This is a genomic window from Cellulomonas sp. P4_A2 (assembly GCF_056402515.1).
This window is the reverse complement of sequence record NZ_JBFUHG010000016.1, coordinates 1-57,027: the sequence shown is the minus strand read 5'-3', so window position 1 is coordinate 57,027 and position 57,027 is coordinate 1. Positions and strand designations below refer to the sequence as shown.

At 71.7% G+C, this 57,027-nt stretch carries 51 protein-coding genes and 4 tRNA genes (1 of these 55 only partly in view); 13 read left to right on the top strand and 42 right to left on the bottom strand.

The genetic code is table 11. The features are described from left to right. The 3 genes from rpoB to rplJ form a co-directional block, all read right to left on the bottom strand. Positions 1–2,948: the 5' portion of a DNA-directed RNA polymerase subunit beta gene (rpoB, locus tag AC1DUE_RS14835; protein WP_477040191.1), read on the bottom strand. It extends 562 nt beyond the left edge of the window; 2,948 of the gene's 3,510 nt are visible here — the first part of the coding sequence; it begins with the start codon at positions 2,946–2,948; its stop codon lies off the left edge, out of view. A 439-nt stretch (positions 2,949–3,387) separates the two neighbouring features. Further along, on the bottom strand, positions 3,388–3,780 hold the full coding sequence (gene rplL, locus AC1DUE_RS14830) for a 50S ribosomal protein L7/L12 (RefSeq protein ID WP_477040190.1): 393 nt from the start codon (positions 3,778–3,780) through the stop codon (positions 3,388–3,390). Positions 3,781–3,861: 81 nt separating this feature from the next. Beyond that, entirely contained in the window at positions 3,862–4,395 is a 534-nt protein-coding gene (rplJ, locus tag AC1DUE_RS14825) for a 50S ribosomal protein L10 (RefSeq protein WP_477040189.1), read from the bottom strand. Positions 4,396–4,751: 356 nt separating this feature from the next. On the opposite strand from rplJ, the gene AC1DUE_RS14820 reads away from it, so the two are divergent. Next, the gene (locus tag AC1DUE_RS14820; protein ID WP_477040188.1) at positions 4,752–5,171 is read left to right on the top strand and encodes a DUF4383 domain-containing protein; all 420 of its coding nucleotides are present in this window, start codon (positions 4,752–4,754) and stop codon (positions 5,169–5,171) included. Continuing rightward, positions 5,171–5,722, top strand: a complete 552-nt coding sequence (locus tag AC1DUE_RS14815; RefSeq protein WP_477040187.1) for a hypothetical protein — start codon at positions 5,171–5,173, stop codon at positions 5,720–5,722. Before AC1DUE_RS14820 ends, AC1DUE_RS14815 begins: the two co-directional genes overlap by 1 nt. 3 nt (positions 5,723–5,725) lie before the next feature. On the opposite strand, the gene AC1DUE_RS14810 is transcribed toward AC1DUE_RS14815, so the two are convergent. Beyond that, positions 5,726–8,197, bottom strand: coding sequence for a CHAT domain-containing protein (locus tag AC1DUE_RS14810; RefSeq protein ID WP_477040186.1), 2,472 nt, complete (start codon positions 8,195–8,197; stop codon positions 5,726–5,728). Positions 8,198–8,444: 247 nt separating this feature from the next. On the opposite strand from AC1DUE_RS14810, the gene AC1DUE_RS14805 reads away from it, so the two are divergent. From AC1DUE_RS14805 to AC1DUE_RS14795, 3 genes are all read left to right on the top strand, one after another. Then, positions 8,445–9,851, top strand: a complete 1,407-nt coding sequence (locus AC1DUE_RS14805) for a S8 family peptidase (protein ID WP_477040185.1) — start codon at positions 8,445–8,447, stop codon at positions 9,849–9,851. Positions 9,852–9,919: 68 nt separating this feature from the next. Beyond that, the gene (locus tag AC1DUE_RS14800; RefSeq protein ID WP_477040184.1) at positions 9,920–10,549 is read left to right on the top strand and encodes an RNA polymerase sigma factor; all 630 of its coding nucleotides are present in this window, start codon (positions 9,920–9,922) and stop codon (positions 10,547–10,549) included. Continuing rightward, positions 10,530–11,036 carry a hypothetical protein gene (locus AC1DUE_RS14795; protein WP_477040183.1) on the top strand — a complete coding sequence of 169 codons (507 nt, stop codon included), beginning with the start codon at positions 10,530–10,532 and terminating at the stop codon, positions 11,034–11,036. The genes AC1DUE_RS14800 and AC1DUE_RS14795 overlap by 20 nt, the downstream gene beginning before the upstream one ends. A gap of 79 nt (positions 11,037–11,115) precedes the next feature. Here the strand turns inward: AC1DUE_RS14795 and rplA are convergent, their stop codons facing one another. The 5 genes from rplA to AC1DUE_RS14770 form a co-directional block, all read right to left on the bottom strand. Continuing rightward, complete coding sequence (gene rplA / locus AC1DUE_RS14790; protein ID WP_477040182.1) at positions 11,116–11,835, bottom strand: 50S ribosomal protein L1; 720 nt, start codon at positions 11,833–11,835, stop codon at positions 11,116–11,118. A gap of 77 nt (positions 11,836–11,912) precedes the next feature. Beyond that, the gene (gene rplK, locus AC1DUE_RS14785; protein WP_477040181.1) at positions 11,913–12,344 is read right to left on the bottom strand and encodes a 50S ribosomal protein L11; all 432 of its coding nucleotides are present in this window, start codon (positions 12,342–12,344) and stop codon (positions 11,913–11,915) included. A gap of 67 nt (positions 12,345–12,411) precedes the next feature. After that, positions 12,412–13,221 carry a transcription termination/antitermination protein NusG gene (nusG, locus tag AC1DUE_RS14780; protein ID WP_477040180.1) on the bottom strand — a complete coding sequence of 270 codons (810 nt, stop codon included), beginning with the start codon at positions 13,219–13,221 and terminating at the stop codon, positions 12,412–12,414. A 90-nt stretch (positions 13,222–13,311) separates the two neighbouring features. Next, a complete protein-coding gene (gene secE / locus AC1DUE_RS14775; protein ID WP_477040179.1) occupies positions 13,312–13,590 on the bottom strand; it encodes a preprotein translocase subunit SecE in 279 nt (92 codons plus the stop codon). A 130-nt stretch (positions 13,591–13,720) separates the two neighbouring features. Beyond that, a tRNA-Trp gene (locus AC1DUE_RS14770) sits at positions 13,721–13,793 on the bottom strand. Positions 13,794–14,048: 255 nt separating this feature from the next. Here AC1DUE_RS14770 and AC1DUE_RS14765 point away from each other — a divergent pair. The 3 genes from AC1DUE_RS14765 (at position 14,049) to AC1DUE_RS14755 (ending at position 16,828) form a co-directional block, all read left to right on the top strand. Next, positions 14,049–15,272: a pyridoxal phosphate-dependent aminotransferase gene (locus AC1DUE_RS14765; protein WP_477040282.1), complete on the top strand. Its 1,224-nt coding sequence runs from the start codon at positions 14,049–14,051 to the stop codon at positions 15,270–15,272. Positions 15,273–15,368: 96 nt separating this feature from the next. After that, positions 15,369–16,385, top strand: a complete 1,017-nt coding sequence (locus AC1DUE_RS14760; protein WP_477040178.1) for an adenosine deaminase — start codon at positions 15,369–15,371, stop codon at positions 16,383–16,385. Positions 16,386–16,444: 59 nt separating this feature from the next. Continuing rightward, positions 16,445–16,828: a GntR family transcriptional regulator gene (locus tag AC1DUE_RS14755; RefSeq protein ID WP_477040177.1), complete on the top strand. Its 384-nt coding sequence runs from the start codon at positions 16,445–16,447 to the stop codon at positions 16,826–16,828. Between the two features lie 112 nt (positions 16,829–16,940). Here AC1DUE_RS14755 and AC1DUE_RS14750 read toward each other — a convergent pair whose 3' ends face one another. The 3 genes from AC1DUE_RS14750 to AC1DUE_RS14740 all read right to left on the bottom strand — a co-directional run bounded on the left by AC1DUE_RS14750 (position 16,941) and on the right by AC1DUE_RS14740 (position 20,674). Then, on the bottom strand, positions 16,941–18,038 hold the full coding sequence (locus tag AC1DUE_RS14750) for a UDP-N-acetylmuramate dehydrogenase (protein ID WP_477040281.1): 1,098 nt from the start codon (positions 18,036–18,038) through the stop codon (positions 16,941–16,943). Between the two features lie 66 nt (positions 18,039–18,104). Further along, the gene (locus tag AC1DUE_RS14745; protein ID WP_477040176.1) at positions 18,105–19,307 is read right to left on the bottom strand and encodes an MFS transporter; all 1,203 of its coding nucleotides are present in this window, start codon (positions 19,305–19,307) and stop codon (positions 18,105–18,107) included. A 26-nt stretch (positions 19,308–19,333) separates the two neighbouring features. Further along, positions 19,334–20,674 carry an MFS transporter gene (locus AC1DUE_RS14740; protein WP_477040175.1) on the bottom strand — a complete coding sequence of 447 codons (1,341 nt, stop codon included), beginning with the start codon at positions 20,672–20,674 and terminating at the stop codon, positions 19,334–19,336. 229 nt (positions 20,675–20,903) lie between these two features. Between AC1DUE_RS14740 and AC1DUE_RS14735 the strand changes: the two genes are divergently transcribed. After that, positions 20,904–21,965, top strand: coding sequence for a LacI family DNA-binding transcriptional regulator (locus tag AC1DUE_RS14735; protein WP_477040280.1), 1,062 nt, complete (start codon positions 20,904–20,906; stop codon positions 21,963–21,965). Here the strand turns inward: AC1DUE_RS14735 and AC1DUE_RS14730 are convergent, their stop codons facing one another. From AC1DUE_RS14730 to AC1DUE_RS14700, 7 genes are all read right to left on the bottom strand, one after another. Beyond that, positions 21,966–22,508 (bottom strand): DapH/DapD/GlmU-related protein, encoded by a 543-nt coding sequence (locus tag AC1DUE_RS14730; RefSeq protein WP_477040174.1) that lies wholly within the window; start codon positions 22,506–22,508, stop codon positions 21,966–21,968. It lies immediately after the preceding gene. A 1-nt stretch (position 22,509) separates the two neighbouring features. Beyond that, positions 22,510–22,926, bottom strand: coding sequence for a MaoC family dehydratase (locus AC1DUE_RS14725; protein ID WP_477040173.1), 417 nt, complete (start codon positions 22,924–22,926; stop codon positions 22,510–22,512). Then, entirely contained in the window at positions 22,923–23,372 is a 450-nt protein-coding gene (locus AC1DUE_RS14720; protein WP_477040172.1) for an FAS1-like dehydratase domain-containing protein, read from the bottom strand. The genes AC1DUE_RS14725 and AC1DUE_RS14720 overlap by 4 nt, the downstream gene beginning before the upstream one ends. A 21-nt stretch (positions 23,373–23,393) precedes the next feature. Continuing rightward, complete coding sequence (gene rpmG, locus AC1DUE_RS14715; protein WP_029290226.1) at positions 23,394–23,564, bottom strand: 50S ribosomal protein L33; 171 nt, start codon at positions 23,562–23,564, stop codon at positions 23,394–23,396. Positions 23,565–23,647: 83 nt separating this feature from the next. Continuing rightward, positions 23,648–23,721: transfer RNA gene (locus AC1DUE_RS14710), tRNA-Met, on the bottom strand. A gap of 74 nt (positions 23,722–23,795) precedes the next feature. Continuing rightward, a tRNA-Thr gene (locus AC1DUE_RS14705) sits at positions 23,796–23,868 on the bottom strand. Positions 23,869–23,994: 126 nt separating this feature from the next. Further along, a tRNA-Tyr gene (locus tag AC1DUE_RS14700) sits at positions 23,995–24,076 on the bottom strand. Between the two features lie 150 nt (positions 24,077–24,226). Here AC1DUE_RS14700 and AC1DUE_RS14695 point away from each other — a divergent pair. Next, on the top strand, positions 24,227–24,733 hold the full coding sequence (locus AC1DUE_RS14695; RefSeq protein ID WP_477040171.1) for a YajQ family cyclic di-GMP-binding protein: 507 nt from the start codon (positions 24,227–24,229) through the stop codon (positions 24,731–24,733). Between the two features lie 151 nt (positions 24,734–24,884). On the opposite strand, the gene AC1DUE_RS14690 is transcribed toward AC1DUE_RS14695, so the two are convergent. The 3 genes from AC1DUE_RS14690 to AC1DUE_RS14680 form a co-directional block, all read right to left on the bottom strand. Beyond that, positions 24,885–25,310: a DUF6941 family protein gene (locus AC1DUE_RS14690; protein WP_477040170.1), complete on the bottom strand. Its 426-nt coding sequence runs from the start codon at positions 25,308–25,310 to the stop codon at positions 24,885–24,887. 46 nt (positions 25,311–25,356) lie between these two features. Further along, positions 25,357–26,241, bottom strand: coding sequence for a zinc metalloprotease HtpX (gene htpX, locus AC1DUE_RS14685; RefSeq protein WP_477040279.1), 885 nt, complete (start codon positions 26,239–26,241; stop codon positions 25,357–25,359). A 107-nt stretch (positions 26,242–26,348) separates the two neighbouring features. Continuing rightward, a complete protein-coding gene (locus tag AC1DUE_RS14680; RefSeq protein WP_477040169.1) occupies positions 26,349–27,728 on the bottom strand; it encodes an FAD-dependent oxidoreductase in 1,380 nt (459 codons plus the stop codon). A gap of 179 nt (positions 27,729–27,907) precedes the next feature. Between AC1DUE_RS14680 and rarD the strand changes: the two genes are divergently transcribed. Continuing rightward, positions 27,908–28,843 (top strand): EamA family transporter RarD, encoded by a 936-nt coding sequence (gene rarD, locus AC1DUE_RS14675; protein WP_477040168.1) that lies wholly within the window; start codon positions 27,908–27,910, stop codon positions 28,841–28,843. On the opposite strand, the gene AC1DUE_RS14670 is transcribed toward rarD, so the two are convergent. Next, complete coding sequence (locus AC1DUE_RS14670) at positions 28,821–29,564, bottom strand: PP2C family protein-serine/threonine phosphatase (protein WP_477040167.1); 744 nt, start codon at positions 29,562–29,564, stop codon at positions 28,821–28,823. The two genes, rarD and AC1DUE_RS14670, sit on opposite strands and share 23 nt — an antisense overlap. Before the next feature lie 350 nt (positions 29,565–29,914). On the opposite strand from AC1DUE_RS14670, the gene AC1DUE_RS14665 reads away from it, so the two are divergent. Next, positions 29,915–32,074: an MMPL family transporter gene (locus AC1DUE_RS14665; RefSeq protein WP_477040166.1), complete on the top strand. Its 2,160-nt coding sequence runs from the start codon at positions 29,915–29,917 to the stop codon at positions 32,072–32,074. Here the strand turns inward: AC1DUE_RS14665 and AC1DUE_RS14660 are convergent. From AC1DUE_RS14660 to AC1DUE_RS14575, 18 genes are all read right to left on the bottom strand, one after another. Further along, positions 32,071–33,573: an RDD family protein gene (locus AC1DUE_RS14660; RefSeq protein ID WP_477040165.1), complete on the bottom strand. Its 1,503-nt coding sequence runs from the start codon at positions 33,571–33,573 to the stop codon at positions 32,071–32,073. The two genes, AC1DUE_RS14665 and AC1DUE_RS14660, sit on opposite strands and share 4 nt — an antisense overlap. 69 nt (positions 33,574–33,642) lie before the next feature. Continuing rightward, on the bottom strand, positions 33,643–34,641 hold the full coding sequence (locus tag AC1DUE_RS14655) for a polyprenyl synthetase family protein (RefSeq protein ID WP_477040278.1): 999 nt from the start codon (positions 34,639–34,641) through the stop codon (positions 33,643–33,645). 76 nt (positions 34,642–34,717) lie between these two features. Beyond that, a complete protein-coding gene (gene nuoN, locus AC1DUE_RS14650) occupies positions 34,718–36,400 on the bottom strand; it encodes an NADH-quinone oxidoreductase subunit NuoN (protein WP_477040164.1) in 1,683 nt (560 codons plus the stop codon). Next, positions 36,400–37,929, bottom strand: coding sequence for an NADH-quinone oxidoreductase subunit M (locus tag AC1DUE_RS14645; RefSeq protein ID WP_477040277.1), 1,530 nt, complete (start codon positions 37,927–37,929; stop codon positions 36,400–36,402). The genes nuoN and AC1DUE_RS14645 overlap by 1 nt, the downstream gene beginning before the upstream one ends. Before the next feature lie 14 nt (positions 37,930–37,943). Next, positions 37,944–39,929, bottom strand: a complete 1,986-nt coding sequence (gene nuoL / locus AC1DUE_RS14640) for an NADH-quinone oxidoreductase subunit L (protein WP_477040163.1) — start codon at positions 39,927–39,929, stop codon at positions 37,944–37,946. 11 nt (positions 39,930–39,940) lie between these two features. Further along, the gene (gene nuoK, locus AC1DUE_RS14635; protein ID WP_477040162.1) at positions 39,941–40,240 is read right to left on the bottom strand and encodes an NADH-quinone oxidoreductase subunit NuoK; all 300 of its coding nucleotides are present in this window, start codon (positions 40,238–40,240) and stop codon (positions 39,941–39,943) included. Next, positions 40,237–41,103 (bottom strand): NADH-quinone oxidoreductase subunit J, encoded by an 867-nt coding sequence (locus AC1DUE_RS14630; RefSeq protein ID WP_477040161.1) that lies wholly within the window; start codon positions 41,101–41,103, stop codon positions 40,237–40,239. The genes nuoK and AC1DUE_RS14630 overlap by 4 nt, the downstream gene beginning before the upstream one ends. Continuing rightward, a complete protein-coding gene (nuoI, locus tag AC1DUE_RS14625; protein WP_477040276.1) occupies positions 41,100–41,780 on the bottom strand; it encodes an NADH-quinone oxidoreductase subunit NuoI in 681 nt (226 codons plus the stop codon). The genes AC1DUE_RS14630 and nuoI overlap by 4 nt, the downstream gene beginning before the upstream one ends. A gap of 151 nt (positions 41,781–41,931) precedes the next feature. Next, positions 41,932–43,287, bottom strand: coding sequence for an NADH-quinone oxidoreductase subunit NuoH (gene nuoH, locus AC1DUE_RS14620; RefSeq protein WP_477040160.1), 1,356 nt, complete (start codon positions 43,285–43,287; stop codon positions 41,932–41,934). Next, positions 43,284–45,863: an NADH-quinone oxidoreductase subunit G gene (locus tag AC1DUE_RS14615; protein WP_477040159.1), complete on the bottom strand. Its 2,580-nt coding sequence runs from the start codon at positions 45,861–45,863 to the stop codon at positions 43,284–43,286. Before AC1DUE_RS14615 ends, nuoH begins: the two co-directional genes overlap by 4 nt. Then, a complete protein-coding gene (nuoF, locus tag AC1DUE_RS14610; RefSeq protein ID WP_477040158.1) occupies positions 45,860–47,197 on the bottom strand; it encodes an NADH-quinone oxidoreductase subunit NuoF in 1,338 nt (445 codons plus the stop codon). The genes AC1DUE_RS14615 and nuoF overlap by 4 nt, the downstream gene beginning before the upstream one ends. Beyond that, complete coding sequence (gene nuoE / locus AC1DUE_RS14605) at positions 47,197–48,045, bottom strand: NADH-quinone oxidoreductase subunit NuoE (RefSeq protein ID WP_477040157.1); 849 nt, start codon at positions 48,043–48,045, stop codon at positions 47,197–47,199. Before nuoE ends, nuoF begins: the two co-directional genes overlap by 1 nt. Then, the gene (locus AC1DUE_RS14600; protein WP_477040156.1) at positions 48,045–49,409 is read right to left on the bottom strand and encodes an NADH-quinone oxidoreductase subunit D; all 1,365 of its coding nucleotides are present in this window, start codon (positions 49,407–49,409) and stop codon (positions 48,045–48,047) included. The genes nuoE and AC1DUE_RS14600 overlap by 1 nt, the downstream gene beginning before the upstream one ends. After that, on the bottom strand, positions 49,406–50,182 hold the full coding sequence (locus AC1DUE_RS14595; protein ID WP_477040155.1) for an NADH-quinone oxidoreductase subunit C: 777 nt from the start codon (positions 50,180–50,182) through the stop codon (positions 49,406–49,408). The genes AC1DUE_RS14600 and AC1DUE_RS14595 overlap by 4 nt, the downstream gene beginning before the upstream one ends. Next, on the bottom strand, positions 50,179–50,730 hold the full coding sequence (locus tag AC1DUE_RS14590) for a NuoB/complex I 20 kDa subunit family protein (protein ID WP_477040154.1): 552 nt from the start codon (positions 50,728–50,730) through the stop codon (positions 50,179–50,181). Before AC1DUE_RS14590 ends, AC1DUE_RS14595 begins: the two co-directional genes overlap by 4 nt. A 45-nt stretch (positions 50,731–50,775) precedes the next feature. After that, the gene (locus AC1DUE_RS14585; protein ID WP_477040153.1) at positions 50,776–51,138 is read right to left on the bottom strand and encodes an NADH-quinone oxidoreductase subunit A; all 363 of its coding nucleotides are present in this window, start codon (positions 51,136–51,138) and stop codon (positions 50,776–50,778) included. A 58-nt stretch (positions 51,139–51,196) separates the two neighbouring features. Then, the gene (locus AC1DUE_RS14580) at positions 51,197–52,468 is read right to left on the bottom strand and encodes a geranylgeranyl reductase family protein (protein WP_477040152.1); all 1,272 of its coding nucleotides are present in this window, start codon (positions 52,466–52,468) and stop codon (positions 51,197–51,199) included. Between the two features lie 589 nt (positions 52,469–53,057). Further along, entirely contained in the window at positions 53,058–53,753 is a 696-nt protein-coding gene (locus AC1DUE_RS14575) for a demethylmenaquinone methyltransferase (RefSeq protein WP_477040151.1), read from the bottom strand. Between the two features lie 120 nt (positions 53,754–53,873). Between AC1DUE_RS14575 and AC1DUE_RS14570 the strand changes: the two genes are divergently transcribed. Further along, complete coding sequence (locus AC1DUE_RS14570; RefSeq protein WP_477040150.1) at positions 53,874–55,202, top strand: isochorismate synthase; 1,329 nt, start codon at positions 53,874–53,876, stop codon at positions 55,200–55,202. A 260-nt stretch (positions 55,203–55,462) separates the two neighbouring features. On the opposite strand, the gene AC1DUE_RS14565 is transcribed toward AC1DUE_RS14570, so the two are convergent. Further along, positions 55,463–57,027, bottom strand: a 1,565-nt coding sequence (locus AC1DUE_RS14565) for a S1C family serine protease (RefSeq protein WP_477040149.1), incomplete at its 5' end; no start/stop codon positions are given.

Sequence of the window (57,027 nt, the reverse complement as noted above, 5' to 3'; positions counted from 1 at the left end):
GAGGACAGCAGACCGGTCAGGGTCGCCTCGGGCACACCGTCGAACACCGGGGTCGCGACCGGGTTGCCGGCCGGCGACTTCGCGGCGATCGCGGGAACCTCGTCACGCCACGACAGGTCGTCGCCCTCGGCGATCTCGATGTCCCAGCCCTGCTTGGCCACCCAGCCGAGGTGCGTCTCGAGGACCTGGCCGACGTTCATGCGGCCGGGCACACCGAGCGGGTTCAGGACGACGTCGACCGCGGTCCCGTCCGCGAGGAACGGCATGTCCTCGACGGGCAGGATCTTGGAGATGACGCCCTTGTTGCCGTGACGGCCGGCGAGCTTGTCGCCGTCCGTGATCTTGCGGCGCTGCGCGATGTACACGCGGACCAGCTCGTTGACGCCGGCGGGCAGCTCGTCGCCGTCCTCCCGGCTGAACGTGCGGACCTCGATGACCGTGCCGGACTCGCCGTGGGGCACCTTGAGCGACGTGTCGCGGACCTCGCGCGCCTTCTCACCGAAGATCGCGCGGAGCAGGCGCTCCTCGGGGGTCAGCTCGGTCTCGCCCTTGGGCGTGACCTTGCCGACGAGGATGTCGCCGGCCGCGACCTCGGCACCGATGCGGATGATCCCGCGCTCGTCGAGGTCCGCGAGGACCTCCTCGGAGACGTTGGGGATGTCCCGCGTGATCTCCTCCGGGCCGAGCTTGGTGTCGCGCGCGTCGACCTCGTGCTCCTCGATGTGGATCGAGGACAGGACGTCGTCCTGCACGAGACGCTGCGACAGGATGATCGCGTCCTCGTAGTTGTGACCCTCCCAGGACATGAACGCCACCAGCAGGTTGCGGCCGAGCGCGAGCTCGCCCTCGTCCGTGGCGGGGCCGTCGGCGAGCACCGAGTTGACCTCGACGCGGGCGCCGGTGTCGACCAGCACGCGCTGGTTGTAGCTGGTGCCCTGGTTGGAGCGGCGGAACTTGGCGACGCGGTGCGTCGACGTGGTGCCGTCGTCGTTCGCGATGACGATCAGGTCGGCGGACACCTCGGTGACCACGCCCGGCTTCGTCGCGACGATGACGTCGCCCGCGTCGATGGCCGCACGCCGCTCCATGCCGGTACCCACGAGCGGGGCCTCGGAACGGACCAGCGGGACGGCCTGGCGCTGCATGTTGGCACCCATGAGGGCGCGGTTGGCGTCGTCGTGCTCGAGGAACGGGATCAGGGCCGTGGCCACCGACACCATCTGGCGCGGGGAGACGTCCATGTAGTCGACGGCCTCGCCGGCGACGTACTCGATCTCGCCGCCCTTGACGCGGACCAGGACGCGGTCCTCCTCGAAGGCACCGTTCGCCTTGAGCGGGGCGTTCGCCTGCGCGATGACGTGGCGGTCCTCGTCGTCGGCGGTCAGGTAGTGGACCTCGTCGGAGACCTTGCCCTTGATGACCTTGCGGTACGGGGTCTCGACGAAGCCGAACGGGTTGATGCGCCCGTACGTGGCGAGCGAGCCGATGAGGCCGATGTTCGGGCCTTCCGGGGTCTCGATCGGGCACATGCGGCCGTAGTGCGACGGGTGGACGTCACGGACCTCCATGCCGGCCCGGTCACGGGACAGACCACCCGGGCCCAGCGCGGACAGACGACGCTTGTGCGTCAGGCCGGCGAGCGGGTTGTTCTGGTCCATGAACTGCGACAGCTGCGACGTGCCGAAGAACTCCTTGATCGACGCCACCACGGGGCGGATGTTGATCAGGGTCTGCGGCGTGATCGCCTCGACGTCCTGCGTCGTCATGCGCTCGCGCACGACGCGCTCCATCCGCGACAGGCCCGTGCGGACCTGGTTCTGGATGAGCTCGCCGACCGCGCGGATGCGACGGTTGCCGAAGTGGTCGATGTCGTCGGTCTCGACGCGGATCTCGACGGCCTCGCCGGCGCGGCGGCCGGGCAGGGTCGGGAGGTCGATGTGCAGCGACGCGAGGTACTTGATCGTCGCGACGATGTCGTCACGCGAGAGCACCGAGTCGGCCAGCGGGACGTCCTCGCCGAGCTTCTTGTTCAGCTTGTAGCGGCCGACCTTGGCGAGGTCGTAGCGCTTCGGGTTGAAGTAGAAGTTCTCGATGAGCGCGCGACCGGCCTCGACCGTGGGCGGCTCGCCCGGGCGGATCTTGCGGTAGAGGTCGAGCAGCGCCTCGTCCTGCGTCTGGACGTGGTCCTTGTCCAGCGTGTCGATGACGGCCGGGTAGGCGGCGAACTCCTCGCGGATCTCGGCGTCCGACATGCCGAGGGCCTTGAGCAGCACGGTGGCGTTCTGCTTGCGCTTGCGGTCGACGCGCACGCCGACGTTGTCGCGCTTGTCGATCTCGAACTCGAGCCAGGCACCACGGCTGGGGATGACCTTGGCCGTGAGGACGTCCTTGTCGGACGTCTTGTCGGCCGTGCGCTCGAAGTACACGCCGGGCGAACGGACGAGCTGCGAGACGACCACGCGCTCGGTGCCGTTGATGATGAAGGTGCCGCGCTCGGTCATGAGCGGGAAGTCGCCCATGAAGACCGTCTGGCTCTTGATCTCGCCGGTGGTGTAGTTGACGAACTCCGCCGTGACGAACAGCGGGGCAGCGAAGGTGAAGTCCTTCTCCTTGCACTCCTCGGCCGTGTACTTCGGCGGCTCGAAGCGGTGCTCGCGGAAGGAGAGCGACATGGATCCGCCGAAGTCCTCGATCGGCGAGATCTCCTCGAAGATCTCCTCCAGACCGGCGGTCTCGGGGACGTCCTGGCGGCCGTTCTCGAGGGCCTTGGCCACTCGGGCCTGCCACTTCTCGTTACCGAGGAGCCAGTCGAAGCTCTCGGTCTGCAGACCCAGGAGGTCCGGGACCTCAAGAGGCTCGTGAATCTTGGCGAAAGAGATACGACGGGATGCGGTGCGGTTCGCGATGGCGTCGGCGGTCGGAGCAGAAGGGGTGCGCGAGGCAGCCAAAAGAGGGGTCCTTCCCAGCGGATCGAGTGCACGCTGCACTGGTCCCGGCTAGGCGCGATCCCCCGGCCGAGCGAGCCTGCCACGACGTGTACGAACGACGTGGGTGGGCTCGGGTTATACGGGATCGCGGGCACAGGCCAGCGCAAAGCGCTAGCATACTCATCCGCGCGGGTAAAGTCCACCCGCCATCGACACCCCTTGCGTCTCCCGTCTGTCGACGAGACCCGCCCGAGGCGTCCGGTCCGTGTCAGCCGCTCTGCTGCACGTGGCGACGACGTTGGCGCCGCGCACATGGTGGCACACCCGGCCGTGCCGACGAAAGTCCGCCTGTGGAAGGTTCGCCCGTGCGTTCCCCCGGATACAGCAACGAGGCCCGCACCCCCGGGGGGTACGGGCCTCGTCGGAACTCCGGCTCTCCGTGGAGATCCCGGAGGTCAGATCACTTGAGCGTGACGGTGGCGCCAGCGGCCTCGAGGGTCTCCTTGGCCTTCTCGGCGGCGTCCTTGGCGACACCCTCCAGGACGGCCTTGGGGGCGGCGTCAACGAGGTCCTTGGCCTCCTTCAGACCGAGGGACGTCAGGACGCGCACCTCCTTGATGACCTGGATCTTCTTCTCGCCGGCAGCCTCGAGAACGACGTCGAACGAGTCCTTCTCCTCCTCGACAGCGGCCTCGGCGGCGCCGCCGCCGGCACCCGGGGCCGCAGCAACGGCGACGGGGGCAGCAGCGGTGACCTCGAAGGTCTCCTCGAACGCCTTCACGAACTCGGAGAGCTCGATGAGGGAGAGCTCCTTGAACGCGTCGATGAGCTCGGTGGTGGTGAGCTTCGCCATGATGGCGGTTCCTTCCGTTCGGTACCCGGTGGCCGGTGCGGCCTACCTGGGCGGGGTTTCAGAGAGCCTGTGCCGAATGGCTCAGGCAGCGACCTCGGCCGACTCCTCGAGCTTGAGCCGGAGGGCGTCGACGGTGCGTGCAGCCTGAGCAGCAGGGGCGGTGAACAGGTAGGCCGCCTGGTAGAGCGACGCCTTGAACACGCCGGCAGCCTTGGCCAGCAGAACCTCACGGGACTCGAGGTCCGCGAGCTTGGTGACGTCCGCAGCGGTCAGGGTGCGTCCGTCGAGGACACCGCCCTTGATGACCAGTGCGGGGTTCGCCTTGGCGAAGTCACGCAGTCCCTTGGCCGCCTCGACCGGGTCACCGGAGACGAAGGCGATCGCCGACGGGCCCGCAAGCGCGTCGTCGAGGCCCTCGAGGCCGGCATCCTTGGCCGCGATCGCGGTCAGCGTGTTCTTCACCACGGAGTACGTTGCGTTACCGCTGAGCGCCTTGCGCAGCTTCTTGAGCTGAGCAACGGTGAGCCCGCGGTACTCGGTCAGCACAGCCGCGTTGGACTCGCGGAACAGGTCCGTGAGCTCTGCGACAGCGGCTGCCTTGTCCGGCCTCGCCATGGCAATCCTTCCGATGGTGGTGCCACCGGTCGTCACGCCCCACAAACGAAAGAGCCCCGCGCAGGCGCGGGGCTCGACATCCAGCTCGGCACAGGCCGAACCTTCCGGGAACACTCACCTGCGCTGGCCTCCGCGTGCTGCGGGACTTCGGGCGATCGCCATGCGCTCACTGCGTGGGCGCGCGACGGTCGACGACCGGCGGTCTTTGGATGTCCCCAAGGTACGGCATGGGCGGACGACCGACCAAATCCGGTACGCGACGCAGGACCCATCCGTTCTCGGCCCTGGTCCGAACACCCCGTGTACGCACCACACCGACCACCTGCACGGGGCTCCGGCCCCGAGAGGGGGAACCCATGTCCCAGTCACCCAACCGGCTCGTCGGCGCAGTCTTCGGCGTCGTCTACCTGCTCGTCGGCATCGCCGGCTTCTTCGTGACCACCGACGTCTCGTTCGCCGCGACCGACGGCCGGCCGCTCGTCGTCTTCGACGTCAACCCGCTGCACAACGTCGTCCACCTGCTCATCGGGGCGGCCCTGCTCGTCGCGTCCCGCACGGTCGGGTCCGCCAAGGCCGTGAACACGACCGTCGGCGCCGTCTACCTGCTCGTGGGCATCGTCGGGCTGTTCCTCGTCGGCTCGGCGGCGAACATCCTGGCGCTCAACGGTGCCGACAACGTGCTGCACTTCGCCTCCGCGATCCTGCTGCTCGGCGTCGGCCTGTCGGCCGACCGCTCCCCCGCACCGGCACCCGCCACGGCGACCTGGACCCCGTGATGACCGCGCTGCCGCTGCCGCACGAGGGCGCACGCGCGTTCATCGGCCGCACCTGGTCCGCCTACGCGGCCCTGGGCGCCGGCCTCGTGCTCCTCGCGCTCGCGGCAGAGCACCTCGCCGCCCACCTCGCGCTGGGGGTCGCGCTCGCGGCCCTCGGCGTGGCCGAGGTGCTCTGGGCGGTGCTCGCGCTGCGCGGTCCCGCGCCGGCACCTCGGACCGCGCTCGCCGTGCTCGTGGTCGGCGGCGCGGGCTGGCTCCTGACGGCCGTCCTCGTCGACGGGGCGCTCTCGGGCGCCGACGTCGCCGCGGGCGTCCTGCAGCTCGCCGGCGCCGTGCTGCTCGCCGTGACCCTGCGACCGGCGCTCGTCGTCGTGGTGGTGGAGGAGGAGCCCGCGGACGTCGCCCCCACGGAGGCCGGCACCGGCACCCGCCTCGCCGCGCTCACGCTCGGCTCGTTGCTGTTCGCGACCATCACCGTGCCGGGCCTCGCGGCGACGGACGCGGGCGACCACGCGCACATGCCCGGCATGTCCTCGATGCATCACGGCTGACGCTCAGGCGGCCCCGTGGGCGCTGAACGTGCACCAGTTGACGAACCCCTCGGGACTGTCCCGGTCGATGCGCCCGCGGGCCGCGTGCAGGGCGCGGGCGAGCGTCTGCCCCGCACGCAGCTCGAGGTGCAGCTCGAGCATGAGGTCGACGGCGGCCACGTCGGGCACGGCGGCGATGCTCGCGACGACGCCCGCGGTCCCCTGCGCCAGCATCGCCGAGACGAACCCGAGCACCTCGTCGCCCAAGTAGGCGACGTCCGCACCCGAGTGGCACGACGCCAGCACCAGCCGGTGGGGCGCCACCCCCGCGCCGTGCAGCTCCTGGACCGTCACCGGGCCGTCCGCGAGCAGCAGCGACGAGAACATCGGGTTGTCCGTACGCGGTGTGCCGTGGCACGCCAGGTGTGCCAGGTCGGCGTCCGCGAGCGCGGCGACCACCTCGTGCGCGCGGCTGTCCTCCGGCGCGAGCATCCGCGCACCCTCGTGCACCTGGGTGAGCGCCTCGACCTCCTCGCGGGCGCCGTCGAGGTCGGGACCGGCGACGAGTACCGTGCCGCCCGTGCCGGGGCGCTCGGCCGCGGCCCGGCGGGTCCGGACCCAGAACGTGGCCGACGGGGCCTGCGCGAGCGGCCCGTCATGCAGGCACGACCACGGCACCCCGTGCAGCAGGCCGACGGGCACGATGACCAGCTCGTCGTCGGGCGCGACGCCGAGCGGCGCGACCAGCAGTGCCCGGAGCCGGGCGATCCGCAGGTCCGCGCTGGCCCGCGCCGCGTCCGCAGCCGCCGGGCCACGGGGGTTCGCCAGCCGCCGCAGCGCGAAGAGCAGGGGCCGCAGCTCGGACTCGACGTCCGCCTCGTCTCCGAGCTCCACGAGCCTGGTCCGGCGGGGTCCGACGACGACCGCGACGAGGCGCCCCTCGAACCTGCCGATCTCGACCAGCGTCCGGCCGTCGAGCGCGGCGCGCAGCCGCGCGACGCCCAGCCGGTTCAGCTCGCCCCCGGTGGCCGGCCCGGCACCGGGGCGCGACCAGTCGGCGGCGGAGAACCGGGGTCCGTCGTCGACCTCGAGCGTGGCCGAGCGGCCGTCGCGACCTGCCGCCGGACCGGCCTCCAGCGCGGGGCGCTCCGCGAACGGGGCGTCGGGCGGGGGCGTCCGGGCCAGCAGCGCGGCCGCGCGGGTGCGCTCCATCCACGCGAGCGCCCTCGCCGGCGACCCGCCGGCCAGCACGACCCCGAGGCCGATCTCCCCGAGCTCGGCGCCGTGACCCGACGCCAGGGCCCGCAGCTCGATGGTCGGCAGCGCGGAACGATGGACGGCCAGGTCGCGCAGCCCGGCGCGGCACTCCGTCAGGACGTCGCTCGGACGGCGAGCCGCCCGCGCGGCCAGGGCGCCCGCCACCCGGCCCCGGAGACGGACGAGCACCGGACCGCTGCGCGCCAGCGCCTGCGCGCGCGCGAGGGTCTCGACGGCGTCGCGCGGCCGGTCCACGCCCAGGGCGACCCGCCCGGCGACGAGGTACCCCTCGACAGCGCTCTGCGGGTTGCCTGCCCGCTCCAGGCGCGCCGCCGCCCGACGGGACAGGGCCAGCTCCGGCACGCCCGCGGCGCCGGCCTGCATCCTCGCCTCGACCCCGATGAGGACGGCGCGGTCCCGCCAGCCGCTGCGGCGCTGCCGCCGGGCGCTCTCCGCGGCGGCGTCCGCGTGCTCCGTCGCCGCGACGACGTCGCCCGTCAGCAGGGCGATGCGGGCGAGCCTGAGCTGGGCCTCGGTGACCATCATCAGCAGCCCGGAGGCCTCGAGGGTGGTCATGGCGCTGCTCGCTGCGGCCGCGGCCTCGGGGAGCAGCCGCAGGTCCATCATCACGTCCGCGTACTCGGTGTAGTACTCGCCGAGAGGCATGCCGGACGCCGTGTACTCGCGGGCCGCGATCTCGAAGTCGCGCATCCCCTCGTCGAGCCGTCCGGCACGCACCGCGATCCACGCGCGGGTCTGGAGCAGCGGCCCGAGCAGAGCGCGCCGCCGGTCCCGGACGAGCTCCACCGCGAGGTCGGACCGCTCGAGCGCACGGTCGTAGTCGCCCCGCTCCGCCAGGATGAGCGCCAGGTTGTTCGCGGCGATGGCTCGGCTGCGCTCCTCGAGACCCCCGCCGTCCAGGAGGGCCTGGTAGCCGTCCTCGGCCGCGCCCAGCCGGCCGGCGTTCTGGTCGACGATGGCCCGCGACAGCATGACCCTGGCGCGCAGCTCCGTGTGGTCGACGCTCGCCGGGCCACCGCGGTCCAGGGCCGCGAGCGCAGCGTCGAGATCGCGTGCGGACGCCGCCGCCCGACCGAGCTCCTGCAGGACCGCCGACCGGCTCGTCAGGACGTTCGCCTCGACGAGCGCAAGATCGTGGCGCCGCGCCAGCCGGACGGCCTCGTCGAGCAGCCGCTTCGCCGTGATGTCGTCCCCCCGAGCGCGATGTGACGTAGCCAACACCCTTAGGCTCAGAGCAAGGAGCTCCGGGTCCCGCCGCCGCCGCGCCGTGGCGACGAGGGCGGCTGCGCGGGACTCCGCTGCACGAGGATCGACATCGACCTCGACGAGCATCTCCGTCGCACGTATCAGGAGCTCTTCCCGGCCCTCTATACGAGCGAACGGACTGTCGCTCGACGTCGGCGGCTCGTTTCCGAGCCCAGGCGGGCACATCTCTCGGAGTCTAGGCGGAAGGCATGGAGCACAAGTGAGCGAAAACTCGCAGGGCCCGGAGCCCGGGCGGCCGTTCGGACGCGACTACCACGCGGGTCCGGCGGGGGCCGACGTCGCCCCGACCGTCCGCAGGCGCGTGCAGCGGCAGGTCGACGACCTCGCGCAGCGCAGCAGTGACGCCGGTCTGCGCCGACGTCTGAACAGCGCACTGGCCGACCGCTGGTCGCTGCGCCGGGACACGCGGCTCGCGGTCCTGACGAACGACCGCGGCACCGAGTCCATGGTCGTGGCCGGCGAGCTCCTGCTCACCACGACCTCCTGGGCGGTGCCCAACGTCCAGGCGTACGTCGCTCGTCGCGGCCTGGCCCAGGCCGACCTCGGCTGCGTCGACCTCGAGAGCCGCCTGGTCCGCGTGGTCACCACCGGCCCGACGACGACCCAGCACCTCGAGGACACCGTCGCGGAGCTGCGGGAGCGCGGCGCGGAGGCGTCGCTCACGCACATCACGCCGTTGGCTCCGGTGGTGAAGCCGCAGAGCGGGGTCTCGGTCCCGACCATCGGCACCTTCGACGAGTACACGCCGTACTCCACGGGCGACAACAGCTCGGGCGCACGCGTGGCGATCGTCGACACGGGGATCGACGGGACGCTGCGGACGGACGGCTGGCTCACCGGCATCCCGCGGATTACCGCCGACGACCCGGCGACCGACGGCGACGACGTCAACGTCGACCCGCTCGACGTCGACCCCGGTGACGGCTACCTGGACTTCTCCGCCGGCCACGGCACGTTCGTCAGCGGGATCATCGCGCAGGTCGCGACGAACGCCGACATCACCGTCTACCGGGCGCTCGGCTCCGGCGGCACCGGCAGCGAGCTCGAGGTCGCGTGCGCACTGATCCGGGCGGTCCGGGACGGCGCCCAGATCGTCAACCTGTCGCTCGGGACGCAGACGCAGTACGACCAGCCGTCCCTCGCCCTGCGCGCCGCGCTCGAGGTCGTCCACGAGATCGAGGTCGACCGGGGCGAGGAGGTCCTGGTGGTCGCCGCGGCGGGGAACTTCGGGGACACCGCCCCCGTCTGGCCCGCGGCGTTCAAGCGCGTCATCTCCGTCGGCGCGCTCACCGCGGACCTGCGGCCCAGCGCCTTCTCCAGCCGCGGCTGGTGGGTGGACTGCTCCACGGTCGGGGAGGGCATCCTGTCGACCTTCGTCTCCGGCGAGCAGTCGCCCGACTTCACGTCGGACCCGGAGTCCTTCCCCGTCGACGCCTTCGCCCGGTGGAGCGGGACCTCGTTCGCGGCACCGCAGGTGGTGGGGGCCATCGCGCGCCTCATGCACGAGCGCGGGCTCGGCCCGCGAGACGCCTACGTCCAGCTGCTGGCCACCGGCAGGCCCCTGCCGGACTTCGGCCAGACCTTCAGCATCCTTCCGGGCGTGTAGAGATGCTGGGCACAGTGTGGCGGGCGCGCCATGATGGCATCCACGTCGACAGACGAAAGGATGGACGCGTGGACAACGACGACCCGTACCGAGCGTGGGACTCGCCGGCGCTGGTCGCGGGTGCGCTCGACGGTGACCAGGGTGCCTGGACCGAGATCGTCCGTCGGCACGCACCCGCCGTCATCGCACGCGTGCGGCAGTTCCGTCTCACCCCGCACCAGGCCGAGGACGTGGCGCAGACCGTCTGGCTCAACCTCCTCGAGAACCTCGACAAGCTCCGCGACCCGCACGCCCTTCCGGGCTGGATCGCGACGACGGCGCGGCACGAGTGCATCCGCGTCACCAACCTCAACCGTCGCACGGTGCCGGTCGACCCCCAGGGCGGCCGGCTCGACGGGGCCGCAGAGTCCGACCTGGACCAGCGGATCCTGCTGGTGGAGCGCGAACGGGCGCTGCGGGAGGGGCTCGCCGAGCTCCCGACGCACCAGCGAGAGGTGCTGCTCATGCTGGCGGTGGACCCACCGCTGAGCTATGCCGAGATCGCCGAGAAGCTCGGCGTACCCATCGGCTCGATCGGCCCCACCCGGGGTCGAGGCCTCGCGCGGCTCCGTGAGACGGCCGCGATCAAGAACTATGTGGCGGCCTGGACGGCCTCCGCAGCTGGAGAAGGAGGCCGCGATGTCCTGGCACTCGGATGACCGCGCCCACACACCTTGGGCGAACGACGACGCACTGGGGTCCGACCTGGTGACCGCCGTCGCGGAGGCAGACCTCTACGACCGGGTCCTGGCGAGCGCCGACCTGGCGTTCCGCGCGCACCGCGGGATGGTCGACGCCCGCGCCGGCCTGGAGATGGATCTGCTGCTGCTCGAGCTCGTCTACGACTCGGGTGCGCTCGACGCGACCGCCGGCGTGCGCGACCGCTCCGGCGGCACGTCCCGCACCCTCGTCTTCGAGGGCGACGCCCTCAGCGTCGAGGTCGAGGTCGAGACAGCCTCGATCGAGGGGCAGCTCATCCCGCCCCGGCCCGGCCACGTGACGCTGCGGACGCCGTCCGGCGACGTCGCGTCGGTCGACACCGACGACGTCGGGTACTTCCGGTTCGACCTGCGCCCCGACGGGCCCCTGCGGCTGGAGTGCAGCAACGGAGAGGGCACCTGCGTGACGCAGTGGCTCCCGTACTGATCTCTCGGAACTGAGTCGTCGAACGACGAAGGCCCGGTCCCCACGGGGACCGGGCCTTCGTCGTTCGTTCAGATCCAGATCAGGCCGCGTCGTCCTCGGAGGTGAGGTTCCGCGTCTTGTTCTGGTCGACCAGGATGCCGGGGCCGTTCGTGGTCGAGAACGTCGCCTTGGCGATGTAGCGACCCTTCGAGGCAGACGGCTTCAGGCGCAGGATCTCGTCGAGCGCTGCGGCGTAGTTCTCCACCAGCTGCACGTCGCTGAACGACGTCTTGCCGATGATGAAGTGCAGGTTCGCGTGACGGTCCACGCGGAACTCGATCTTGCCGCCCTTGATGTCGGACACGGCCTTGGCCACGTCCATCGTCACGGTGCCGGTCTTCGGGTTCGGCATGAGACCACGCGGGCCCAGGACCTTGCCCAGTCGACCGACCTTGCCCATGAGGTCCGGCGTCGCGACGGCGGAGTCGAAGTCGGTGTAACCGGCCGCGACCTTGTCGATCAGCTCGTCGCCACCGACCTCGTCGGCGCCGGCGGCGCGGGCCTGCTCGGCACGCTCACCCGTCGCGAAGACGATGACGCGGGCGGTCTTGCCGGTGCCGTGGGGCAGGTTGACCGTGCCACGGACCATCTGGTCCGCCTTGCGCGGGTCCACACCGAGGCGGAAGGCGACCTCGACGGTCGCGTCGTACTTGGTGGTCGACGTCGCCTGCGCGAGCCGGACAGCCTCGAGGGGGGCGTAGAGCGTCCCCTCCTCGATCTTCTCGGCGGCGTTGCGGTACGCCTTGCTGTGCTTGGCCATCTGCTTGGTTCTCCTTGGTAGCAGTCGTGGTCTGTCGGGCCGCACATGGCCCTGCCACTGGGGGTGTTACGGGGAAATCAGCCCTGGACCGTGATGCCCATCGACCGGGCGGTGCCGGCGATGATCTTCTCGGCCGCGGCCAGGTCGTTCGCGTTGAGGTCCTCGAGCTTCGTCGTCGCGATCTCGGTGATCTGCGCCTTGGTCAGCGAGGCGACCTTGACGGTGTGGGGCGTGGGCGAACCCTTGGCCACACCGGCGGCCTTCTTGATGAGCTCGGCGGCCGGCGGCGTCTTCGTGATGAAGGTGAACGAGCGGTCCTCGTACACCGTGATCTCCACGGGGATGACGTTGCCGCGCTGCGACTCGGTCGCCGCGTTGTACGCCTTGCAGAACTCCATGATGTTGACGCCGTGCTGACCGAGCGCCGGACCGATCGGCGGCGCGGGGGTGGCCGCGCCGGCCTTGATCTGGAGCTTGATCAGGCCGGTGACCTTCTTCTTCGGGGGCATGCTGAACTTCCGTTCTGTGTTGTGGGCCGACGCCGTGGGCGATGACCCGGTTGCAGGCTCGAACAGGTCAGATCTTGGCGACCTGGCTGAACGAGAGCTCGACCGGGGTCTCCCGGCCGAAGATGGAGACGAGCACCTTGAGCTTCTGGTTCTCGGCGCTGATCTCCGAGATCGTCGCCGGCAAGGTGTCGAAGGGGCCGTCGGTCACGGTGACCGACTCCCCGATGGTGAAGTCGACCTTGATCGCCGCGGCGGCCTTGGCGGCGCTCGCGGCGGTGGTCGGGGTCTTGGGCTCGAGCGACGGCGCGAGCATCGAGAAGACCTCGTCGAGCGTCAGCGGCACGGGCTGGTGCGTGTGGCCGACGAACCCGGTGACGCCCGGGGTGTGCCGGACGGCGCCCCACGACTCGTCGGTCAGGTCCATGCGCACCAGGACGTAGCCGGGGATCCGCACGCGCTTGACGACCTTGCGCTGCGCGTTCTTGATCTCCACGACCTCTTCCATGGGGACCTCCACCTGGTAGATGAAGTCCTCCATGTTCAGGCTCTGGCGACGGTTCTCCAGGTTGGCCTTCACGCGGTTCTCGTAGCCGGCGTAGGAATGGATGACGTACCAGTCACCCAGCTGGCTGCGGAGCTGGGACTTGAACGTGGCGACGGGGTCCTCGTCGACGTCGGGCTCGGCCTCGACCTCGTCGTCCTCGTCGACCTCGAGCTCAGCGTCAGCCTCGACCTCGCCGTCGGCGTCGCTCTCGGTGGCGTCGACGAGATCGACACCCTCGGTGTCCCCGGCGGACGCCTCGACGGCCTCGACCGACGCGATGGCGTCGTCGAGCTCGATCTCGGCGCCCGTGGGCTCCTGCGACTCCTGCGACACGTGCAACCTGCCTTCTCTAGCGAGTGCGCCCCGGCGTGCCGGAGCGGTGAGCGCCCCACCGGAGCGGGGCGACTGAGGGACGAGCGGGCGTCAGCCGCCGAAGACCCAGAACGTGAGCTTGCCGACCGCCAGGTCCACCACGGTCACGAACGCCATGATCACCGCGACGAACACGAGCACGACGCTGGTGTAGGTGATCAGATCCGATCGCGTCGGCCGGACGACCTTCTTGAGCTCGCCCTTGACCTGACGGAAGAACAGAGCGATCCGGGCGAACAGTCCGGGACGCTCCTTGCCCTTCGCGGGCTTCGCCGGGCGCGCCGCCGAACCCTCGGCGTCGGACGCCGCAGCCGGTGCTGTTTCGCTCACGTCTGGCCCCTACGTCTCGTGGTGGTCGGGCTCCGTACGGAACCCGACGATCGGACGGGCCGACGCGTCGCGCCGGACCGACCGGCGGTCCTGCTCACCGCCCTGCCCCGGGAGGGGCCGAGCAGATGCGCAGGGTAGACAGGACTCGAACCTGCAACCTGCGGTTTTGGAGACCGCTGCGCTACCAATTGCGCCACTACCCTTCGGCGGCCTCGGCCTCCACGACGGTCCGTGCGCCCGAGGGCGCGCACCGACGGACACCACCCGCAGGGGGGTCCGTGCAGGCTCCCGGTGCACTGCTGCGCTGCAGTCGTTCTAGGCAGGCACAGCTCGCCGGGGCACGGCTCATCATGGCGGATGTCAACCGCCGGGGGTCCACTGTACGCGACGCGAGGGGCTGGGTCGAACTGCCCGATCCGTGAAATGTGTGGGCACTCCCCCACGTGACCTCTGCCACTATGGGGGCCGTGAGCGAGCAGACGTCCTCCCCCCGTCCCCGCGTGTCCGCCCGACTGGCCGCGATCGCCGAGTCGGCGACGCTCGCGGTCGACGCCAAGGCCAAGGCCCTCAAGGCCGCCGGACGTCCGGTCATCGGCTTCGGCGCCGGTGAGCCCGACTTCCCGACGCCCGGGTACATCGTCGACGCGGCCATCGCGGCCGCGAAGGACCCGGTCAACCACCGCTACACGCCGGCCGCCGGGCTGCCCGCGATGCGCGAGGCGGTGGCGGCCAAGACGCTGCGCGACTCCGGCTACGAGGTCAAGCCGTCGCAGGTGCTCGTCACCAACGGCGGCAAGCAGGCCGTCTACCAGGCGTTCGCGGCGATCGTGGACCCGGGCGACGAGGTGCTGCTGCCCGCGCCGTACTGGACCACGTACCCCGAGGCCATCCGCCTCGCGGGCGGGGTGCCCGTCGAGGTCTTCGCCGGCGCCGACCAGGGCTACCTCGTCACGGTCGAGCAGCTCGAGGCCGCTCGCACCCCCAAGACCAAGGCGCTCCTGTTCTGCTCGCCCTCCAACCCCACCGGCGCGGTCTACTCCCCCGAGCAGACGGCGGCCATCGGACAGTGGGCGCTCGAGCACGGGATCTGGGTCATCACCGACGAGATCTACGAGCACCTGACGTACGACCACGCCGTGTTCACGCCCATCGTGCGCGTGGTGCCGGAGCTCGCCGACACGACGATCGTGCTGAACGGCGTCGCGAAGACCTACGCCATGACCGGCTGGCGCGTGGGCTGGATGATCGGTCCCGCCGACGTCATCACGGCCGCGACCAACCTGCAGTCGCACCTGACGTCCAACGTGGCCAACGTGTCGCAGCGCGCCGCGATCGCCGCGCTCACCGACGACCTGGCCGCCGTCGAGGAGATGCGGTACGCGTTCGACCGTCGCCGGCGCCTGATCGTGGAGATGCTCAGCGTCATCGACGGCTTCGAGGTCCCGGTCCCCCAGGGCGCGTTCTACGTGTACCCGTCGGTGCAGGGCGTGCTCGGTCGCACCATCCGCGGCGTCACGCCGACCACGTCGGCCGAGCTGGCCACCCTCATCCTCGAGGAGGCCGAGGTCGCGGTCGTCCCCGGCGAGGCCTTCGGGCCCAGCGGCTACCTGCGCCTGTCGTACGCCCTCGGCGACGACGACCTCGTCGAAGGCATCAGCCGCATCCAGGCGCTGCTCGCGTAGGGCCGGCCCGTCGCCGTGGACGCGCGCGGCCTGGACGCTCCGGCCGACGGGTGGATGTGGACCCAGCCGACGAACCACGGCTGACACACTGACCCCGTGCGAGACCTTGCCACCCTCCCCAAGGCCCACCTGCACCTCCACTTCACCGGGTCGATGCGGGTCTCGACGCTGGCTTCGCTGGCGCAGCAGCACGGCCTGCACCTGCCGGACGCGCTGCTCGACGACGACCCGCTGCGCGTGCCGGCCGACGAGCGCGGCTGGTTCCGGTTCCAGCGGCTCTACGACGCCGCACGGGCCTGCGTCCGGTCCGAGGCGGACATGCGTCGGATCGTCGACGAGGCCGCGGCCGACGACGCCTCGGAGGGCTCTGGCCGGCTCGAGATCCAGGTGGACCCGACCTCGTACGCACCGTTCGTCGGCGGCATCACGCCGGCGCTGGAGATCGTGATCGACGCCGCCCGCTCGGCATCGCTCGCCCACGGCATCGACATCGGGGTCATCGTCGCGGCGTCCCGGATGCGGCACCCGCTCGACGCCCGGATCCTCGCGCGCCTCGCCGCGCACCACGCCGGCGACGGCCCCGGCCAGGTGATCGGGTTCGGCCTGTCCAACGACGAGCGCCGCGGCGAGACCGCCGAGTTCGCGCACGCCTTCGGCATCGCCCGCGACGCCGGCCTGGCGTCCGTGCCGCACGGCGGCGAGCTGCTCGGGCCCGCGCACGTCGAGGCCGTCGTCGACCATCTGCTCCCCGACCGGCTCGGGCACGGCGTGCGGTCCGGCGAGGACCCCCGGGTGCTCGACCGGGTGGTGTCGTCCGGGATCGCGCTCGAGCTGTGCCCCGCGTCCAACGTCTCGCTCGGCGTCTACCCGACCGCCGCCGACGTGCCGCTGCGCGCGCTCGTCGAGGCCGGGGCGACGGTCGCTCTGGGCGCGGACGACCCGCTGCTGTTCCGGTCGCGTCTCGTCGACCAGTACGAGCTCGCACGGTCGGTGCACGGCTTCTCCGACGACGAGCTCGCCTCGCTGGCGCGTGCGTCGATCAACGCCAGCCGCGCGTCCTCGGCGGTCAAGGCCCGCCTGCTCGCCGGCGTGGACGGGTGGCTGGCCTCCTGAAGCGTGCGTGTGACCGCTAAGGCGAGACTGTCCCCATCCACCGACACAGGGAGCCATCGATGACCACGCAGCTGGAGGTCGACGTCCGCTCAGAGGTGCCCGCTTTCGAGCAGATCCGGGAGCAGGTCGTCGCACACGTGGCCGCCGGGCGGATGGTGGCCGGGGACCGGTTGCCGACGATCCGCGCGCTGGCCACCGACCTCGGCCTCGCACCGGGCACCGTGGCCCGCGCGTTCCGCGAGCTGGAGGCCGAGGGGATCGTGGAGACACGTCGTCGTGCCGGGACCGTGATCGCGGCGGGGGCGTCGGTGCCCGCGGACGTCGCCCGGCGGGCGGCCGAGGTCTATGTCGCGGCGGTCCGCGCGGCCGGGCTCGCCGACGACGAGGCGCTCGACCTGGTGCGCGGTGCGCTGCTGGGCGAGGCGACGTCCGAGCGGGTCTGAACCGCGAGGGCGCTCGTCGAGATCGACCTCTCGGCGCGAGATCGGCGGTGCGACCTGACGATCTCGCGGCGACAGGTCGATCTCGTGCCGCGTCAGGTGCCCGGCGGTGAGGTTAGAGGCTGACGCCGACCAGGACCGGCTCCGGCTCGAGGGTGAGGCCGAAGGTGGAGACCACGCCTGCGCGCACCTCGCGCGCGACCGCCAGCAGGTCCTCGGCAGTGGCGCTCCCCCGGTTCGTCAGGGCGAGCGTGTGCTTGGTCGAGAGGGTCGCCGGGCCGGGGGCTCCGAAGCCGCGGGAGAAGCCCGCCTTCTCGATGAGCCAGGCGGCGCTCGTCTTGACCAGGCCGTCGCCGCCCGGGAACCGGGGAGCGTCGGACGGCAGGTCGTCGGCCTGCGACGGCGTGAGCAGCGGGTTGGTGAAGAACGAGCCTGCGCTCCAGGTGTCGTGGTCGGCGGGGTCCAGGACCATGCCCTTGCCGGCGCGCAGTCCCAGGACCGCCTCCCGGACCTCCGCGAGCGGCGCGCGCTGGCCCACCTCGATGCCCAGCGTCCGCGCGAGCTCGGGGTAGACGACCGGGCGGGACAGGTCGCCGGGGCGCAGCTGGAACGTCACGTCGAGCACCACGTACCGCGGGGTCGGCGACCACGGCGCCTGCGGGTCGTCGGCCGAGGGTCCGTGCATCGACCGCTTGAGCAGGGAGGTGCGGTAGCCGAACGCGAGCGTCACCAGCGGGAGCGTCCGGACGCGAGCGCGCGCACGGTCCCAGACGCGGACGAGCGAGATGCTCTGGGACACCTCCTGGCCGTACGCCCCGACGTTCTGCACGGGCGTCGCACCGGTCGAGCCGGGGATGCCCGACAGCGCCTCGAGGCCGGTGAGCTCCTGCTCGACCGCGTACCGCACGACCTTGTCCCACGGGGTGCCGGCCGGGACGGTGAGCGTGGCGCCAGCGCACGCGGAGGCGTCGGGCACGTCGATGCCGGACCGGACGTCCCGCACGACGACCCCGTCGAAGCCCGCGTCCGCGACGAGCAGGTTGGATCCTCCGCCGACGACGAGCAGCGGCTCACCGTCCGCGTCCGCGGCGCGGACCGCGTCGAGCAGCTCGGCCTCGGTGGTCGTCTCGACGTACCGGGTCGCGGGCCCGCCGACGCGCAGCGTCGTGAGGTCCGCGAGCGTGGTCCCGCCGGCACGGACGGACGGCCACACGATCGTCGGGGGGACGCTCGCGGGGGAACAGTCGTCGGTGCTCAGCTCGATCTGCACACGTCCAGGTTAGTCCTGAGCCGCGACCTTCAAGGGCGCGGCGGCGCTCACGACGCACAGGCCGAGCACGATCGGCACGATCACGACGAGCAGCGCGTGCCGGTAGCCGACGTGCTGGGCGAGCAGCCCGATGAGCGGCGGGCCGGCGAGGAACGCGCTGTAGCCGATGGTCGCGACGACGCTGACCCGGGCCGGCGCGCGCTTGGGGTCGTCCGCCGCGGCGCTGAGGCCGACCGGAAAACCGAAGGCCGCACCGGCACCCCAGGCCACGACGCCGACGAGCGCGAGCCACAGCGGCCCGGCGAGCGCGAACACGACCAGGCCCACCAGGGACAGCAGGGCGCACAGCCGCAGGACGACGACGCGACCGCGCCGGTCGAGCAGCGCACCCCCGAACCAGCGCATGGTCGTCATGGCCGCGACGAACACGCCGAACGCCAGCGCGCCGAGCGCCTCGGCGGTGCTGAAGCCGTCGACGACCGCGAGGCTGACCCAGTCGTTCGCCGAGCCCTCGGTGAGCCCGGCGGCCAGCACGATCAGCCCGATCAGCAGCGTGCGCGGCTCGAGCCATGCGGCGAGCGCCCCGCGCGCACCCTTCTCCGGTGCGTCCTCGTGCGCGACCGCGGCCTCGTCGGCCGGGGCCAGGAACCTGCGCACCGCGAAGCCGACGACGACCACGGACGCGATCACGGCGATCGGGACGTGCACGACCACGGGCACGTGCAGGGCGGCGAGGACCGCCGCGAGACCGGCCGCGGCGACCGTGCCGAACGAGAACCCCGCGTGGTACCGCGGCATGATCGTGCGCCCGAGGTGCTGCTCGACGGCAGCGCCCTCGAGGTTCATCGCGGCGTCCCAGACGCCGGTCCCGATGCCGAACAGGACGAGGCCGAACCCGACGACGAGCACCTGGCCGAGCGCCACCCCGACGGACGCGATGACGAGGCCGGTCGCGTTGAGCACCGCGAACGCGAACACGGTCCGCCGGGCACCGAGCCGTTCGACGACCATGCCCGACAGCGGCAGCGACACCAGCGACCCGACCGCGCCGACGAGCAGGAGGGCACCCATCTGCGCGGGCGAGAAGTCGAGGCCGTCGCGGATGGCGGGCAGGCGCGCGGCCCACGTCGCGAAGTTGAAGCCGTTGAGGAAGAAGACGACGAAGACCGCCACCGAGGCGCGCTCGACGAGGCGCGCGTGCGAGACCGTCACGGGTCGATCGTCCTGCACAGGTCCACTCACGGCACACGCACCAGGCGACGGCGACGTGTGCGCTGCGTCGGGACGACGTGGCGCGACGCCGCGACCGGGTCGGGGTCGGCGTCCGCGAGCATGGCGACCGGGAGCTGCTCGGGCTCGGTCGGCTCGCCCGGCGTCTCGGGAGCCACCCGAGCCGCCAGCACGACGCTGGCCACCATCGCGACCGTGATGAGCACGAGCGCGTGCCGGGCGCCCGTGGCGGCGGCCGCGATGCCCAGCAGCGGCGGCGCGGCGATCGAGGCGACGGACGCGAACGACGACACGACGGCGACGCGGCCGGCGGCGCGCATCGGGTCGTCGGACGCCGCCGCGATGCCGATGGGCACCGCGAGCGCTGCGCCGAAGCCCCACAGGACCACGCCGACCCCGGCGAGCAGCAGCGTGGGCGCGAAGCCGAAGAGCAGCAGCCCGACGATGGCGACCGAGCCGGAGGTGCGCAGGACGACGACGCGACCGAACCGGTCGATCAGGCGCGTGCCGAGCAGGCGGACCAGCGTCATCGCGCCCACGAACACGCCGAGCATCGCGGCGCCGACGGCCTCAGGCTTCTCGAACCCGTCGACGACCGCGAGCGAGAGCCAGTCGTTCGCCGACCCCTCGGACAGGGCGGCAGCCATGACGACGACGCCGATCAGGAGCGTGCGCGGCTCGCGCCACGAGTCGAGCGACGAGGCGATCTTGCGACGACGCCCGGCGGGCACGGCCGACGCAACGGGACCGTCGGTCACAGGGACGGTCCCGTTGCGCGGACGGTCGCCGGGGGCGGCGTCGAGGACGACGCCCCGCAGCGAACCGAGCCGCCACGCGACCGCCACGGCCGCGATGACGGAGAACTGCAGCGCCACGGAGATGTCGTAGTGCGAGGCGAGCGCACCGATCGCGGATCCGGCGACGGCACCGATGGAGAACGCCGCGTGGAACTGCGGGATGACAGTGCGACCCATCGCCCGCTCGATCCGGGCCGACTCGACGTTCAGCGGGACGTTGCCGAGCGCGATGGCCACGCCGTTGAGGAAGATGCCGACGCCGAGCAGCGGGACGGACCCGACCGTCGGGCCGACGCCCATGAGGACGTACCCGACCGCGAGCACCGCCGTGGACAGGAGCAGCGAGGTGCGGCTGCCGAACCGCTGCACGATCATCCCGGCGAACGTCACGGTCAGCAGCGCGCCCAGCGAGCCGATCAGGAGCATCAGCCCCAGCTCGCTGGTCGAGAGGTCCAGCAGGTCGCGGACGGTCGGGATCCGCGCGAGCCAGCTGGAGAAGATGATGCCGGTCAGACCGAACAGGCCCATGAGGAGCCAGCGGGCTCGACTCACGGCAGGGGGCAGCCCGGGGCGGGCGGGGTGACTCACGAAAGGCTCCGAGACGGTGGTGGGCGGTCTGTCCTGGTTCGATATCGAATCGATTCGACCTCGCGACGAACGCGCGGTCGAATCGATTTGAGGGACGCCGACATTCTGCGGGTACGCTTGCCGCTGCGTCAAACAGATTCGTGCTCTGCATGCCGGAAGACCTGCTGCAACGTCGCACCCCGGAGGTCCCGCCCTGTCCCCGTCCCGCCCCACGCTGGCCGACGTCGCTGCCGCGGCGGGGGTGTCGGTGTCGACGGCCTCGCTCGCGTTCTCCGGTGCCGGACCGATCGCGCCGACCACCCGGCAGAAGGTCCTGGACGCGGCCGTCCGGCTGGACTACTCCGGCCCGAACCCCCTGGGACAGCAGCTCCGGCGTGGCCGGTCGGGCATCGTCGGGGTGGTCGTCGGCGACTCCCTGGGCCGCTCGTTCCGCGACCCCGTCTCCATCCAGGTGCTCGACGGCCTGGTCAGCACGCTCGGCCCGCTCGACCTCGGCGTCCTGCTCATCCCCGGCTCGAGCGAGCCCACGGGCCCCGCGGTCGACCCGCTGATCGAGACCGCCGCCATGGACGTCGCAGTGCTCATGTGGGGCGGCACCACGGACGACCCCATGCTGAGCGCGCTGCGCCGGCGCGGGATCCCCGCGGTCATCGTCGAGGGCAAGAAGTCCGACGACGTGGCGTCCGTGGGCATCGACGACCGCGGCGGGATCCGGCAGGTGACCGAGCACCTCCTGGCCCTCGGCCACACCCGGATCGCCACCGTCACGCTGCCGTTCAACCGGCTGCGCAACGAGGGGCTCGTCGACGAGGACCGTATGGCCCACCTCGAGTGGGAGATCACGATCCGGCGGATGGCGGGCGTCACCGACGCGGGCGTCACCCCGGTCGCGATCTACGAGACGCCGGCGTCGCTGGTCGAGCACGGGCGTTCGGCGGGACTGGCGCTGCTCGCGGGCCCGGACCGGCCGACCGCGGTCGCCTGCCAGTCCGACCTGCTCGCGTCGGGCGTCGTGCTCGCCGCGCGCGAGCTGGGGCTGCGCGTCCCCGAGGACGTCTCGGTGAGCGGCTTCGACGGGCTCGACCTGCCCTGGCTGGCGCCCGACGTGCTGACGACCGTCAGCCAGCCGCTCGCCGAGAAGGGTGCGGCGATCGGGCACGCGGTCGAGGACCTGCTGGCCGGCGAACCGGCCTCGTCGCGCGAGCTGCCCGTGCAGCTGCGGATCGGCACCACGAGCGGACCGGCCCCCGCGTAGTCACCAGCGTCGGCGGACCGTGGCCTTCGGGCCGGTCACCAGGCTCGCCGCGGGGACGTCCTCGGCCACGACGGCCCCGGCGGCGACCACCGCGTCCCGCCCGATGCTGACACCGGGCAGAATCGTCGCGCCTGCGCCGATCCACACGTTCTCCGCGACGTCGATGGGCGCACCCGTCAGGTAGAGCCGGCGCTCGGCGGGGTCGACGGGATGGCCGCTGGTGATGAACGTGACCTTGGGTCCGACCATCGTTCCCGCGCCGAGCCGGATCCCCGCGTAGTCCAGGAACGTGCAGCCCTGGTTGACGAACACCCGCTCGGCGAGGTCCAGGTGCAGCCCGTGGTCGGTGTAGAAGGGCGGGTAGATCGTCACGCGGTCCGGCAGCGGCCGACCGAGGATCTGCTCCAGCAGCGCAGCCTTGCCCTGCTCGTCGTCGAACGGCAGGACGTTGAGCCGCGACGTGAGCTCGGTGACCTGCGGGACCCTCGCGGCCATGGCCGCGAACTCGGGGCCGTGGATGAGCATGAGGCGGTCGGCAGGCACCCTAGAGCTTCACGACCGCCTGGGCCTTGCCCAGGACCCGGGCACCCTCGACGCTCACGGTCAGGTCGATGCGGGCCGTCCCTGCCTCGGGGTCCAGCGCTCCGACGACGGCGACGACCTCGATGGTCGCGGCTCCGGGGTCGGGGACCGGGACGGGGCGCGTGAAGCGCACCTGGTAGTCGACGACCTTGCCGGGGTCGCCGGCCCAGTCGGCGACGACGCTCGCCGCGGCGCCCATGGTCCACATGCCGTGCGCGATGACGTCGGGCAGGCCGACGGACGTGGCGACGCGCGCGTTCCAGTGGATCGGGTTGAAGTCGCCGCTCGCGCCCGCGTAGCGGACCAGACGTGCGCGGTCGACGGTGACCTCGCGACGTGCGACCTCGGTGCCCACGACCAGCTCGCCGGTGTCGGTCATGACTCCTCCGGGCGGACGGCCAGGGTGGAGACGACGGTCGCGACGGCCGAACCGCCCTCGTCGGCGATCTCGGCACGTGTCGTGATCATGGCCAGCCCGGCGCGCACGGTGATGGAGTCGACGTGCAGCACCGTGACCAGCCGGTCACCCGCGTGGATGGGCCGGTGGTGGGTGAACCGCTCGTCGGCGTGCACGACGCGGCTGAAGTCGATGCCCGCGGCGGGGTCCTCGAACAGCTGCGCCTCGGCACGCTGGGCGACCACGACGGCGAACGTCGGGGGCGCGATCACGTCGGGGTAGCCCAGCGCGCGCGCCGCCGACGGATCCGTGTGGGCGGGGTGGGAGGAGCCGACGGCGTCGGCGAACTCCCGGAGCTTCTCGCGGCCTACCTCGTAGACCGCGTTCGGCGGGTACTCGCGTCCCGCGTAGCTCGTGTCGACCTGCATCTCGGGTTCAGAGAACCGAGATCAGCGGGTCTCGCGGTGCAGGGTGTGACGGTTGTCGCGGGGGCAGAACTTCTTCATCTCGAGACGGTCGGGGTCGTTCCGACGGTTCTTCTTCGTGATGTAGTTCCGCTCCTTGCACTCAGTGCACGCGAGCGTGATCTTCGGACGGACGTCCGAGCTCTTGCTGGCCATGGTCTTGCCACCTCTCGCACCCGTACGGGTACCGCGATCTCGTCATTGCGCGCCGGCCGACGCGCTGTTGTGTCACTTGGCGGTAGCGGGAGCGGGACTCGAACCCGCGACACCACGATTATGAGCCGTGTGCTCTAACCACCTGAGCTACCCCGCCACTGTCGATCTGTCCGACGAACGGGCCGCACGCAGATCTCCTACGCAGCAGCACTTCCTTCGAACACACCACAGAGCCCCGAAAGGGAATCGAACCCTTGACCTTCTCCTTACCATGGAGACGCTCTGCCGACTGAGCTATCGGGGCAGCGCGAGCAAGGTTACACGGGCCCTGGGCTGGTCGCGAAATCGGATCCAGCCGCCGGCACGCGCCGGCTGGTGAGCCGGCCCTGCACGCAGCAGCCCGGACCGGTGAAGGTCCGGGCTGCGTCCGTGGCGGGTGAGGGATTCGAACCCCCGTAGGCGTTGCCAGCTGATTTACAGTCAGCCCCCTTTGGCCACTCGGGTAACCCGCCAGGGTCGTGCCCGCCGTCCGACGTCCGTCCAGCCTCGACTGGCCGGCCGCGCGAGCAGCGTGCGGGTGGAAGGATAGCAACACCCGGGCGGTGCTAGCGAAACGGTCAGGCGCGCCCGCGTCCAGCAGTCGAGTCAGCAGGAGGAGTGTCATGGCGAGCGAAGCGTCGTTCGACGTCGTCAGCAAGGTCGACCGCCAGGAGGTGGACAACGCGCTGAACCAGGCCTCGAAGGAGATCGCCCAGCGGTACGACTTCAAGGGCGTCGGCGCATCGATCGCGTGGAGCGGCGAGAAGATCCTGATGATCGCGAACTCGTCGGAACGCGTCCTCGCCGTCCTGGACGTCTTCGAGACGAAGCTCATCCGCCGCGGCATCTCCCTCAAGTCGCTGGACACCGGGGGCGACGACGGCCCCGAGCCCAAGCCGTCCGGCAAGGAGTACCGGCTCGAGGCCCTCATCAAGGAAGGCCTCTCCAGCGAGACCGCCAAGAAGGTGGCCAAGATCATCCGCGACGAGGGCCCCAAGGGCATCAAGACGCAGATCCAGGGCGACGAGCTGCGCGTGACCGGCAAGAGTCGCGACGACCTGCAGAGCGTCATCGCGCTGCTCAAGGGCGCCGACGTCGACGCCGACCTGCAGTTCACGAACTACCGCTGAGGCGCGCCGCCGCGTCAGGACTGCGGCTGCGGACGTCACCCGGCAGGCCTGGTTGAGCGTCGTCTGCGGCTGAGCCGGCGCGCGAGAACAATCTGAACGACGTCATGGAACGGCTTGGCGTCCACCAGGTTGTTCTGGAGCGTGCCGGACCTCAGCCGGGAGGCCGGATCAGGAAGCTGACCTCCCAGTCCTCGCTGGTCTCGCCGTCCAGGGAGAGGCGCCACTCGTAGCGCTGGCCGGCCGTCAGGTTGATGCCGGGGCCGATGCCGAACGCGAGCGGGACGTCGATCGGGGTGCCCGCGGGGATGCCCGACGGGCGGCCCGCCTCGACGTTGCCCTCGATGCGCAGCGGACCGAGGCCGTTCACGCCGTTGACGAGCACCGGCTTGCCGTCGGCGTCGAGCAGCTCGACCACCAGGGCGCGGCTCGTGTTGGTCTCGTCCCAGCCGAACTGCAGCAGGATGATGATCGCGGCCGGCGGGGTCGGGCTGGTCGTCGTCGACCAGCCGAGGCCCAGCGCGTCGACCTTCCCCTCCGAGACCTTGGCGGCGTCGGCGAGCAGGAGCTTGGCCCTCACAGGACCGGGGACGTGCGGGACATCGGGGTTCTCCTGTCGGCGGTGCTCAGTAGCGGGTGATCCCGCCCTGCTGGTTGGCCTGGGCCTCCAGGCGGGCGATGCGGTCGGCCATCGGCGGGTGCGTCGCGAAGAGCTTGCCCATGCCGGCGCCCTTGAACGGGTTGGCGATCATCAGGTGCGACACGTCCACCAGCTCGCGGTCCTGCGGCAGCGGGCGGGCCTGGGTGCCCTGCTCGAGCTTGCGCAGCGCGGAGGCCAGGGCGAGCGGGTCGCCGGTCAGGGTGGCCCCGTCCTCGTCGGCGTCGTACTCGCGGGTGCGGCTGATGGCCAGCTGGACGAGCATCGCGGCGACCGGCGCGAGGAGCGCGAGGAGCAGGCCCGCGATCGGGTTGCCGCGGTCGCGGTCGTCGCCTCCCCCGCCGAAGAACAGGGCGAACTGCGCGAGCGACGTGATGACGCCCGCGACGGCGGCGGCGACCGACGAGGTGAGGATGTCGCGGTTGTAGACGTGCATGAGCTCGTGCCCGAGGACGCCGCGCAGCTCGCGCTCGTCGAGGAGGCCGAGGATGCCCTCGGTGCAGCACACCGCCGCGTTGGCGGGGTTGCGGCCGGTCGCGAACGCGTTCGGGGCGGCCGTCGGCGAGATGTACAGGCGCGGCATCGGCTGGCGGGCCTGCGTCGAGAGCTCGCGCACGATGCGGTACATCGCCGGCGCCTCGAGCTCGCTGACCGGACGCGCCCTCATGGCACGGATCGCGATCTTGTCGGAGTTCCAGTAGCTGTACGCCGTCATCAGCAGGCCGAGGGCGGTGAACAGCACCAGGAACTTCGGTGTCCCGCCGCCCAGCAGCCATCCGATCCCCAGCAGGATCGCCCACATCGCGCCGAACAGCGCTGCGGTCTTCAACCCGTTGAAGTGCTGGTGGCCCATCGTCTCCCCGTCTCTCGTCTGCACCCCTGAAACGCTTACCGACGGGCAAGCGTTCCCGGACGCACGAAGGCCCCCGCGAACACGTCGCGGGGGCCTTCGTGGAGTGCTCAGTCCTGCGGCAGCGGCTGGCCCAGCGCGACGGCGACCATGTGGTCGCGCGGGACGAGCTTGATGCGCTCGCGCCCGTGCGGCTCGCCCAGCCCGCGCTCGTACGCGTCCAGGAGCTCCCAGCCGGTCCACTGGATGACGTCGACGCTGCGGCCGGTGAGGAAGTCGACGATCGCCGACGGGTCGCGGTCCGTGGCCGTGTAGAACGCGTCGCCGCCCGAGGCGACGTCCTCGCCGAGGTGGCGGATGGTCTCCGACGCGTCGGACTTGGTGTGCCCGATGAGGCCGACGGGGCCGCGCTTGATCCAGCCCGTCGCGTACACGCCCGGCAGGTGCTCGCCGTCGACGTCGACCACGCGACCCTCGCGGTTCGGGATCACGCCGGCGACGTCGTCGAACGGGATGTCCACGAGCGGCGACCCGAAGTACCCGACGGCGCGGTACACGGCGCCGACCGCCCAGTCCTGCGTCTGGCCGGTGCCGGTGACGTTGCCGTCGCCGTTGAGCGCGGTGCGCTCGGTGCGCAGCCCGACGACCCGGCCGTCCTCGCCGAGGATCTCGACGGGCTTGTGCAGGAAGTGCAGGTGGATGCGCCGGCTCGCGGTGTTCTCCTCCGGCTCCTTCAGCGTCCAGTCCGTGAGGGTCTTGACCACCTGCTTGGTCTGGTTCGAGGAGTGGATCGCGGCCATCGAGCCCTCGTCGAAGTCGAAGTCCTCGGGGTAGACGATGACGTCGACGTCCGGCACGTGGCCGAGCTCGCGCAGCTCCAGCGGGGAGAACTTGACCTGGGCCGGACCGCGGCGCGCGAACACGTGCACGTCGGTGACGGGCGAGGCCTTGAGGATCTCGTAGACGTTGCCCGGCAGCTCGGTGGGCAGCAGGTCGTCGGCGTGCTTGGCCAGGATGCGGGCCACGTCGAGCGCGACGTTGCCGGCCCCGAGCACGGCGACGTGCTGCGCCTCGAGCGGCCAGGTGCGCGCGACGTCCGGGTGGCCGTCGTACCAGGACACGAAGTCGGCGGCGCCGTAGGAGCCCTCGAGCTCGATGCCCGGGACGGGCAGCTCGGCGTCGCGGATGGAGCCGGTCGAGAAGATGACCGCGTCGTAGAACTGGCGCAGGTCGTCGAGCTTGAGGTCCGTGCCGTAGTCGACGTTGGCCAGCAGGCGGATGTCGCCGCGGCTCAGCACGTTCTGCAGCGCGACGATGATCTGCTTGATGCGGGGATGGTCGGGCGCGACGCCGTAGCGGACCAGGCCGAAGGGCGCGGGCAGGCGCTCGAAGAGGTCGATGCTGACGTCGAGGTCCGTCTTCGACAGGATGTCGGCGGCGTAGATGCCGGCCGGTCCTGCGCCGACGATGGCCACTCGCAGAGTGCTCACGGGCGCTGCTTGCCTTCCGATCTGGGGGGTGCCTGGCCAGTCCACAGTGCGAGAACATCGGCATCTGCAGGGCTGTGCAGGGGCCAGTCTAGGGCGCACGGTGAGGTCACCCTGAGTCGCCCGCCAGAATGCGGACAGGCCTGAGACGGCGTGTCGCGACGACGACCTAGGGTGGGCGGGTGCCGCAGCCCCCCTCCCGCCTCGACGGTCTCGGTCTCGCGGCGGGCGTCGGCGCCTACACCGCCTGGGGCATCCTGCCCCTCTACTTCCCGCTCCTGGAGCCCGCGACACCGGTCGAGATCATCGCCCACCGGGTCGTCTGGTCGCTGCTGTTCTGCATGATCCTGCTGTTCGCGACGCGCGGCTGGGCGGGCTTCTGGCGGGCCTTGCGGACGCGCCGGATCCTCGGGCTGCTCTCGATCGCGGCGGTCCTGCTGGCGATCAACTGGGTCACCTACGTCTTCGGCGTGCTGACCGACCGGGTCGTCGACGCGTCGCTGGGGTACTTCATCAACCCGCTCGTCACCGTGACGCTGGCCGTCGCCGTGCTGCGCGAGCGCCTGCGGCTCGCCCAGTGGGTCGCGCTCGGCTTCGGCGCGGCCGCCGTCGTCGTCATCACCGTCGGGTACGGGCAGCTGCCGTGGATCGCGCTCGTCCTCGCGCTCTCGTTCGGGTTCTACGGCTTCATCAAGAACCGCGTCGGGCGCACCGTCGAGGCGATCCCGGGCCTGGCCGTCGAGACGCTCGTGCTCGGCCCGTTCGCGCTCGGGTACCTGCTCTGGCTGGGCTGGGCGGGCGACGGGACGTTCGCGGCACAGGGCGTCGGGCACGCGTTCGTCGTGGCGGCGGCGGGCATCATCACCTCAGTACCGCTGCTCCTGTTCGGCTCGGCCGCCCGGCGGCTGCCGCTGAGCATGATGGGGCTCCTGCAGTACATCGCGCCGACCCTGCAGTTCCTCATCGGCGTCGCGGTGCTGCACGAGGAGATGCCGCTGGCGCGGTGGTGCGGCTTCGCGCTCGTCTGGGTCGCCATCGTGATCCTCACGGTCGACGGCGTGCGCACCAGCCGCGCCAACCGGCTGGGGCGTCGGGCTATGGAGCAGGCCGTCGCATGAGGGCCGCGTCCACGACGATGACCGTCACGTTGTCCTTGCCGCCCGCGGCGAGCGCTGCAGCGACGAGCCGGTCCGCCGCGTCCTGAGGGTCGTCCTCGGCGCGCAGCTCGGCCTCGATCCGGGCGTCGGACAGCGGGTCCGTCAGGCCGTCCGAGCACACGAGCATGCGGTCGCCGGGACTCACGGGCAGCAGCCACACGTCCGGCTCGACCTCGCGCGCCCCGCCCCCGAGCACCCGCGTGACGACGTTGCGACGCGGGTGCCGCGGCGCGTCCTGCGCGGGCACCACCCCCGCGGCGACGAGCTCTGCGACCTCCGAGTGGTCGTGGGTGACCTGCTCCAGCACCGCCCCGGCCATCCGGTAGGTGCGCGAGTCCCCCACGTTCAGGACGAGCCAGCAGGGCACGTCGTCGTGCTCGGTGAGCACCACCCCGGTGGCCGTGGTGCCCGGGCGGCGACCCACACCCTTGGGAAGCCGGCGCACCGCGGCGTGGGCGTCGCGGACGATCCGGCGGGCGTCGTCGGGCTCGGGAGCACCTTGGGCCAGTGCGCGCAGCACCTCGATCGCCGTCCGGCTGGCCACCTCGCCCCGGTCGTGACCGCCCATACCGTCCGCGACGAGGAACGCCCCGTCCTGCGTCCAGACCGAGTCCTCGTTGCGGGCGCGCTCGGCGCGTGCGGTGGCGACGCCCACCCGGAGGCGTACCCGGGCGTCGTTCATGGGGTGCCGACGAGCCGCGCGGTCGCAGGATTCATCGCGTCCTCGTCCCGCTCGCCGTTCATGGGGTGCCGACGAGCCGCGCGGTCCCACGGATCATCGCGTCCTCGTCCCGCTCGCAGGCATCGCGCGGGACCGCTCCCCGACCCCTGCGCCCGATCGTCGGCCAGCATAACGACGGCCGGTCGGCGGTGCACCGGAGCATCACGGTCCGGCTCCATCAGGTCGGCCGAAAGGACCAGGCCACGGGCAACCGTTCGGCCGTTCGGCCGGAGGCGCCCCGCACTGCGCGGCCGATGTGACGGCCCACCACGCGTCGGGACGATCGGAGCCACCCACCTTGGAGGCTTCCGATGTTGTCGCAGACCTTGTTCCGCCTGGGCCGCACGGCGGCCCGCCGCCCCTGGGCCGTGATCTCGGCGTGGCTCGTGCTCGCCGTGCTCGTCGTCGGGGCGTCCAGCGCCTTCGGCGAGAAGCTCGAGGACTCGTTCCGCGTGCCCGGCCTCGACTCGCAGCAGGCCAACGACCTGCTCGAGTCCGCAGGGTCCGGCCAGGCGGGGCTCACGGCGCAGGTCGTGGTCACGCCGGCCGACGGCGGCTCCTTCGCCGACGACCCCGCGGCCCGGACCGCGCTCGCGCAGCTGCAGTCGGACGCCGCCGAGCTGCCGCACGTGCTGGGCACCACCGACCCGACGGCCCTGCTGGCCGGCTCGAGCCAGGAGTCCGGGGTGGTGTCCCCCGACGGACGCGTCGCGCTGCTGCGCATCCAGTACCCGACGATCGACCAGCTCTCCGCGGCTGACCTCGGCAACCTCGAGGCTCTCGACGGCGGCCCGGACCTGCGCGTGGAGAAGGGCGGCGACCTCTACTTCGCCTACGAGGAGTCCGCCGGGAACGTCGGGGAGCTCGTCGGCATCCTCGCCGCGCTCGTCATCCTGTTCCTCGCGTTCGGGTCGTTCACGGCGGCGTTCCTGCCGATCGGCATGGCGGTTCTCGGGCTCGCGGTCGGGACCGGCGCGATGGCGCTGCTGGCCAACCTCATCGTCGTCCCCAGCTACGCGCCGGTGCTCGGGGCGATGGTCGGGCTCGGGGTCGGCATCGACTACGCGCTGTTCGTCACCACCCGGCACCGGGAGTACCTCGCGCGCGGGCTGGTGATGCAGGACTCGATCGCCCGGTCGATCGCGACGGCCGGACGGCCCGTCGTGTTCGCGGGCGGCATCGTCGTCGTGTCGATCCTCGGGCTGGCCGTCGCGGGGGTGCCGTTCATGACGGCGGGCGGGATCGCGATCTCGATGGTCGTGCTGATCATGGTCGTCGCGTCCGTGACCCTCCTGCCCGCCCTCCTCGCCCTCGCCGGGCGCCGCGTCGTCGGGCGTCGGCCCGTGCACGCCACGAGCCCCGGCTGGGCGCGATGGACCCGGCACGTCACCCGGCACCCGCGCGTCTACCTGGTCGGCGTGGTCGCTCTGCTGCTCGCGCTCGCGGCACCCGTGCTGGGCCTGCGCGTCGGCATCCCCGACGACGGCGCGCTGCCGCCGAGCTTCACGCAGCGCCAGGCGTACGACCTGGTGGCCGAGGGCTTCGGGCCGGGGCGCAACGGTCCCCTCGTCGTGGCCGTCGCGCTCAACGGCGACGCCGCGTCCCTCGCTCCCCTGGCGTCCGCGATCGCCGACGACCCCGGGATCGCCGGCGTGGAGGCACCCGTCGTGCGCGGCGACGTCGGCACGATCGTCGCCTACGCCACGACCGGCCCCCAGGACGAGGCGACGACCGAGACGGTCGAGAGGCTGCGCCACGACGTGTTCCCCGCCGCCCTCGAGGGCAGCCCGGCGCGGGCGCACGTGGGCGGGCAGACCGCGAACTTCGCGGACGTCGGCGTCCGCGTCAACGACCGGCTGCCGGTGTTCGTCCTCGCCGTGCTCGGCATGTCGTTCCTGCTGCTCATGCTCGTGTTCCGCTCGGTGCTCGTCCCGCTCAAGGCCGTGCTGCTGAACCTCCTGAGCATCGGGGCGTCCTACGGCGTGATGGTCATGGTGTTCCAGTGGGGCTGGGGCGCCGACCTGATCGGCCTCGAGTCCACGGTGCCGATCGTGTCGTTCATCCCGATGTTCATGTTCGCCATCCTGTTCGGGCTCTCCATGGACTACGAGGTGTTCCTGCTCAGCCGGGTGCGCGAGGAGTACGTGTCCACGGGGTCGAACGACCAGGCCGTCGTCAACGGGGTGGCCAAGACCGGTCGGGTCATCACGTCGGCCGCGCTGATCATGGTCTGCGTGTTCCTGGCCTTCGTGCTCGGTGCGGACGCGGCGACCAAGATGTTCGGCGTCGGTCTGTCGACCGCGATCCTCATCGACGCCACCCTGGTCCGGATGGTGCTGGTGCCCGCGACCATGAAGCTGCTCGGCCGCGCCAACTGGTGGGTGCCGCGCTGGCTGGACCGGATCCTGCCGCGGGTGGACGTGGACGCCGAGGAGCGGCTGCCCGAGCCCAAGGTCCTCGTGCCGGCCTAGCCGGTGCCGTCGGTCGGGGCCGGCCAGTCCAGCTCCGACCGGCTGCGGATCTCGATCGTGCGCTTGCCGAACCGCACGATCCATCCCGCCTCGACCCTCGCCCTCTTCCCGGGGGCGAGGGAGAGCTCGGTGCCGTCGGGGCGCACCAGGACCGTCCCGTTGGTCGAGCCGCGGTCGACGACCCAGAGCCGGTTCCCCCGGCGCTCGCGGCCGAACGCCAGGTGGACGCGGGAGATCGAGCCGTCGGGGTCGTCGATCGCGACGAGGTGCGTCAGACCCGGCTCGTCGTCGGGGGCCCGGCCGACCAGGCCGTCACCCTCGACCTCGAGACGCATGCCCGTGTCGAACAGGAGCACCAGCCCGGGTGCGGTCACCCGGGCCGGGGGCTCGTCGGGCCGCAGCCGGGCGTGCTCCAGCTCGGGCAGGCCGGGGTCGGCGGGACGGATCTCGGGCTCGACCAGGCCGTCGGGCCGCCGCTTCGACGTGCCGCCGATCCGCGGCAGTCGGGGGATGCGTCGCGGCGACTTGGCGACGATCGAGATCGCCACGGTCGGGGGCGCCCCGATGATCGGTCCCGGTGCGACGGGTGTCGGCAGCCCGGAGACGAGCCGGTTGGGCACGTCGATCAACGGGGCGTCCGATCGAGAGCCCGGCGCGGTGACTTTCGAGGGGCGCGGTCCGGGCGGACCCGTGATGACCTCGACCGGTTCCACGGCGGGCGATGCGGTGATCGGCTTCCAGGGCGCCGGACGGATGAGCCCGGGTGCCGTGGAGATGACCGGGCCGTCGCTCGCGGGAGCCTCCCGCGGCGGCGGGACGATCCCCGGGACCGGCCGCACCAGGCCGAGCGCGGGCTGCGCGCCGAGCGCCCGCACGACGGCCGGTGCGGTGCCCGGACCCTCGACGCCGGCCTCCCGCACGGAGCGCGCGCGCAGCACCAGCGTCCGGGCCGCCTTGTCGTGCCAGCCGCGGCGTGCGGGCGAGTGGTCCCAGGCGCCGGACGCGGCGACGACCCAGGCACCGATGAGTGCGACTAGCGCTCCGGCGACCTCCACCAGCACGCGCACCCCGATGGCCGGCAGACCGGCCGGACGGTGCGTCCGCGAGCCCATCGTGCGGATCCCGGTCAGCCCGTTGCCCACCGTCGCACCCGTGCCCGCCTCGACGAGCCACTGCGTCAGGGTCGCGACGACCAGCAGGCCCGGGACCGCGAGAGCCGACGAGGTCCACGCGCCGGCGGCGTCCCGCGGACCGCCGGAGGCCACCGCGACCAGGTAGCCGAGGCCCACCGCGACCACGAGGACCAGGACGTCGATCGTGAAGGCCAGCACCCGCAGGCCGACGGGCGCCACCGTCTGCGGCGTGATCTCGGCGACCGCGTCGAGCACCGGCCGCGCCGGGACCCGACGGGCGACCGGACCGGGGGGCGCGCCGCACGCGGCACATCGCCTCGCGCCGGGCGCGAGCGACGCACCGCAGACCGCGCACGGTGTGCTCACGTCGGACCTCCCGGAGTCGGCCCCTCGGCGGGCCGCTGCCACATGGTGCCAGAACGCGCGCCGCGTGGATCAGGACGCGCGGTCGACCAGCGCATCCGCGAAGGAGACGAGCGCGTCCTTGACCGGTCCGTCGTCGAGCGCGTCGAGCTCGCGCACCGCGGACCGGGCCAGCGCCACCGCGCGCTCGCGCGTCTCGCCGACGACCGGGTGCACCCGCAGCGCCGCCACCGCACGGGCGAGGGCCTCGTCGTCGGTGAGGTCGGAGTCGAGCAGCGCGAGCACCTCGTGGTCCTGCGCGGTGGCCTCGGGCGACGCGGCCCGGGCGCGCAGCAGCAGCGCGGGCATCGTGGGCACCCGCTCGCGCAGGTCGGTGCCCGGCGTCTTGCCGGTCGTCGCACCGTCGGAGGTCAGGTCGATGACGTCGTCGGCCAGCTGGAACGCGACGCCGATCTTCTCGCCGAAGGCGGTCACGATGGCCACGACGTCGGGGCGGCAGCCGGAGAACATCGCGCCGAACCGGGCCGACGTGGCGATCAGCGAGGCCGTCTTGTCGGCCAGCACCTGCAGGTAGTGCGCCACGTGGTCGTCGTCGGGACGCGGCCCGACGGTCTCGTGCAGCTGGCCCAGGCAGAGCCGCTCGAACGTGGCCGCCTGGATGCGCACGGCGTCCGGACCGAGCCCGGCGACCGTCGCGGACGCCCGGGCGAACAGCAGGTCGCCCGTGAGGATGGCCACCGAGTTGCCCCAGACCTCGTGCGCGGCGGGCGCACCGCGACGCAGCGGCGCGGAGTCCATGACGTCGTCGTGGTACAGCGTGGCCAGGTGCGTGAGCTCCACCACCACCGCGGCGTCGATGACCTCGAGCCGCGAGCCGTCACCGAGCTCGGCGGCCAGGAGCGTCAGGAGCGGGCGCAGCCGCTTGCCCCCGGCGTTGACGAGGTGGCGCGAGGCGTCGTCGGCCAGCGGGTCGACGTTGGTGACGGCGTCGCGCAGCCTCTCCTCGACGATCTCCAGCCGAGCGGACAGGCGCTCACCGAGCGCAGCATCGGCCAGCGGGAAGGCCGTCATCGAGGTCACGGCACGAACCTATCTTCCCGACGGCCCGTTCTTGGCAACGGGCCCAGCCACCGGGTGCCTCGCGACGTCACGGCAGGAACGATGCCACGCCCTGGATCGCCTCGATGACCGGGGACGGCGCGATGCCCAGCCCGATCGTGATCAGCGCGCAGATCGCGATCGCGGCGACGGCCAGGCCCTCGGTCTTCACGACGGTCGTGGAGATCGTGGAGCGGGCCTCGACCCGCGTCTCGACGGCCACGGCCGAGTCACCGGCGATGCTCGACGTGCCCGACGCCGCGTAGACGTCGGCCGCCGGCTCGTCGTCGGCACCCGCGGGGCTGGTGAAGAACATCAGGACGATGATCCGCACGTAGAAGAACGCCGCCGCCGACGACGCGAGCACGCCGATGAGGGCGAGCGGCCACGCGCCAGAGTCGACCGCGGCCGAGAACACGCCGAACTTCCCGATGAAGCCCGCGGTCAGCGGGATGCCCGCGAACGAGAGCAGGAACAGGGCGAACGTCACGGCGAGCACCGGGTTGGTCCGCCCCAGGCCGGCCCACTGCGACAGGTGCGTGGCCTCGCCGAGGATCGGGCCCGGGGTGCCGTCGGCCGCCTTCCCCGTCCGCTCCCGCACGAGCCAGACGATGCCGAACGCACCGACCGTCGCCGCGCCGTAGACGAGCAGGTAGAACAGGACCGCGGTGATGCCGGCCTGGTTCAGGGCGATGATGCCGGTGAGGATGAAGCCGGAGTGCGCGATCGAGGAGTACCCGAGGATGCGCTTCATGTCGCTCTGCACCAGGGCGCCGACGGTCCCGACGACCATCGTGAGGATCGCGACCGTCCAGAGCACCACGCCGAGGTCCCAGCTCAGGCCAGGGAACACGGTGTAGACGATGCGCAGCAGCGCGCCGAACGCGGCGACCTTGGTGCACGCGCCCATGAAGCCGGTGATCGGGGTCGGGGCACCCTGGTAGACGTCGGGCGTCCAGGTGTGGAACGGCACCGCGCCGACCTTGAACAGCAGACCCGCGAGGATGAGCACGGCCCCGACGAGCAGCAGGCTCTCCATGCCGGTGGGCGTGCTGATGGCCTTCGCGATGTCCGAGTACCGCAGCGAGCCGCTGTACCCGTAGATCAGGGCGATGCCGAACAGGAACAGCGCGGACGCGAACGCACCGAGCAGGAAGTACTTCATCGACGCCTCCTGCGAGAGCAGGCGACGACGACGCGCCATGCCCGCCAGCAGGTACAGCGGCAGCGAGAGGACCTCGAGCGCGACGAAGAGCGTCAGCAGGTCGCCGGCGGCCGGGAAGATCAGCATGCCGCCCGTGGCGAAGAGCACCAGCGGGTAGATCTCGGTCTGCCGGACGCCCTTGCGCCGGGCGACCTCCTCGTAGTCCGACCCGGGCACGGCCGCGGCGTTGGGCGCGAACGCGTCCTCGCCGGTCTCCGTGCGGTCGGCGATGATCAGCAGCGAGACCACCGCGAGCAGTGCGATCGTTGCCCACAGGACCAGCGTCGGTCCGTCGACGAGCAGCGAGCCGCCGAGCACCGTCGTGCCGCCGGTGTCCTCCACGCCGGGCCATAGCAGCACGACCGCGACGAACGCGCCGATCGTGGCGGCCAGCGCCAGCGCGAGCTGCGTGGTCCGTCGTGCCCTGGCCGGGACGAACGCCTCGACGAGGACGCCGATGATCGCGGCGCCCAGCACGATGAGGACGGGGCTCAGGGCCCCCCAGTCGATCGTGGGTGGGGTGAACATCAGTTGCTCCCCTCATCGGCGGGGAGGTCGGACACGCCGACCTGCTCCAGGGTGACGGTCGCCGGCGGGCTGACCAGGTCGAGCGCCGGCCGCGGCACGAAGCCGAAGACCAGCATGAGCAGCAGCAGCGGCGCGATGGCCCAGCGCKCGCGCGMGCGCAGGTCCGGGGTGCCCTCGAGGTCGGCCGGGGCCGGACCGGTGAACACCCGCTGGTAGAGCCACAGGATGTAGATCGCGGCCAGCACCACGCCGACCGTCGAGACGATCGCCGCGGCCGGGTGCCGCGCGAACGTGCCCACGATGACCAGGAACTCGCTGATGAACGTGGACAGGCCCGGCAGCGACAGGACGCTGAGCCCGGCGACGAGGAAGAAGCCGGCGAACACCGGCACGATCTTCTGCAGGCCGCCGAACGCCGAGATCTCCTGCGAGCCGCGCCGCGCGACCAGGAACCCGGCGAGCAGGAACATCGCCCCGGTCGAGAGCCCGTGGTTGACCATGTAGAACGACGAGCCCGCGATCGACGTCGACGTGAACGCGAAGATGCCCAGCACGATGAAGCCGAAGTGCGACACCGACGTGTAGGCGATCAGCCGCATGATGTCCTTCTGGCCGATGGCCAGGGCGGCGCCGTAGATGATCGAGATGAGCGCCAGCACGATGATCACCGGGGCCGCCCACTGCGAGGCGTTCGGGAACAGCGGCAGGCACAGCGTGAGCATCCCGAAGGTGCCGACCTTGTCGAGCACGCCGACCAGCAGCGTCGACGTGCCCGCCGGCGCCTGCTGCGCCGCATCGGGCAGCCAGGTGTGCACCGGGAACATCGGCGCCTTGATCGCGAACGCCAGGAAGAACGCCAGGAACAGCAGCTTCTCGGTGGTGGGCGCGATGTCGAGGCCGGTGAGGTTGGCCGTCAGGAAGCCCTCCGGGCCGCCCGGTCCCTGCAGGTACAGCGCGATGACGGCGACGAGCATGATCAGGCCGCCGGCCAGCGAGTAGAGCAGGAACTTGACGGCCGCGAACCGTCGCAGCGCCCCGCCGAACATGCCGATCATGAAGTAGACCGGGATCAGCATGGCCTCGAACAGGACGTAGAACAGGAACACGTCCCGGGCCGAGAACACGGCGACGATGAACGCCTCGAGCAGCAGGACGAGCGCGAGGTAGCGGCGCAGCTTGTCGGTCGGGACCGTGAGCGAGCCCTGCTCTCGCCAGGCGGCCAGGATCACCAGCGGCACGAGCACGATCGACATGAGCACCAGCGCGAGGCCGACGCCGTCGACGCCGACGGCGTACGACACCCCGAGCGCGGGGATCCACGGCTGCTGCTCGTAGAGCTGGACGGTCTGCGAGGCGCCGGTGTCGAACGCGAGGAGCGCGCCGACGCCGAGGGCGAGCACGAGGAGCGACACGGCGAGCGTGATGGACCGCGCGTGCTTGCGGAGGCCGGCCGGGAGCGCCCAGAGCAGCACGGCGCCGAGCACCGGCACCACGATGAGGGCGGTCAGCCAGGGGAAGGAGGACGACATCGGTGTGAGCTCCATCAGTTCTGGATGACCAGGACGACGACGACGAGGGCGACGAGACCGAGCAGCATCGACGCGGCGTAGGACCGGACGTAGCCGGTCTGCACGCGGCGCGCGATCTCGCCCAGGCCGACCGTGACCCGACCGACGCTCGCCACGGTCCCGTCGATCGCGGTGCGGTCGACGTAGACGAGGGAGCGGGTCAGGGCCTGGCCCGGCTCGACCAGCAGGACGTCGTTCACGGTGTCCTGGTAGAGGTCGACACGGGCCGCGCGGGTCAGCGAGGTGCCGACCGGCGGGACCACGGGGACGTGCGAGGCGGCGTAGCGGCGGTAGGCGATGACGATGCCGACCGCGACGAGCGCGAGCGTGACGACCTTCAGCACGAGCGCGTTGACCACCGGATCGTCCTCATGGGGGGCGCCGAGCACCGGCGAGAGCCAGTCGACGAACTTGCTGCCTGCGTTGAGGTACCAGCCCAGACCGACCGACCCGACGGCCAGCACGATCATCGGCCAGGTCATGAGTCTCGGGGACTCGTGCGGGTGCTGGTGCTCGCCGTCGGCCTTGTTCGTCCAGCGCTTCTCGCCCTCGAACGTCATGAAGAACAGGCGGGACATGTAGAACGCGGTGATCGCGGCGCCCAGGAGCGCCACGGACCCGAACACCCAGGCCCGCCAGGGCGCACCCTCGACGGGCACGAAGGCCGCCTCGATGATGTGGTCCTTGCTGAAGAAGCCGGAGAACGGCGGCACGCCCATGATCGCGAGCCAGCCGCACCCGAACGTGATGTACGTGATCTTCATGTACCGCGCCAGGCCGCCGAAGTGGCGCATGTTCACCTGGTCGTCCATGCCGTGCATGACGGAGCCGGCGCCGAGGAACATGCCGGCCTTGAAGAAGCCGTGCGTCAGCAGGTGGAAGATCGCGAACGCGTAGCCGACGGGACCGAGCCCGGCGGCCAGCACCATGTAGCCGATCTGCGACATCGTCGAGGCGGCGAGCGCCTTCTTGATGTCGTCCTTGGCGCAGCCGACGATCGCCCCGAAGACGAGCGTGATCGCACCGACGCAGACGACGACGAGCTGCGCGTCGGGGGCGGCGTTGAACAGCGGCGCGGACCGGACGATGAGGTAGACGCCCGCGGTCACCATGGTCGCGGCGTGGATGAGCGCCGACACCGGCGTCGGGCCGGCCATCGCGTCGCCGAGCCAGGACTGCAGCGGGAACTGCGCGGACTTACCGCAGGCGGCCAGCAGAAGCATGATCGCGATGCCGTTGAGCGTCGCCTGGCTGGTGCCGGGGGCGATCCCGTTCAGCACCTGGTCGAAGCTGACGCTGCCGAAGGTCGCAAACATCAGGCCCATCGCGATGATGAGCCCGAGGTCGCCGATGCGGTTGGCGACGAACGCCTTCTTCGCCGCCACCGCGTAGTCGAGCCGGTGGTTCCAGAACCCGATGAGCAGGTACGACGCCAGACCGACGCCCTCCCAGCCGAAGAAGAGCAGCAGGTAGCTGTTGGCCAGCACGAGCGTGAGCATCGCGGCGATGAAGAGGTTGAGGTACGCGAAGAACCGGCGCCGGTCCGCGTCGTGCTCCATGTAGGCGACGGCGTAGACGTGGATGAGCGTCCCGACGAACGTCACCAGCAGCACGAACGTCATCGACAGCGGGTCGAGCCGCATCCCGGCGTTCAGGTGGAACGAGCCCGCATCGATCCAGGTGCCGAGGTCGACGTCGAAGACCCGCGAGTCCTCGGGCCGCTGGAGCATCTTGACGAAGACGATCGCACCGACGACGAACGCGGCCGACGAGGCCAGCACGCCGAGCCAGTGGCCCCAGCGGTCCGTCCGCCGCCCGAGCAGCAGCAGCACGGCGGCGCTGAGCAGCGGGATGCCGACGAGCAGAGGTGCGACGAGCAGGATGCCCGCCTTCACGGTCTCGGTCGCCGGTCCGATCGTGTCTGATGGCAGGCTCGCCACCAGGGCTGTCAGGGTGTGCACGTCCCCGCCCCTCAGTTCTTCAACAGGTTGACGTCATCGACCGAGGCCGAGCGTCGGGTTCGGAAGATGGCCACGATGATGGACAGGCCCACGACGACCTCCGCGGCCGCGACGACCATCACGAAGAAGGCCATCACCTGCCCGGTGAGGTCCCCGTGGATGCGCGAGAACGTGACGAGCGTGAGGTTGGTGGCGTTGAGCATGAGCTCGACCCCCATGAACACGATGATCGCGTTGCGCCGCAGCAGGACGGTCGTCGCACCCAGCGAGAAGAGGATCGCCGCCAGCACGAGGTAGTTGGACAGGCTCACTGGTTGTCCTCCGTCGCTGCCGTGCCCGAGACGCTCTCGCTGGCGCCGAACGTCTTGCCCGCCACGACCGAACCACCCGCGAGCACGCGGTCGATGCGGGCCGCGAACTCCTCGGCGTCGGCCTCCTGACCGCGGATCCGCAGGACGCGCGGCACCGAGATGTCGAGCGGCTGCCCGTCCGGGCCGAGCGCCGGGACGTCCATCGCGTTGTGCCGGGCGTAGACACCGGGTGCGGGCAGAGGCGTGAGGATCGCACCGGCCGCCACGCGGGCGTCGGCCCGCTCCTTCTGGCCGAGACGCGGGGTGAGCCGCTGCCGGTGCGTGAGCACCAGCGCGCCGAGCGCCGCCGTGACCAGCAGAGCGCCGACCACCTCGAACGCGAACACGTACTGCCCGAACAGGATCGTCGCGATGCCCTTGGGGTTGTCGTTGACCGCGGCCGGCGTGAAGCCCTTCGGGCTGTAGACCGCGGTGACGACGACGCCCACCAGCACGCAGGCGAGACCGATGCCGGCCAGCAGCGCGATCCAGCGCTGCCCCCGGATCGTCTCCACCAGCGAGTCCGACCCGTCGACGCCGACGAGCATGAGGACGAACAGGAAGAGCATCATCACGGCGCCGGTGTAGACGACCACCTGCACCATCCCGAGGAACACCGCGCCCTGGGCGATGTACAGGATGGCCAGCGAGATCATGATCGTGATCACCAGCAGGGCGGCGTGCACGGCCTTCTTGACGACGAGCAGACCGATGCCGGCCAGCACCATGATCGGCGCGAGGCACCAGAACAGGACCGCCTCGCCGGTGGACGTCTTGCCCGTCTCGGCGAGGGCCTGGATCAGGGCCGCACTCGTCTGGCTCATCGGGTGCCCTGCCTCGTCGCGGCCGCGACCGTGGCGGCCATGACGGCGGCGGTCGGCCCCGGCACGTTGGCGGCCTCGAGACCGGCACCGCCGGGCAGCGTCGGGTCGTCGGGACGGTGCTCCTTGACCCACGCGACCTGCGCCGGCGTGGAGCCGGTGACCTCACCGCGGTAGTACTCGGTGTCCGTGGTGCCCTCGACCATCGGGTGCGGCGCCTGCAGCATGCCGCTGCGCAGCGGCGCCAGCAGGTCCTGCTTCTCCCAGATCATGCCCGCGCGCGTCGGACCGGCGAGCTCGTACTCGTTGGTCATGGTCAGCGCTCGGGTGGGGCACGCCTCGATGCACAGGCCGCAGAAGATGCAGCGCAGGTAGTTGATCTGGTAGACGGAGCCGTACCGCTCGCCGGGCGAGTGCTGGGCCTCGGGCGTGTTGTCGCCGCCCTCGACGTAGATCGCGTCCGCGGGGCACGCCCAGGCGCACAGCTCGCAGCCGATGCACTTCTCGAGGCCGTCGGCGTACCGGTTCAGCTGGTGACGCCCGTGGTAGCGCGGCTTGGCCGGCACCTTCTCCGACGGGTACTGCTCGGTCACCGTCGGCCGGAACATGTTCGAGAGCGTCACGCCGAAACCGCCGACGGGCGCGAAGAAGTCCGAGACCGCGTTCCGCGGCTCGATCATCGACTGGTAGCCCTCGGGCCGGGCCACCTCGCCGGAAGGCTTGCGCGGAGCGACGGACTTCCCGGGCGCCGGTGCGGGCTTGCGGGCAGCGGACTGCGCCGGCTTGCGGGCCGGCTGCTTGCCGGACCCTGCGGGTGTGGGCTTGGGCTTGTCAGCCACCGTTGACCCCTCCTTCGTCGCTCTCGTCGGCACTCGACCGGGCGGGCCTGTCCGCCACGGACACAGTTGCCTTGGCTGCGGCCATGCGCTGCTTGCGCGGCGACGGCGGCAGCACCTGACCGGGCAGGGGCGGCACGGGGTAGCCGCCCGCGTACGGGTCGTAGACCTCGGGCGCCTTCGGTCCCTTGGGTGGATCGGGCTTCTTCTCGGGGATGAACGCCCAGATCAGCGCGCCGACCAGGACCACGACGGCGACCGCGATCAGCACCTTCTGCAGCGGGACGTCGGTGAACTGGTGCACGCCCTGGTAGACGCCGACGACCACGACGAACGCGAGCGCGGCGGGGATCAGGATCTTCCAGCCGATCTTCATGAACTGGTCGTACCGGAAGCGCAGCACCGAGCCGCGGACCCAGACGAAGAAGAACATGAAGATCCAGATCTTGGCGATGAACCACAGGATCGGCCACCAGCCCTCGTTGAGGGCGCCGCCCAGGAAGTTCTCCGGCACCGGCAGCCGCCAGCCGCCGAGGAACAGCGTCGTCGCGATCGCCGAGACGTTGAGCATGTTGATGTACTCCGCGAGGAAGAACCACGCGAACTTCATCGACGAGTACTCGGTCATGTAGCCCGAGACGAGCTCGCCCTCGGCCTCGGGGAGGTCGAACGGGAGCCGGTTGGTCTCGCCGACCATCGAGACGATGTAGATGACGAAGGCCGGGATCAGCGGGATGAACCACCAGAGCCGGTGCTGCGACTCGACGATCTGCGACGTCGACATCGACCCCGCGACGATGAACACCGTCACCAGCGACAGGCCCATCGCGAGCTCGTAGCTGATCACCTGGGCGGTCGAGCGGACCGAGCCGAGCAGCGGGTACGTCGAGCCGGAGGACCAGCCGCCGAGCACGATGCCGTACACGCCCACGGACGCGCACGCCAGGATGTAGAGCACGGCCACCGGGAAGTCGGTCAGCTGCAGAGGCGTCTCGATGCCGAACATGTCGACCATCGGCCCGAACGGGATGACCGCGAACACCAGCAGCGAGCAGAACACCGCGATCATCGGCGCGATGATGTAGACCATCTTGTCGGCGGCCTTGACGGTCATGTCCTCCTTGACCAGGAGCTTCATGGCGTCGGCCAGCGACTGGAGCAGGCCGAACGGGCCGTGCACGTTGGGTCCGGGCCGCTGCTGCATCCGGCCGACGACCTTGCGCTCGAACCAGATCGCGAACAGCACGCTGACCAGCAGGAACACGACGATCGCGACCGCCTTGATGAGGACGATCCACCAGGTGTCGTTGCTGAAGTTCGCGACGACGGGCGGGAGCGCGTCGGTGATCATGCGCTGGCCTCCTCGTTCTGCGGCTCGACCGCCCGCGGACCGGGTGCCAGGCGCACCACGTCCCCCGCGTCGGCGTGCAGGGTGTCTCGCACGGCACTGCCGAGCGAGTTCGTCGGCAGCCAGACCACGTGGTCCGGCATGTCGGTGACGACGACCGGCAGCGTGATCGTGCCGGCGTCGGTGCCCACCGCGATCGAGCCGCCGTCGACGACGCCGACACCCTGCGCGGTGCCGAGCGAGATCCGCGCGACCGCCCGCTTGGCGGTGCCGGCCAGGAACGGCTCGCCCGACTGCAGCCGACCCGTGTCGAGCAGCTGGTGCCAGGTGGCGAGCACCGCGGTGCCCGGGCTGACGGCCGGCGGTTCGGCCGGAGCGACCGACGGGGCGGCGATGCGCGCACCGTCCCAGCCGCCCAGCTGGTCGAGCTCGGCGTGCACGGCCTCCAGCGACGGCAGGCCCAGGTCGGCGCCGAGGGCGTCGGCCAGCTGGTCGAGCACGCGGTGGTCGGCCAGCGCGTGCGACACGAGCGCCTGCGGGAACGGACGCGGGCGTCCCTCCCACGTGACGAACGTGCCGGACTTCTCGCTGGGCGGCGCGACCGGGAGGACCACGTCCGCGCGGTCGGTGACCTCCGAGCGACGCACCTCGAGCGAGACGAGGAACGGGATGACGTCCAGGGCCTCGCGGGCGATCGCCGGGTCGGGCAGGTCGCCCGGCTCGAGGCCGCCGACGACGAGCGCGCCGAGCAGGCCCGCACGAGCCGCGGCGATGATCTCGCCGGTCGAGCGGCCCTCCGCGGAGGGCAGGCTGTCGACGCCCCACACCGCGGCGAGGTCGACGCGGGCCGCGGAGTCCGCGACCGGCCGGCCGCCGGGCAGCAGCGTCGGGAGCAGACCCGCCTCGACGTTGGACCGCTCGCCGACACGACGCGGGATCCACGCCAGGCGGGCACCGGTGCGCTCGGCGAGCCGCAGGGCGGCCGAGTAGCCGCCGGGCACGCTCGCGAGCCGCTCACCCACCAGGATGAGCGCGCCGTCCGCACGGAGCCCGTCGAGGACCTCGTCGGCAAGCCCGTCCAGCACCTCGGCCTCGATGCCGGGGGCCGACGGGATGAGCGTGCCGCTCAGGCGCTGCAGGCCACGGCTCTCCAGGGCCGCGACCGACAGGACCGTGGTCTTGTGGTCCAGGACCGCGGAGCGCAGGCGCAGGAACGCGATCCCGGCCTCCTCCTCGAGCTCCAGGCCGACCAGCAGCACGGTGGGCGCCCGGTCCAGGTCCGCGAACGTGACCTCGAGCGTGCGGCCGGCCACGTGGTGACCGAGGAAGGCCTCCTCCTCGGCGGAGTGCGGGCGGGCCCGCCCGTCCACGTCGTTGGTGCCGAGCGCGACGCGGGCGAACTTGCCGTACGCGTAGGCGTCCTCGAGCGTCAGGCGACCGCCGGCGAGGACGGCCCAGCCGGTCGCGGGCTCGCGCGGGTCGGTCGGGTGGGCCGCCGCACGCAGACCCGCGGCGGCGGCGTCGAGCGCCTCGACCCAGCTGGCCGGCTCGAGCTCGCCGTCGGCGTTGCGCACGAGCGGGGTGGTGATGCGGTCGGGGGCCGACTGCCAGTTGAACGCGAAGCGGTCCTTGTCGGTGATCCACTCCTGGTTGACGGTCGGGTCCTCGCCCGCGAGCCGCCGGAGCACGACGCCGCGGCGGTGGTCGACGCGGATGGCCGACCCCTGGGAGTCGTGCTCGCCGACGCCGGGCGTGCTCACCAGGTCGAACGGGCGCGAACGGAAGCGGTACGCCGCGCTGGTCAGGGCTCCGACCGGGCAGATCTGCACCGTGTTGCCCGAGAAGTAGCTGGCGAACGGCCGGCCGGAGGTGTCCTCGGCCGACGCGCCGATCGGCGTCTCGCCCTCGAACCCGAGGATCTGCGTGTCGAACCGGCCGATCTGCTGGTTGGCGCCGCGCTTCTGCAGGTCGATGAACACGTCGCCGGCGATCTCCTCGGAGAACCGCGTGCAGCGCTGACACAGGATGCAGCGCTCCCGGTCCAGGAGCACCTGCGTCGAGATGGCGATCGGCTTGGGGAACGTGCGCTTGACGTCGACGAACCGGGTGCTCCCCCGGCCGTTGCTCATGGCCTGGTTCTGCAGGGGGCACTCGCCGCCCTTGTCGCAGACCGGGCAGTCGAGCGGGTGGTTGATGAGCAGCAGCTCCATGACGCCGTGCTGCGCCTTGTCGGCCTCGGCGGACGTGTGCTGCGTCTTGACCTGCATGCCGGGGCCGGCCTCGAGCGTGCAGGAGGCCTGGGGCTTGGGCATCTTGGACAGGGCACCGTCGCGACCGGGCGCCCACACCTCGACCAGGCACTGGCGGCACGCGCCGGCGGGCGCGAGCAGCGGGTGGTCGCAGAACCGCGGGATCTGGATGCCCAGCTCCTCGGCGGCGCGGATGACCAGCGTGCCCTTCGGCACCTCGGTCTCGATGCCGTCGATGGTGAAGGTGACCGTGGCGGCCGGTTCCGCGGGCTTCTCGAGGGGAGCCGACGGGACCAGCTTCGTGTTCGCGCCGGAGGACAGGATCGTCATGCGTGGACCCCCGCGAGGACGCCGGTCTGGCGCGGCGTGTAGGTGAACAGCGAGCTGTCCTCGGGCGGGAAGAGCACGTCGGCCGGCGTGTGCGTGCCGGCCTCGAACTCCTCCCGGAAGTACTGCACGGCCGACGTGATCGGGCTCGTCGCGCCGTCGCCCAGGGCGCAGAACGCGCGGCCCAGGATGTTGTCGCAGAGGTCGAGGAGCAGGTCGATGTCCGCCGACGTGCCCTGACCGGCCTCGATGCGCTGCAGCACCTGCGTGAGCCAGTAGGTGCCCTCACGGCACGGCGTGCACTTGCCGCAGGACTCGTGCTTGTAGAACTCCGTCCAGCGCGTCACCGCGCGGACCACCGAGGTGGTCTCGTCGAAGATCTGCAGCGCGCGCGTGCCGAGCATCGAGCCGGCCGCACCGACCGACTCGTAGTCCAGCGGCACGTCGAGGTGCTCGGCCGTGAAGATCGGCGTCGAGGACCCGCCGGGCGTCCAGAACTTCAGCTCGTGACCCTCGCGGACCCCGCCGGCCATCTCCAGCAGCTCGCGCAGCGTGATGCCGAGCGGCGCCTCGTACTGGCCGGGCCGCGTGACGTGGCCGGACAGCGAGAACAGCCCGTGGCCGGTCGACTTCTCCGTGCCCATCGACTTGAACCAGTCGGAGCCGCCGACGACGATGCCCGGCACGGACGCGATCGACTCCACGTTGTTCACCACCGTGGGGCGCGCGTACAGGCCGGCGACCGCAGGGAACGGGGGCTTGAGCCGCGGCTGGCCGCGCAGGCCCTCGAGCGAGTCGAGCAGCGCCGTCTCCTCGCCGCAGATGTACGCGCCCGCGCCCGCGTGCAGCGTGATCTCCAGGTTGTAGCCGGAGCCGAGGATGTCCGTGCCCAGGTAGCCGGCCGCGCGGGCCTCCTGGATCGCGTTCAGGAGCCGCCGGTACACGTGCAGCACCTCGCCGCGCACGTAGAGGAACGCGTGGTCGCAGCCGATCGCGTAGCTCGTGATGATCATGCCCTCGATCAGGTGCTGCGGGCTGGCCATCATGAGCGGGATGTCCTTGCAGGTCCCCGGCTCGGACTCGTCCGCGTTGACGACGAGGTAGCGGGGTCCGCCGTCGGGCGCGGGCAGGAAGCCCCACTTCATGCCCGTCGGGAAGCCGGCGCCGCCACGGCCGCGCAGCCCGGAGTCCTTGACCATCGTGACGACGTCGGCCGCCTGCATCGTCAGGGCGCGACGCAGGCCCTTGTAGCCGCCCGCCGCCTCGTAGGTCGACAGGGCCCACGAGCGGTCGGCGTCCCACGTGTCCGTGAGGACCGGGGTCAGCGTGGTCGCCATCAGGACTCCTTCGCGTCGTCGGAGGTCTGCTTCTTCTGCTCGCCCGAGGGCGACACGTCGCCGGCCGTCGTCGCGGGCCGCTCGGCGCTCGACTGCTCGCCGCCGACCTTCGGCTGGCTGGGCGCCGCGGGAGCCGCGGAACCGCTGGCCTCGAGCGGCGGGGCCGTCCAGCCCTCGGCGCGGGCCAGCTCGATGCCGCGCAGCGTCGGGACGCCGGCGCCCACACCCTCGTCGGCGCGGCCGTCGTCGAACCCGGCGAGAACGCGGGACATCTCCCGGAACGTCACCACCGTGTCGGCACCGCGGGTGGGGACCACGGGCTTGCCCGCACTGATCGTGTCGACGAGGTCGCGCGCGGTGTCGGGGGTCTGGTTGTCGAAGAACTCCCAGTTGACCATCACGACCGGCGCGTAGTCGCAGGCCGCGTTGCACTCGACGCGCTCGAGGGTGATCCGGCCGTCGTCGGTGGTCTCGTCGTGCCCGACCCCGAGGTAGTCGGACAGCTCCTCCCAGATGGCGTCGCCGCCCATGACCGCGCAGAGCGTGTTGATGCAGACGCCGACCGTGTACTCGCCGTTGTGGTGGCGCTTGTACTGCGTGTAGAACGTCGCGACCGCGGACACCTCGGCCGTGGTCAGGCCCAGGTGCGACGCGCAGAACGCGATCCCGCGCGGGCTGACGTAGCCGTCCTCGGCCTGCACCAGGTGCAGCATCGGCAGCAGCGCGGAACGCGCCTGCGGGTAGCGGGCGACGATCAGGTCCGAGTCCGCGGTGAGGCGCGCGTGCGTCTCCGCGTCGTAGGACGTCCGGTGCGTCTGCCCGGGCGTCCGCCCAGCTTCCACCGACATCAGCGGTCCACCCCTCCGAGCACAGGGTCGAGGGACGCGACAGCGACGACGACGTCGGCCACCTGCCCGCCCTCGCACATGATCGACGTCGCCTGCAGGTTGTTGAACGACGGGTCCCGGAAGTGCGCCCGGTACGGCCGCGTGCCTCCGTCGGACACCAGGTGCACGCCCAGCTCGCCGCGCGGGTGCTCCACGGTCTGGAACACCTGACCGGCCGGCACGCGGAAGCCCTCGGTGACCAGCTTGAAGTGGTGGATCAGGGCCTCCATCGAGGTGCCCATGATCTCGCGGATGTGGTCGAGCGAGTTGCCCATGCCGTCGGCGCCGATGGCCATCTGCGCAGGCCAGGCCACCTTCTTGTCCGCGACCATGACCGGGCCGGGGCCCATCTTCTGGAGGCGGTCGAGGGTCTGCTCGACGATCTTCATCGACTGGTAGCACTCCTCGACCCGGATGACGAGGCGGCCCCACGAGTCGCCGGTCTGCTCGACCGGCACGTCGAAGTCGTACGTCTCGTACCCGCAGTACGGGGTGGCCTTGCGCACGTCGTACGGCAGGCCCGCGCTGCGGAGCACCGGTCCCGTCATGCCGAGCGCCATGCAGCCCGACAGACCCAGGTAGCCGACGTTCTTGAGGCGCAGGTGCAGGATCGGGTTGGCCATCATCAGGTCTTCGAGCTGCTTGAAGAACTTGCGGACGACCACCAGCGACTCGCGGATCGTGTCGATCGCACCCGGGGGGATGTCCTGCGCGACGCCGCCGGGGCGGATGAACGCGTGGTTCATGCGCAGCCCGGTGATCAGCTCGAAGATCTTCAGGATCTCCTCGCGGGCGGTGAAGCCCACGGTCATGATCGTCGTCGCGCCGAGCTCGTTGCCGCCCGTGGCCAGGCAGACCAGGTGGCTCGTGATGCGGTTGAGCTCCATGAGCAGCACGCGGATGACCGTCGCCCGCTCGGGCACGTCGTCCGTGATGCCCAGCAGCTTCTCGACCGCCAGGCAGTACGCGGCCTCCTGGAAGAGCGGGGCCACGTAGTCCATGCGCGTGCAGAAGGTCACGCCCTGGGTCCAGGTGCGGAACTCCATGTTCTTCTCGATGCCGGTGTGCAGGTAGCCGATGCCCGCGCGGGCCTCGGTCACCGTCTCGCCGTCGATCTCGAGCATGAGCCGGAGCACGCCGTGGGTCGACGGGTGCTGCGGGCCCATGTTGACGACGATCCGCTCCTCGCCGAGGCGGGCGGCCTCCTCGGCGATGTCGGACCAGTCGCCGCCGGACGCCTCGAAGGAGGGGATGCCCTCGGTGTCGCCGTCGACGACCCGTGGGGTAGAGCGGGGTGCTGCAGTTCGGGCGTTGGGTGTGGTCATCGGTACGACCTCCGCTGGTCCGGGGGCGGCACGGTGGCGCCCTTGTACTCGACCGGGATGCCCCCGAGGGGGTAGTCCTTGCGCTGCGGGTGGCCCGGCCAGTCGTCGGGCATCTCGATGCGGGCCAGGGCGGGATGCCCGTCGAAGATGATCCCGAAGAAGTCGTAGGTCTCGCGCTCGTGCCAGTCGTTGGCCGGGTACACCGGGACCGTCGACGGGATGTGCGGGTCGTCGTCGGACACCGCGACCTCGAAGCGCAGGCGGCGCGAGTGCGTCACCGAGACCACGTGGTAGACCGCGTGCAGCTCGCGGCCCGCGTCGTGCGGGTAGTGCACGCCCGAGACGCCGAGGCTGAGCTCGAAGCGCAGGTCCTGGTCGTCGCGCAGCACCTGCGCCACCTCGACCACGTGCTCGCGCCGCACGTGCAGCGTGATCTCCTCGCGGTCGATCACGACGGACTCGACCGCGTTCGCGTAGCCCGTGCCGGACTCGTCGAGCACCTCGGTCAGGATGTCGACGGCCTCGTCGAACCAGCCGCCGTAGGGGCGCTCGCTCGGGCCGGGCAGCGCGATCGGGGCGACGAGGCCGCCGTAGCCCGACGTGTCGCCGGAGCCCGTCGCGCCGAACATGCCCTTGCGGACGTCGACGATGTCGATCGGGGTGCGCGTGGTGTTCTGCGCGCCCGCCTCGAGGGCCGCCTCGGTCGTCGCCTGCGCCTCGGTGCCGGCGGCACCGGGCTTCACCGCGGCAGCGGCATCGTTCTTCTCGGTCACTTCAGCAGCCCCGTCATGTGCGACGTCGGCGTCGCGGCCAGCGCGGCGGCCTCGGCGGCGGCGGCCGCGTTCTTGCGGTTCACGCCGAGGGGCTCGTTCTCGATCTGCTCGTGCAGGGCCAGGATCGCGTTGATGAGCATCTCGGGCCGCGGCGGACAGCCCGGCAGGTAGATGTCGACCGGGATGATGTGGTCGACGCCCTGCACGATCGCGTAGTTGTTGAACATGCCGCCGCTGCTGGCGCAGACCCCCATCGAGAGCACCCACTTGGGCTCCGACATCTGGTCGTAGACCTGGCGCACGACGGGTGCCATCTTCTGGCTCACGCGGCCGGCGACGATCATCAGGTCGGCCTGGCGCGGCGAGGCGCGGAAGACCTCCATGCCGAAGCGGGAGATGTCGAACCGGCTCGCGCCCGCGGCCATCATCTCGATGGCACAACACGCGAGGCCGAACGTCACGGGCCACAGCGACGACTTGCGGAAGTAGCCGACGAGATCCTCGACCGTCGTGAGCAGGAAGCCTGACGGCGCCTCTTCGATCCCCATCTCACACCTCCGGATGTGCAGTGATAGCTGTGGTCATGACCGCTGTCAGTCCCACTCGAAGCCCCCGCGACGCCACTCGTAGACGAACGGGACCGTGATGATCAGCAGGAAGCCGATCATCGCGACGAGCCCGAACATCGCGAGCGTGCTGAAGCTGACGGCCCACGGGTAGAGGAACACCACCTCGATGTCGAAGACGATGAACGTCATCGCGACGAGGTAGTACTTGATCGGGAAGCGGCCGCCGCCGATGGCGTGCGGGGTGGGCTCGATGCCGCACTCGTACGCCTCGAGCTTGGCGCGGTTGTACCGCTTCGGGCCGAGCATGACGCTGGAGCCAACGCCACCGAGCGCCATGAGGGCAGCGATGCCCATCAGGAACAGCAGCGGCACGTACGGGTTGCTCATCGTGCGTCACTCCTCAACGGCGAGGTCGGTGCGGGGGGTCGGGTACAGCGTGGTGCGGTCAGGCTGCCGGTGCGAGCCGACTGAGTCCGGAGATGACCCGGTCGACCAGGTCACCGCCGCGGGGTTCGTAGCAGTCGGACAAGAGCTTGAGGACGAACTTCATGACGAGCGGCTGGGGCAGGCCGTACCGCGTGCACACCCGCATGATCTCCGGGTGCTCGATGAGCCGGACGAAGACCCGGCCGAGCGTGTAGTAGCCGCCGAGGTCATCCTTCATCCGGCGCTGGTAGGTGGCGAACGCGCGCTCCCGGCCGGCGGCGGTGCCCCGCGCCAGGCCCTGGGCGATCGCGTCGGCGGCGACCCGGCCCGCCTGCAGGCCGTACGCGATGCCCTCGCCGTTGAACGGGCTGATCATCCCGGCGGAGTCGCCGACGAGCATCAGGCCGTTGCCGTACAGCGGCCCGCGGTTGAACCCCATCGGGAGCGCCGCGCCACGGACCGGGCCGACCTGGTTGTCGGGCGTGAACTCCCACTCGGCCGGCGCGTTGGCCATCCACTTGGCGAAGAGCGCCTTGTAGTCGACCTTCGTCGCGGCCGCTGTGCTCGACACCGAGCCGAGGCCGACGTTGGCGGTGCCGTCGCCGAGGGCGAAGATCCAGCCGTAGCCGGGCATGAGGTTCGACTTGCGTGGCTCGCCGTCCCAGAGCTCGAGGTGGCTCTCCATCCACGCGTCGTCGTGCCGCGGGGTGCGGAAGTAGGTGCGGACCGCGACGCCCATCGGGCGGTCCATGCGCTTCTCCAGGCCCATGCCGGTGGCGAGCCGTGCGGAGACGCCGTCGGCGGCGATGACGATCGGGGCGCGGTACTCCGCGGCGCCGTCGGCGGTCTTGGCGGTGACGCCCACGACGCGGCCGGAGCGCTCGTCCCGCACCGCGCCCGTGACGTTCGTGCGCTCCTGCAGCTTGGCGCCCGCGGAGCGCGCGTGGTCGGCGAGCGTGTGGTCCAGGGACATGCGCGACTTGGCCAGCCCGTACGACGGGTAGCTCGACAGCTCGGGCCACTCCAGCTCGAGCCGGTGCCCGCCGCCGATGACGCGCAGACCCTTGTTCCGGATCCACCCGTCCTGCTCGCGGATCGGCAGGCCCATGCGCACCATCTCGGCGACCGCGCGGGGCGTCAGGCCGTCGCCGCAGACCTTGTCGCGGGGGAACTCGGACTTCTCCAGGAGCAGCACGTCCAAGCCCGCGGAGGCGCAGTGAAACGCGGCGGCGGACCCTGCCGGGCCCGCGCCCACGACGATGACGTCTGCGTCATCGTGCGCTGCATCCACCACCAGTGACCCCACTTGTGACGTTGTTCACGTACTGATTCGGCGAGTGTAACCACGGCCAGAAACGCTGTCTGCGAAGGCTTGGCTTACTTGCGACGACAGGGTGCGGAACGGCCCTGATCTGCGCGGAAACTCGTGGTCGAACATCCCGCAGACGACGCCCCGCCGGTGCAGTTCGAGGCGTTGCGCACCCCATTGTTCACCCCGGCGGGCGACGAGTCCCGGCATTCGCTGATCGGGCTTCGCGCGGGACCCGCCGGCGCGGGTCTCCGGCACGGTCCCCGGTGGTCGTCGACCTCCTCGTGCCCTCGTCGCAGAGCGGCCGTGCGAATCTGCCGGCTGACCTGCGGGTGGGGGCGGCCGGGGCGGGCAGGAGTCCTCGCGCGGCCCGGCAGCGTCGGGACGGGCCGAACCGACGCGACCTGGCGCCACCTGGGACTGGAGTGGCCCGTGAGACGCCTGAGATGCCTCAGAAGTCACTCGAGCACCACGCGTCCCAAGTGGCGCTAGGTCAGGCCGGATGGCGCCGCCGGGTGGGCGACCGGCGATGGCCGCCGAGGAAGTCCGTCGCCGGACGCGAGCGCGGCGCCTACTCCGGGCGCGTGGCGCGGTGGAGGGCGACGACGCCGCCGGTGAGGTTGCGGAACGCGACCTGGGTCCAGCCGGTGCCCTTGATGAGGCGGCCGAGGGCGGCCTGGTCGGGCCACGCGCGGATCGACTCGGCAAGGTAGACGTACGCGTCGGGCTCCTTGGACACGGCCCGCGCGACGGGCGGCAGGGCCCGCATGAGGTAGTTGGTGTAGACCGTGCGGAACGGCGCGAACGTGGGTCGCGAGAACTCGCAGACGACGAGCCGGCCGCCGGGCTTGGTCACGCGGTAGAGCTCGTCCAGGGCGCCCTCGACGTCGGACACGTTGCGCAGCCCGAACGACATCGTCACCGCGTCGAAGGACTCGTCGGCGAACGGCAGGTGCAGCGCGTCCCCGGCCACGAACGCCAGGTCGGGCCGGCGCCGCTTGCCCACCTCGAGCATCCCGACGGACAGGTCGCACGCGATGACGCGCACGCCAGCGTCGGCCATGGGTTCCGACGAGGTCCCGGTGCCGGCGGCGAGGTCGAGGACCGTCTGGCCGGGCTGGGCGTCGACGGCCTTGATGGTGGCGCGCCGCCAGGCCCGGTCCTGCCCGAGCGACAGGACGTCGTTCGTGCGGTCGTATCGGGCGGCCACGGCGTCGAACATCACGGCGACGTCGTGCGGGTCCTTCTCGAGGCTGGCGCGCGGCATGGTCCCCATCGTCGCAGGTCCGCCGCGCCCGGGACGAACGCACGCACGGGGTCACACTGTGCTGAGCGCCACCTGAGGGTCGGCACGGCGTGCGCTCGGCGCAGGCTTACGCTGGCCCTGATGAGCCAGCAGCCCACCGCCCCGGGGTCCGCCGGGACCCCGGTCCCGCACCCCCTCGTGGTGCGCACCGTCGCTCTCGACGACCTGGCGCAGCAGCGGTCCGCCGCCGACCTGCTGGACCTCCTGCCCTCGACCGGGTCACCGCTCGCGTGGGTGCGCCGCGGCGACGGGCTGGTCGGCTGGGGCGAGACCTTGCGCGTCGAGGTCGCGGGACCGGACCGGTTCGCCGACGCGGAGCGGGCGTGGCAGAAGCTGCTCGCGCACGCGATCGTGCGCGACGAGGTCGGAGTCCCCGGGTCCGGACCGGTCGCGTTCGGCTCGTTCGCGTTCGACGACGACTCTCCCGCCGGCGGCGTGGTCGTCGTGCCCAGCGTCGTGGTCGGTCGTCGCGGGGGCCGGACGTGGCTGACGAGCATCACGACCGGCGCCCGGATCGGCAGGGCGCCGCGGCTGAGCGACGTCATCGGTCCGCGCGTGGCACCGACCGACCCCGGCGTCGTGGCCTACTCCGACGACGAGGCCGGCGACTGGCGCGACATCGTGGCGCAGGGCATCGCGGCCATCCGTTCCGGTGCGGTGGAGAAGGTCGTCCTCGCCCGCGACGTGCACGCCGTCACCGAGCACCCCGTCGACGCGCGGTGGGCGCTCGAACGCCTCGCCGACGCGTACGAGTCCTGCTGGACGTTCAGCGTGGACGGCCTGGTCGGCGCGACGCCCGAGCTGCTGGTCCGCTCCGAGAAGGGGCTGGTCACCTCCCGCGTGCTCGCCGGCACGATCCGGCGCACCGGCGACGACAACGCCGACCTGGCCCGCGCCGCGATCCTCGCGCACTCCTCGAAGGACCTCGAGGAGCACGAGTACGCGGTGCAGTCGGTCGCGCACGCGCTCGACCCGTTCTGCTCGTCGACGAACGTCCCCGACGTGCCGTTCGTCCTGCACCTGCCGAACGTGCTGCACCTCGCGTCCGACGTCACGGGCGTCCTCGCACCGACCGAGGGCGCGCACCCTTCGTCGCTCGCGCTCGCCGCCGCGCTGCACCCGACGGCGGCCGTCTGCGGCACCCCGACGGTCGCCGCCCGCGAGCTGATCCGCGGTATCGAGGGCATGGACCGTGCCCGGTACGCCGGACCGGTGGGCTGGTTCGGGGCCGACGGCGACGGCGAGTGGGGCATCGCCCTGCGTTCGGCGCACATCGACTCCGACGACCCGCGACGCGTGCGCCTGTTCGCGGGCTGCGGCATCGTCGCCGCGTCCGACCCGGCAGCCGAGCTCGCCGAGTCCGAGGCCAAGCTCGAGCCGATGCGCTACGCGCTCGGCCGCGACGCCTGACCCGCCGGCCCCGCTCAAGGACCCGCGCGGACGCCGACGGCGCCTGCTCGCGCCGTGGACGCGGCGCGGTGCCGAACGCCCAAGTCCCGGACCGCGGCGTGTGCGGTCCGGGACTGGTGGCGGTCCGTGTCGGACCGCGGTGGCGCGGCTCAGGGGTGTGAGCCGCAGGAGGCTGACCGTCCGGGAAGGAGCCCGGGGCCGGCGGCCGGATCCCCGATGGGGGGTGCGGGGACCGGCGGCCGCCGGCGGTCAGCGAGAGATCAGCCCTGCTGCTGGCTCTGGAACCACTTCCACAGCTCGTCGGGGCTCATGCCGTTCGGGAGGCCGTTGGCGCCGCCCTGGTCGCTGCCGTCGCCCTGCTGGCCCTGGTCGGGGGCCTGCTGGTCGGGCGCCTGCTGGCTGCCGTCGCCCTGCTGGTCCGGCGCCTGCTGGCTGCCGTTGTCCGACGAGGCCGCCTGCTCCGGGCGGACCGCGAGCGTGACGTCGATGTCCGACGCCTTGCCGTCGCGGACGACCGTCAGCGTGACCTTGGTGTCGGCCGGGAGGGCCCGGACGTAGGCGGTGAGCGACTCGGCACCGGCGACGGCCTTGCCGTCGATCGCGACGATCGTGTCGTCGACCTTGATGTCACCCTTCGCGGCGGGCGAGCCGTCGCTGACCGACTTGACCACCGCGCCGCGGCGGGTCACGCCGTCGGCGGTGGCGGTGCCGTCGTCGAGCGTCACACCGAGGAAGGCGTGCTCGGCAGAGCCGTCCTCGACGAGCTGGGCGGCGATGTTCTTGACCAGGTCGACCGGGATGGCGAAGCCGAGGCCGATCGAGCCCGACTCCTGCGACAGCGTGGCGATCGAGGAGTTGATCCCGATCACGCGGCCGGAGGCGTCGAACAGCGGGCCACCGGAGTTGCCGGGGTTGACCGCGGCGTCCACCTGGATGGCGTTGGTGACGGTGGTCTCCGTGCTGCCCTCGCCCGAGGTCGAGACCGGACGGTCGACCGCGGAGACGATGCCCGTGGTGACGGTGCTGGCCAGGCCGAGCGGGTTGCCGACGGCCATGACGGGCTGGCCGACGACGACCTTGGACGAGTCGCCGAACGCGGCGGCCTTGAGGTCCTTGGGCGGGTCGGTGAGCTTGATGACGGCCAGGTCGGTGGTCGGGTCGGTGCCGACGACGGTGGCCTTGAAGATGCGGCCGTCGTTCAGCGTGACCGAGATGCTGTCCTTGTCCGCGTCACCGACGACGTGGTTGTTGGTCACGATGTGGCCGGCGTCGTCGACGACGACCCCGGAGCCCTCGGCGCCGGAGCTGCCGCCGCCGATGGTCACGGAGATGGCGACGACCGAGGCCTGGACGGCCTTGGAGACGGCCTCCCAGTCGGGGGCGTCGGACGTGGAGCCGGAGACCGGGACGGTGTCGTTGGTGTCCTGGCCGATGGTGGCGAGCGAGGCCGGACGACCGGCGGACGCGTCGTCGTCGTGCGACAGGCCGGTCACGACGCCGCCGGTGGCGACGGCAGCGACGATGGCTGCGGCGGCCGCGGCCGAGACGACAGGGATCCACGTGCGGCGCTTGCGCTGCGTCGGGACACCCGTCGGCGCCTGCGGGTTCTGTGGGGCCTGGGGGGCGTACTGGGCGGCGGGCACCTGGTACGGGGCGGCGGCCTGGTGCACGACGGGCTGCTCGATCTGCGCCTGGCGGATCTGCTGCTGGACGAGCGCCGGGTCCTGCACCGAGGCGCGCTGCGCGGCGTCCCACTGGGCGCGGCGGACGGCCTCGGCCTGCGCGGCGGCGGCGGCCTGGGCGGCGGCGGCGGCCTGGGCGGCCT

Bases quoted from the DNA above. Each gene is read 5' to 3' on its own strand.
- rplL (WP_477040190.1), bottom strand. From the start codon at position 3,780: ATGGCGAAGCTCACCACCACCGAGCTCATCGACGCGTTCAAGGAGCTC.
- rplJ (WP_477040189.1), bottom strand. From the start codon at position 4,395: ATGGCGAGGCCGGACAAGGCAGCCGCTGTCGCAGAGCTCACGGACCTG.
- AC1DUE_RS14820 (WP_477040188.1), top strand. From the start codon at position 4,752: ATGTCCCAGTCACCCAACCGGCTCGTCGGCGCAGTCTTCGGCGTCGTC.
- AC1DUE_RS14815 (WP_477040187.1), top strand. From the start codon at position 5,171: ATGACCGCGCTGCCGCTGCCGCACGAGGGCGCACGCGCGTTCATCGGC.
- AC1DUE_RS14795 (WP_477040183.1), top strand. From the start codon at position 10,530: ATGTCCTGGCACTCGGATGACCGCGCCCACACACCTTGGGCGAACGAC.
- rplA (WP_477040182.1), bottom strand. From the start codon at position 11,835: ATGGCCAAGCACAGCAAGGCGTACCGCAACGCCGCCGAGAAGATCGAG.
- rplK (WP_477040181.1), bottom strand. From the start codon at position 12,344: ATGCCCCCGAAGAAGAAGGTCACCGGCCTGATCAAGCTCCAGATCAAG.
- AC1DUE_RS14765 (WP_477040282.1), top strand. From the start codon at position 14,049: ATGGGGGCCGTGAGCGAGCAGACGTCCTCCCCCCGTCCCCGCGTGTCC.
- AC1DUE_RS14755 (WP_477040177.1), top strand. From the start codon at position 16,445: ATGACCACGCAGCTGGAGGTCGACGTCCGCTCAGAGGTGCCCGCTTTC.
- AC1DUE_RS14725 (WP_477040173.1), bottom strand. From the start codon at position 22,926: ATGACCGACACCGGCGAGCTGGTCGTGGGCACCGAGGTCGCACGTCGC.
- AC1DUE_RS14720 (WP_477040172.1), bottom strand. From the start codon at position 23,372: ATGCAGGTCGACACGAGCTACGCGGGACGCGAGTACCCGCCGAACGCG.
- rpmG (WP_029290226.1), bottom strand. From the start codon at position 23,564: ATGGCCAGCAAGAGCTCGGACGTCCGTCCGAAGATCACGCTCGCGTGC.
- AC1DUE_RS14695 (WP_477040171.1), top strand. From the start codon at position 24,227: ATGGCGAGCGAAGCGTCGTTCGACGTCGTCAGCAAGGTCGACCGCCAG.
- htpX (WP_477040279.1), bottom strand. From the start codon at position 26,241: ATGGGCCACCAGCACTTCAACGGGTTGAAGACCGCAGCGCTGTTCGGC.
- AC1DUE_RS14670 (WP_477040167.1), bottom strand. From the start codon at position 29,564: ATGAACGACGCCCGGGTACGCCTCCGGGTGGGCGTCGCCACCGCACGC.
- AC1DUE_RS14665 (WP_477040166.1), top strand. From the start codon at position 29,915: ATGTTGTCGCAGACCTTGTTCCGCCTGGGCCGCACGGCGGCCCGCCGC.
- AC1DUE_RS14655 (WP_477040278.1), bottom strand. From the start codon at position 34,641: ATGACGGCCTTCCCGCTGGCCGATGCTGCGCTCGGTGAGCGCCTGTCC.
- nuoN (WP_477040164.1), bottom strand. From the start codon at position 36,400: ATGTTCACCCCACCCACGATCGACTGGGGGGCCCTGAGCCCCGTCCTC.
- AC1DUE_RS14630 (WP_477040161.1), bottom strand. From the start codon at position 41,103: ATGAGCCAGACGAGTGCGGCCCTGATCCAGGCCCTCGCCGAGACGGGC.
- nuoI (WP_477040276.1), bottom strand. From the start codon at position 41,780: ATGATCGAGCCGCGGAACGCGGTCTCGGACTTCTTCGCGCCCGTCGGC.
- nuoH (WP_477040160.1), bottom strand. From the start codon at position 43,287: ATGATCACCGACGCGCTCCCGCCCGTCGTCGCGAACTTCAGCAACGAC.
- AC1DUE_RS14615 (WP_477040159.1), bottom strand. From the start codon at position 45,863: ATGACGATCCTGTCCTCCGGCGCGAACACGAAGCTGGTCCCGTCGGCT.
- nuoF (WP_477040158.1), bottom strand. From the start codon at position 47,197: ATGGCGACCACGCTGACCCCGGTCCTCACGGACACGTGGGACGCCGAC.
- nuoE (WP_477040157.1), bottom strand. From the start codon at position 48,045: ATGTCGGTGGAAGCTGGGCGGACGCCCGGGCAGACGCACCGGACGTCC.
- AC1DUE_RS14600 (WP_477040156.1), bottom strand. From the start codon at position 49,409: ATGACCACACCCAACGCCCGAACTGCAGCACCCCGCTCTACCCCACGG.
- AC1DUE_RS14590 (WP_477040154.1), bottom strand. From the start codon at position 50,730: ATGGGGATCGAAGAGGCGCCGTCAGGCTTCCTGCTCACGACGGTCGAG.
- AC1DUE_RS14585 (WP_477040153.1), bottom strand. From the start codon at position 51,138: ATGAGCAACCCGTACGTGCCGCTGCTGTTCCTGATGGGCATCGCTGCC.
- AC1DUE_RS14575 (WP_477040151.1), bottom strand. From the start codon at position 53,753: ATGCCGCGCGCCAGCCTCGAGAAGGACCCGCACGACGTCGCCGTGATG.
- AC1DUE_RS14570 (WP_477040150.1), top strand. From the start codon at position 53,874: ATGAGCCAGCAGCCCACCGCCCCGGGGTCCGCCGGGACCCCGGTCCCG.